Source organism: Sediminibacillus dalangtanensis (genome assembly GCF_017792025.1).
In the GTDB taxonomy this organism is placed as follows: domain Bacteria; phylum Bacillota; class Bacilli; order Bacillales; family Amphibacillaceae; genus Sediminibacillus; species Sediminibacillus dalangtanensis.
Genome location: NZ_CP046956.1, coordinates 2,535,703 through 2,593,373 on the forward strand (window position 1 = coordinate 2,535,703; position 57,671 = coordinate 2,593,373).

51 protein-coding genes, 1 pseudogene and 2 other annotated features (1 of these 54 running past the window's edge) are annotated in these 57,671 nt (G+C 42.3%); of the genes and pseudogenes, 14 read left to right on the forward strand and 38 right to left on the reverse strand.

What is annotated here, in order from left to right:
• Positions 1 to 385 precede the first annotated feature (385 nt).
• From ERJ70_RS12790 to ERJ70_RS12810, 5 genes are all read right to left on the reverse strand, one after another.
• On the reverse strand, positions 386 to 1,570 hold the full coding sequence (locus ERJ70_RS12790; protein WP_209365229.1) for an acetate kinase: 1,185 nt from the start codon (positions 1,568 to 1,570) through the stop codon (positions 386 to 388).
• Positions 1,571 to 1,711: 141 nt separating this feature from the next.
• On the reverse strand, positions 1,712 to 2,698 hold the full coding sequence (locus ERJ70_RS12795; protein WP_209365230.1) for a class I SAM-dependent methyltransferase: 987 nt from the start codon (positions 2,696 to 2,698) through the stop codon (positions 1,712 to 1,714).
• A gap of 223 nt (positions 2,699 to 2,921) precedes the next feature.
• Positions 2,922 to 3,422, reverse strand: coding sequence for a thiol peroxidase (tpx, locus tag ERJ70_RS12800; protein WP_209365231.1), 501 nt, complete (start codon positions 3,420 to 3,422; stop codon positions 2,922 to 2,924).
• An 87-nt stretch (positions 3,423 to 3,509) separates the two neighbouring features.
• Positions 3,510 to 4,052 (reverse strand): GerW family sporulation protein, encoded by a 543-nt coding sequence (gene ytfJ / locus ERJ70_RS12805; protein WP_209365232.1) that lies wholly within the window; start codon positions 4,050 to 4,052, stop codon positions 3,510 to 3,512.
• A 15-nt stretch (positions 4,053 to 4,067) separates the two neighbouring features.
• Positions 4,068 to 4,697 carry a DUF2953 domain-containing protein gene (locus ERJ70_RS12810; RefSeq protein ID WP_209365233.1) on the reverse strand — a complete coding sequence of 210 codons (630 nt, stop codon included), beginning with the start codon at positions 4,695 to 4,697 and terminating at the stop codon, positions 4,068 to 4,070.
• 192 nt (positions 4,698 to 4,889) lie between these two features.
• On the opposite strand from ERJ70_RS12810, the gene ERJ70_RS12815 reads away from it, so the two are divergent.
• Complete coding sequence (locus tag ERJ70_RS12815) at positions 4,890 to 5,690, forward strand: NAD kinase (RefSeq protein ID WP_209369357.1); 801 nt, start codon at positions 4,890 to 4,892, stop codon at positions 5,688 to 5,690.
• A 369-nt stretch (positions 5,691 to 6,059) separates the two neighbouring features.
• On the opposite strand, the gene ERJ70_RS12820 is transcribed toward ERJ70_RS12815, so the two are convergent.
• The 7 genes from ERJ70_RS12820 to refZ form a co-directional block, all read right to left on the reverse strand.
• Positions 6,060 to 7,670 carry an amidohydrolase gene (locus tag ERJ70_RS12820; protein WP_209365234.1) on the reverse strand — a complete coding sequence of 537 codons (1,611 nt, stop codon included), beginning with the start codon at positions 7,668 to 7,670 and terminating at the stop codon, positions 6,060 to 6,062.
• 159 nt (positions 7,671 to 7,829) lie between these two features.
• A complete protein-coding gene (locus ERJ70_RS12825; protein WP_209365235.1) occupies positions 7,830 to 8,024 on the reverse strand; it encodes an alpha/beta-type small acid-soluble spore protein in 195 nt (64 codons plus the stop codon).
• A gap of 388 nt (positions 8,025 to 8,412) precedes the next feature.
• A complete protein-coding gene (thiI, locus tag ERJ70_RS12830) occupies positions 8,413 to 9,612 on the reverse strand; it encodes a tRNA uracil 4-sulfurtransferase ThiI (RefSeq protein ID WP_209365236.1) in 1,200 nt (399 codons plus the stop codon).
• 5 nt (positions 9,613 to 9,617) lie between these two features.
• Positions 9,618 to 10,757, reverse strand: coding sequence for a cysteine desulfurase family protein (locus tag ERJ70_RS12835; protein ID WP_209365237.1), 1,140 nt, complete (start codon positions 10,755 to 10,757; stop codon positions 9,618 to 9,620).
• 95 nt (positions 10,758 to 10,852) lie between these two features.
• Positions 10,853 to 11,131 carry a hypothetical protein gene (locus ERJ70_RS12840; RefSeq protein WP_209365238.1) on the reverse strand — a complete coding sequence of 93 codons (279 nt, stop codon included), beginning with the start codon at positions 11,129 to 11,131 and terminating at the stop codon, positions 10,853 to 10,855.
• A 7-nt stretch (positions 11,132 to 11,138) separates the two neighbouring features.
• Positions 11,139 to 12,830 carry a septation ring formation regulator EzrA gene (gene ezrA, locus ERJ70_RS12845; protein WP_209365239.1) on the reverse strand — a complete coding sequence of 564 codons (1,692 nt, stop codon included), beginning with the start codon at positions 12,828 to 12,830 and terminating at the stop codon, positions 11,139 to 11,141.
• A gap of 342 nt (positions 12,831 to 13,172) precedes the next feature.
• Positions 13,173 to 13,820: a forespore capture DNA-binding protein RefZ gene (gene refZ / locus ERJ70_RS12850; RefSeq protein WP_209365240.1), complete on the reverse strand. Its 648-nt coding sequence runs from the start codon at positions 13,818 to 13,820 to the stop codon at positions 13,173 to 13,175.
• A gap of 164 nt (positions 13,821 to 13,984) precedes the next feature.
• On the opposite strand from refZ, the gene msrC reads away from it, so the two are divergent.
• Complete coding sequence (gene msrC / locus ERJ70_RS12855) at positions 13,985 to 14,464, forward strand: free L-methionine (R)-S-oxide reductase MsrC (protein WP_209365241.1); 480 nt, start codon at positions 13,985 to 13,987, stop codon at positions 14,462 to 14,464.
• A 38-nt stretch (positions 14,465 to 14,502) separates the two neighbouring features.
• On the opposite strand, the gene ERJ70_RS12860 is transcribed toward msrC, so the two are convergent.
• Positions 14,503 to 16,377, reverse strand: coding sequence for a sensor domain-containing diguanylate cyclase (locus ERJ70_RS12860; RefSeq protein ID WP_209365242.1), 1,875 nt, complete (start codon positions 16,375 to 16,377; stop codon positions 14,503 to 14,505).
• Between the two features lie 441 nt (positions 16,378 to 16,818).
• On the opposite strand from ERJ70_RS12860, the gene rpsD reads away from it, so the two are divergent.
• Positions 16,819 to 17,421, forward strand: a complete 603-nt coding sequence (rpsD, locus tag ERJ70_RS12865; protein ID WP_209365243.1) for a 30S ribosomal protein S4 — start codon at positions 16,819 to 16,821, stop codon at positions 17,419 to 17,421.
• Positions 17,422 to 17,843: 422 nt separating this feature from the next.
• Here rpsD and tyrS read toward each other — a convergent pair whose 3' ends face one another.
• Entirely contained in the window at positions 17,844 to 19,115 is a 1,272-nt protein-coding gene (tyrS, locus tag ERJ70_RS12870; protein ID WP_209365244.1) for a tyrosine--tRNA ligase, read from the reverse strand.
• Positions 19,116 to 19,195: 80 nt separating this feature from the next.
• Positions 19,196 to 19,403, reverse strand: a binding site (T-box leader).
• Positions 19,404 to 19,553: 150 nt separating this feature from the next.
• Here tyrS and ERJ70_RS12875 point away from each other — a divergent pair.
• From ERJ70_RS12875 to ERJ70_RS12890, 4 genes are all read left to right on the forward strand, one after another.
• The gene (locus ERJ70_RS12875; protein ID WP_209365245.1) at positions 19,554 to 22,592 is read left to right on the forward strand and encodes a transglycosylase domain-containing protein; all 3,039 of its coding nucleotides are present in this window, start codon (positions 19,554 to 19,556) and stop codon (positions 22,590 to 22,592) included.
• A gap of 347 nt (positions 22,593 to 22,939) precedes the next feature.
• Positions 22,940 to 23,593 (forward strand): GNAT family N-acetyltransferase, encoded by a 654-nt coding sequence (locus tag ERJ70_RS12880; RefSeq protein WP_209365246.1) that lies wholly within the window; start codon positions 22,940 to 22,942, stop codon positions 23,591 to 23,593.
• Between the two features lies 1 nt (position 23,594).
• Positions 23,595 to 24,242, forward strand: coding sequence for an acetoin utilization AcuB family protein (locus ERJ70_RS12885; RefSeq protein ID WP_209365247.1), 648 nt, complete (start codon positions 23,595 to 23,597; stop codon positions 24,240 to 24,242).
• The gene (locus tag ERJ70_RS12890) at positions 24,239 to 25,411 is read left to right on the forward strand and encodes an acetoin utilization protein AcuC (RefSeq protein ID WP_209365248.1); all 1,173 of its coding nucleotides are present in this window, start codon (positions 24,239 to 24,241) and stop codon (positions 25,409 to 25,411) included. Before ERJ70_RS12885 ends, ERJ70_RS12890 begins: the two co-directional genes overlap by 4 nt.
• Before the next feature lie 764 nt (positions 25,412 to 26,175).
• Here ERJ70_RS12890 and motS read toward each other — a convergent pair.
• The 4 genes from motS to ERJ70_RS12910 all read right to left on the reverse strand — a co-directional run bounded on the left by motS (position 26,176) and on the right by ERJ70_RS12910 (position 30,132).
• On the reverse strand, positions 26,176 to 26,937 hold the full coding sequence (motS, locus tag ERJ70_RS12895) for a flagellar motor protein MotS (protein ID WP_209365249.1): 762 nt from the start codon (positions 26,935 to 26,937) through the stop codon (positions 26,176 to 26,178).
• Positions 26,927 to 27,751: a flagellar motor protein MotP gene (gene motP / locus ERJ70_RS12900; protein WP_209365250.1), complete on the reverse strand. Its 825-nt coding sequence runs from the start codon at positions 27,749 to 27,751 to the stop codon at positions 26,927 to 26,929. Before motP ends, motS begins: the two co-directional genes overlap by 11 nt.
• A gap of 112 nt (positions 27,752 to 27,863) precedes the next feature.
• Complete coding sequence (gene ccpA, locus ERJ70_RS12905; RefSeq protein WP_209365251.1) at positions 27,864 to 28,865, reverse strand: catabolite control protein A; 1,002 nt, start codon at positions 28,863 to 28,865, stop codon at positions 27,864 to 27,866.
• A 208-nt stretch (positions 28,866 to 29,073) separates the two neighbouring features.
• Positions 29,074 to 30,132: a bifunctional 3-deoxy-7-phosphoheptulonate synthase/chorismate mutase gene (locus ERJ70_RS12910; RefSeq protein WP_209365252.1), complete on the reverse strand. Its 1,059-nt coding sequence runs from the start codon at positions 30,130 to 30,132 to the stop codon at positions 29,074 to 29,076.
• Between the two features lie 171 nt (positions 30,133 to 30,303).
• Between ERJ70_RS12910 and ERJ70_RS12915 the strand changes: the two genes are divergently transcribed.
• Positions 30,304 to 32,436, forward strand: a complete 2,133-nt coding sequence (locus tag ERJ70_RS12915) for a cell division protein FtsA (RefSeq protein ID WP_209365253.1) — start codon at positions 30,304 to 30,306, stop codon at positions 32,434 to 32,436.
• A gap of 154 nt (positions 32,437 to 32,590) precedes the next feature.
• Here ERJ70_RS12915 and ERJ70_RS12920 read toward each other — a convergent pair whose 3' ends face one another.
• The 9 genes from ERJ70_RS12920 to ERJ70_RS12960 form a co-directional block, all read right to left on the reverse strand.
• Complete coding sequence (locus tag ERJ70_RS12920; protein WP_209365254.1) at positions 32,591 to 32,986, reverse strand: YtxH domain-containing protein; 396 nt, start codon at positions 32,984 to 32,986, stop codon at positions 32,591 to 32,593.
• A 14-nt stretch (positions 32,987 to 33,000) separates the two neighbouring features.
• Positions 33,001 to 33,417, reverse strand: a complete 417-nt coding sequence (locus tag ERJ70_RS12925; protein WP_209365255.1) for a DUF948 domain-containing protein — start codon at positions 33,415 to 33,417, stop codon at positions 33,001 to 33,003.
• 467 nt (positions 33,418 to 33,884) lie between these two features.
• Positions 33,885 to 35,192 (reverse strand): UDP-N-acetylmuramate--L-alanine ligase, encoded by a 1,308-nt coding sequence (gene murC, locus ERJ70_RS12930; RefSeq protein ID WP_209365256.1) that lies wholly within the window; start codon positions 35,190 to 35,192, stop codon positions 33,885 to 33,887.
• A gap of 126 nt (positions 35,193 to 35,318) precedes the next feature.
• A complete protein-coding gene (locus ERJ70_RS12935; RefSeq protein ID WP_209365257.1) occupies positions 35,319 to 36,434 on the reverse strand; it encodes a nicotinate phosphoribosyltransferase in 1,116 nt (371 codons plus the stop codon).
• 153 nt (positions 36,435 to 36,587) lie between these two features.
• Positions 36,588 to 39,035, reverse strand: coding sequence for a DNA translocase FtsK (locus ERJ70_RS12940; RefSeq protein WP_209365258.1), 2,448 nt, complete (start codon positions 39,033 to 39,035; stop codon positions 36,588 to 36,590).
• A gap of 351 nt (positions 39,036 to 39,386) precedes the next feature.
• Positions 39,387 to 39,992: a YtpR family tRNA-binding protein gene (ytpR, locus tag ERJ70_RS12945; RefSeq protein ID WP_209365259.1), complete on the reverse strand. Its 606-nt coding sequence runs from the start codon at positions 39,990 to 39,992 to the stop codon at positions 39,387 to 39,389.
• A gap of 4 nt (positions 39,993 to 39,996) precedes the next feature.
• Positions 39,997 to 40,824: a DUF1444 domain-containing protein gene (locus ERJ70_RS12950; RefSeq protein WP_209365260.1), complete on the reverse strand. Its 828-nt coding sequence runs from the start codon at positions 40,822 to 40,824 to the stop codon at positions 39,997 to 39,999.
• A 167-nt stretch (positions 40,825 to 40,991) separates the two neighbouring features.
• Complete coding sequence (locus tag ERJ70_RS12955) at positions 40,992 to 41,312, reverse strand: thioredoxin family protein (RefSeq protein ID WP_209365261.1); 321 nt, start codon at positions 41,310 to 41,312, stop codon at positions 40,992 to 40,994.
• 35 nt (positions 41,313 to 41,347) lie between these two features.
• Positions 41,348 to 42,364 carry a PTS sugar transporter subunit IIC gene (locus ERJ70_RS12960; protein ID WP_209365262.1) on the reverse strand — a complete coding sequence of 339 codons (1,017 nt, stop codon included), beginning with the start codon at positions 42,362 to 42,364 and terminating at the stop codon, positions 41,348 to 41,350.
• Between the two features lie 216 nt (positions 42,365 to 42,580).
• On the opposite strand from ERJ70_RS12960, the gene ERJ70_RS12965 reads away from it, so the two are divergent.
• The gene (locus ERJ70_RS12965; RefSeq protein ID WP_209365263.1) at positions 42,581 to 44,821 is read left to right on the forward strand and encodes a methyl-accepting chemotaxis protein; all 2,241 of its coding nucleotides are present in this window, start codon (positions 42,581 to 42,583) and stop codon (positions 44,819 to 44,821) included.
• A 78-nt stretch (positions 44,822 to 44,899) separates the two neighbouring features.
• Here ERJ70_RS12965 and ERJ70_RS12970 read toward each other — a convergent pair whose 3' ends face one another.
• Positions 44,900 to 45,409, reverse strand: coding sequence for a hypothetical protein (locus ERJ70_RS12970; protein WP_209365264.1), 510 nt, complete (start codon positions 45,407 to 45,409; stop codon positions 44,900 to 44,902).
• 187 nt (positions 45,410 to 45,596) lie between these two features.
• Between ERJ70_RS12970 and ERJ70_RS12975 the strand changes: the two genes are divergently transcribed.
• Both ERJ70_RS12975 and ERJ70_RS12980 read left to right on the forward strand, forming a co-directional pair.
• Complete coding sequence (locus ERJ70_RS12975) at positions 45,597 to 46,037, forward strand: YtoQ family protein (RefSeq protein ID WP_209365265.1); 441 nt, start codon at positions 45,597 to 45,599, stop codon at positions 46,035 to 46,037.
• 265 nt (positions 46,038 to 46,302) lie between these two features.
• Positions 46,303 to 46,564 (forward strand) — a binding site (T-box leader).
• An 82-nt stretch (positions 46,565 to 46,646) separates the two neighbouring features.
• The gene (locus tag ERJ70_RS12980) at positions 46,647 to 47,882 is read left to right on the forward strand and encodes an MFS transporter (RefSeq protein ID WP_209365266.1); all 1,236 of its coding nucleotides are present in this window, start codon (positions 46,647 to 46,649) and stop codon (positions 47,880 to 47,882) included.
• A gap of 698 nt (positions 47,883 to 48,580) precedes the next feature.
• Here ERJ70_RS12980 and ERJ70_RS20035 read toward each other — a convergent pair.
• The 4 genes and pseudogenes from ERJ70_RS20035 to ERJ70_RS12995 all read right to left on the reverse strand — a co-directional run bounded on the left by ERJ70_RS20035 (position 48,581) and on the right by ERJ70_RS12995 (position 51,117).
• The gene (locus tag ERJ70_RS20035; protein ID WP_245208203.1) at positions 48,581 to 48,853 is read right to left on the reverse strand and encodes a group II intron maturase-specific domain-containing protein; all 273 of its coding nucleotides are present in this window, start codon (positions 48,851 to 48,853) and stop codon (positions 48,581 to 48,583) included.
• 12 nt (positions 48,854 to 48,865) lie between these two features.
• A pseudogene (locus tag ERJ70_RS20040) lies at positions 48,866 to 49,024 on the reverse strand (group II intron reverse transcriptase/maturase); the annotation flags it as partial.
• 453 nt (positions 49,025 to 49,477) lie between these two features.
• Entirely contained in the window at positions 49,478 to 49,981 is a 504-nt protein-coding gene (locus tag ERJ70_RS12990) for a DUF84 family protein (protein WP_209365267.1), read from the reverse strand.
• A gap of 68 nt (positions 49,982 to 50,049) precedes the next feature.
• Positions 50,050 to 51,117, reverse strand: a complete 1,068-nt coding sequence (locus tag ERJ70_RS12995; protein ID WP_209365268.1) for a M42 family metallopeptidase — start codon at positions 51,115 to 51,117, stop codon at positions 50,050 to 50,052.
• Between the two features lie 184 nt (positions 51,118 to 51,301).
• Here ERJ70_RS12995 and ERJ70_RS13000 point away from each other — a divergent pair, with 184 nt between their 5' ends.
• Entirely contained in the window at positions 51,302 to 51,616 is a 315-nt protein-coding gene (locus tag ERJ70_RS13000) for a PepSY domain-containing protein (RefSeq protein WP_026569660.1), read from the forward strand.
• Between the two features lie 40 nt (positions 51,617 to 51,656).
• Here ERJ70_RS13000 and ERJ70_RS13005 read toward each other — a convergent pair whose 3' ends face one another.
• Positions 51,657 to 52,529 carry a YtnP family quorum-quenching lactonase gene (locus tag ERJ70_RS13005; protein WP_209365269.1) on the reverse strand — a complete coding sequence of 291 codons (873 nt, stop codon included), beginning with the start codon at positions 52,527 to 52,529 and terminating at the stop codon, positions 51,657 to 51,659.
• A gap of 23 nt (positions 52,530 to 52,552) precedes the next feature.
• Positions 52,553 to 53,194 (reverse strand): tRNA (guanosine(46)-N7)-methyltransferase TrmB, encoded by a 642-nt coding sequence (gene trmB, locus ERJ70_RS13010; RefSeq protein WP_209365270.1) that lies wholly within the window; start codon positions 53,192 to 53,194, stop codon positions 52,553 to 52,555.
• A gap of 263 nt (positions 53,195 to 53,457) precedes the next feature.
• Here trmB and ERJ70_RS13015 point away from each other — a divergent pair, with 263 nt between their 5' ends.
• Together ERJ70_RS13015 and ERJ70_RS13020 are read left to right on the forward strand one after the other, a co-directional pair.
• Positions 53,458 to 53,625 (forward strand): hypothetical protein, encoded by a 168-nt coding sequence (locus tag ERJ70_RS13015; protein ID WP_209369586.1) that lies wholly within the window; start codon positions 53,458 to 53,460, stop codon positions 53,623 to 53,625.
• Between the two features lie 244 nt (positions 53,626 to 53,869).
• On the forward strand, positions 53,870 to 54,157 hold the full coding sequence (locus ERJ70_RS13020; RefSeq protein ID WP_209365271.1) for a YtzH-like family protein: 288 nt from the start codon (positions 53,870 to 53,872) through the stop codon (positions 54,155 to 54,157).
• On the opposite strand, the gene ERJ70_RS13025 is transcribed toward ERJ70_RS13020, so the two are convergent.
• From ERJ70_RS13025 to thpR, 4 genes are all read right to left on the reverse strand, one after another.
• Positions 54,147 to 54,983, reverse strand: coding sequence for a phosphotransferase family protein (locus tag ERJ70_RS13025; RefSeq protein ID WP_209369359.1), 837 nt, complete (start codon positions 54,981 to 54,983; stop codon positions 54,147 to 54,149). The two genes, ERJ70_RS13020 and ERJ70_RS13025, sit on opposite strands and share 11 nt — an antisense overlap.
• Before the next feature lie 184 nt (positions 54,984 to 55,167).
• The gene (locus tag ERJ70_RS13030; protein WP_209365272.1) at positions 55,168 to 56,115 is read right to left on the reverse strand and encodes a diacylglycerol/lipid kinase family protein; all 948 of its coding nucleotides are present in this window, start codon (positions 56,113 to 56,115) and stop codon (positions 55,168 to 55,170) included.
• Positions 56,116 to 56,435: 320 nt separating this feature from the next.
• The gene (locus ERJ70_RS13035; RefSeq protein WP_209365273.1) at positions 56,436 to 57,353 is read right to left on the reverse strand and encodes an NERD domain-containing protein; all 918 of its coding nucleotides are present in this window, start codon (positions 57,351 to 57,353) and stop codon (positions 56,436 to 56,438) included.
• A gap of 9 nt (positions 57,354 to 57,362) precedes the next feature.
• Positions 57,363 to 57,671 carry the 3' portion of an RNA 2',3'-cyclic phosphodiesterase gene (thpR, locus tag ERJ70_RS13040; RefSeq protein ID WP_209365274.1) on the reverse strand. Its footprint extends 243 nt past the window's final position, so 309 of the gene's 552 nt are visible here — the last part of the coding sequence; its start codon lies off the right edge, out of view — the gene reads right to left on this strand; it ends in the stop codon at positions 57,363 to 57,365.

Here is a 57,671-nt window from a genome sequence, read left to right on the forward strand (position 1 = left end):
TGATTTAAAACTTCATAAAGCTCTCTGAACCTAAACCTCGGTATGGTGTTATTATTTCCGTTCTAATCATGTTTAGGAAAAAGTGGAGACTTACGAGGAGACAGGTGTCCAAATCCAACGAAGTAGTCAAGGTACGCAGCCACAAACAGATCATTCACTTGCTAAAGCGGTATCTTTACCAAGTGAGCCGATGCTGTGTCCAGGGAAAGCGAGGTATCTGGCCGGAGTGTTTGCCTCCATCCATTCTAAAGAGAAAGTCAACAAATCATTTGCATAAAACAAAAAACCGAACGATGATTCGAATCCCACTGAGCATTCGAACTCGTTCGGTTTTTGCTTTGCACTAAGTTTTGCCTCAACCGCTTTTATCTGAAAATATTTTTAATTAAGCAAGTCTTACCGTATCCCGTGCAATCATGACTTCTTCATTGGTAGGGATGACGATTACTTTAACTGGCGAATGCGGGTAGTTGATGAACGCTTCTTTTCCGCGAATATTATTTAGAGAAGGATCCCAGTAAACACCCATGAACTCGAGCCCTTTTAAGACACGTTCACGAATCTCCGTACTATTCTCTCCTACACCAGCAGTGAAGATAATCGCATCCACGCCATGCATTCTTGCAGCATAAGAACCAAGGTATTTATGAATTCTTTCTGCGAATACTTCAAGAGCGAGCTCGGCACGCTCATCTTTATCGTTAGCCCGCTCCGTAATGTCCCGTAAGTCACTAGAAAAGCCGGATAACGCAAGCATTCCGCTTTCTTTATTTAAAACCGTCATAACTTCGTTGGCTGTCTTACCAGTTTTATCCATTATATAAGGGATCAAAGCAGGATCAATGTTTCCAGATCTCGTTCCCATTGTCACACCTGCTAAAGGGGTGAAGCCCATCGAAGTATCTATTGATTTCCCGTTTTCAATGGCAGCGATACTTGCCCCATTACCCAGGTGGCAGGAAATCAGCCGCAACTGCTCAAGCGGTAATCCAAGCAGCTCAGCAGCACGCTGCGATACATATTTGTGAGAAGTACCATGGAAACCGTATTTCCGAATGCCGTACTTTTCGTAATATTCATATGGAAGACTGTATAAATAAGATTGCTCCGGCATCGTCTGGTGAAAAGCTGTATCGAATACAGCAACGGCGGGAACATCCGGAAGAATCTCGCGGAAGGCACGGATACCCGTAAGGTTTGCCGGGTTGTGCAATGGTGCAAGATCCGAAACCTCTTCAATTTCTCTAATTACCTCATCGGTAATTTTCACGGAATCACTGAAACGCTCGCCACCATGTACCACCCGGTGACCGACACCCTCGATTTCATCCAGTGATTGGATAACCCCGGATGCAGTCAGCTTGTCCAACAGCATCTTGACTGCCTGTTCATGATTGGGAATGTCCGTGGTTGTCTCGTCCTTCTCTCCTGCTGCCTCTATCGTGAAAACAGAGTTTTTGATGCCGATCCGTTCGACCAAGCCTTTCGCAATCACTGTTTCTTCTGGCATCTCGATCAATTGGAACTTCAGAGAGGAACTGCCTGCATTTATCGCTAATGTTTTGCTCACTATATTCAATCCTTTCATTCAAACGTCCTTATATACTCCCTTACTCATTTAAACACCGCTTCATCAAGTTTGCAATATCAAGGTTTTAATGATAACGCTTGCCTTTCAAAATCTTTATTTTCAAACTATTTGCCAGCAGTTTCAAGAAATGCCTGCTTGTTTGAACCATTGATTTATTTTTACCAGGATGTCGTTCATGGCCTGGACATTTTTAAATGAAGGCAGCTTGGCCATTAATGCTTCTTTTGGAGCCTTGGTATCCAGCCCCTTTTTTTGAAGCAAAAAGATGCTTTTCGCATTTTGTTCTGACTTGAATATGGTTTCAGGCAATTGGACAATACCAAATATATGAGCATTTTTTTGCAGGAAAGCGTTCAGTTTCGATGCCTGATCGCTGTCAAACAAAAAGTTCGGGATGATTAAAACCAGATAACCGCCTTCTTTTGTGTACTTGATGCTTTGCTCAATCAATAAGTGATGAGCATAAGAATGCCCTTCTTCCGCCTTAAGTTCGTAATCGTTGGCAATGATATCATCCGGATAGTAGCCTACTGGTAAATCGGAAACAATCAAATCTGCAGGTTCCATTAAAAACGGCCGTAGACTGTCCTGATGAAACAATTCCATGTCAATTTGTTGGAAATTGGCACTCATCAAAGCAATTCTGATTAAGGTGGCATCGACTTCACTTCCGAGTGGAACCGTTTGCTGCGGCAGTTGATTATGGACGGCGGTCAACAAGTTTCCTGTTCCACAAGCAGGGTCAAATAAACGTATTTGTTCTCTGCCTTTCATTAATTTATTTGCCAAATATCCTGCGAACATCGCGACGGTGTCAGGAGTGATTAAATGTTGCTGCTGTGTTGCGCCCTGCATCCCTTTCAAGGAAGCCAATTGAATCGACTTTCTAATCTCCTCCCGGTCAAAAGAACTGATATCCAACTCGTTGGCTTTTTTTCGTAAGTGTTGCAGCGCAAATTCATTGAGTTCCTCTGTCGTTTCACCGGTAAAAAAGTATTCCAGCACCAGGGCCAGACTGTCCAAGTACGGCTGTTCCGTCTGGCGCCCAATTTGTTCAGCAGTTTCATCTAGAAAGGTATATATTGTTTCCACATTATTGTGTTCCATTTTGCTTCCCCCATTCGTTTACACTCGTTAACCTATTATTTTAACAAAACCTATCTGTTCAGAGAACATATATGTTTATGTACCACTCTTATAAACATTCGGACAGCCACAAAAAACCCCGAATGCCTGGTCGGCCGATGCAAAACAAAGAACACAGTTCCTCGTACGTTGCATCGGCGGACAAGTCACTCGGGGCAAGTCCTGAATCACGTAGCAAAATAAATTATTTCGTCTCTTTTACCGCGGCAAGGGCTTTTTCATAATCAGGATGGTTGGTGCCTTCGCTTACGTATTCTGTGTACGTCACCTTGCCTTCTGAATCGACGACAAAAACAGAACGTGCCAATAGGCGCAGTTCCTCCATCAATACCCCATATTGTTGGGCAAAGTCTGCATCTTTATGATCGGAAAAGATGTCGATGTGCTGAATATCATTCGCTTGTATCCAACGTTTTTGCGCAAAGGGTAAATCCATGCTAACAGTCAGTACTTTAACATTGCTCAGCTTTTCTGCGGCATCATTAAAGCGTTGTGTCTGCTCTGCACATACTCCTGTATCGACAGAGGGAACGACACTGATTAGACGTACTTGGCCACTGTAATCAGATAAACGGACTTCATTCAAATCGTTATCAAGCACCTTAAAATCGGGTGCTGTGTCGCCAACTTTCACTTCGTTCCCAACAAGCGTCATTAAGGTGCCTTTAAAGGTTACATTCGCCATTCTATCAGCCTCCATCATTTATTGTCGTTTCTTATTATGAAGGCATTGAAAACGAATGTCTAACATAAAGGCCGAACTACCCTGCTATTACTCGTCTTCATATTCCTCCGAGTCCTCGTCATCGCTTTCCTCTTTGTTTTTCTTCTCTTTTCCTTTTTTATCCTTCTTATCTTTTCCCGCTTTCTCGCCCTTTTCTTTCTCTTCTTTCCCGCCGCCCTTTTCCAATTTTCCCAAGGTACCTTTCAGCATTTCCTGGATTTTATCCATTGCTTGTGGTGCGAAATCCAATAACTTCTCATAAAGATGGGTACTTTGATCGAGGTGGATCATTTGTACACCCTTTTCATTGACAATCAAAAAAGCTATCGGTGTGATGGATACTCCTCCACCACTTCCTCCGCCAAATGGCATCCCACTACCACCCTCAGAATCGGAGCTGTCTCCTCCACCCGACTGACCTTTAAACTCTGATCCACCTGCAGCAAAGCCAAATCCAACGCGGGAAACGGTAATGATCATACTGCCATCGGGGGATTCTACCGGATCTCCAATAATCGTATTGACATCGACCATATCTTTCAGATTTTCCATAGCAGTAGTCATTAAACCTTCAATTGGATGTTCACTCATTTATAATCGGCCTCCTTAAGTATTTACTGGTTCGTTCGCAGTCTTCCATGTTTTACTTGAGAACTGTTTCATAATATGTCGAATGATGCGTATAGCTTTACCTAAACGGAAGGAAAAGATACATTCCGCTTTGGTATAAAGATATTCATGTTGAAACAAAGGCAGGATATCGATCTCCTCCCTCGGCATTCGTTTGGCGTGAGAATGCAGCCAAGCAACCAAACTATACTTAATTCCCCACCCAGCACCAGCTGCTATTCCTGTTGCTCTTGCATCCGTCAAGCCTATCTTCGTTTTCCAGGACAACTGATGGACTGAAATTTGCGAAATAAATTCGAAAATCAGAGGCAGGATGGACCGGTATGCCTCCAAATGACGCATCCACTCCTGCCATTTTTGCTTCAATGATTTGCCTTCTTCCTTTTCCGATATCCCTGCTGATTGATACCGGTTTTCCCCTTCCGAAAACGGGAAAAATTCTTTATGAAACACACGGACACCCAATATCTCCACCTGGATATGGAAATAGTCAGAGCCGTTTTCGTATTGATAATCCAACGTCAAGTAAACTCGCAGCCATAACAAGAGGATAAAGATTAATAAGAGAAGAAACAGAATGATACCTCCGGACAGAAGCCACCCCATACAAACACCTCCATTGTCTCCAGTATTTTCAAAACGACAATGGATTAAACAAGGATTGTTCACTATGTTCCTGCTGGGATTATGAAAAAAAGAATGATAACATGACTATAAAGCGTTTACTCACAGGTGGAGTGATCTGTGAAATGGATAACAACAAAAGATAACTATGCAGTCAGACAGGAGGAAGCAATAATGGACAATCGTCGTAACCTTTATTTTTACTACCCTAAAGAAGAGGAACTTGAAAAAAATCTCCAACCATTATTCAAGCTTGCGAAAGAGAATGGGTTCAACATTGTAGACAAGTCGGAAGATGCCAATATTATCATCAGTGTAGGAGGAGACGGCGCCTTTTTACAGGCCGTTAGAAAAACGGGTTTTCGGCAGGATTGTTTGTACACGGGAATCGCCCGATCCAATGAAGCAGGGCTGTATTGCGACTTTAACCTCGATAATTATGATGAGATGGTCAATTCTATCCTTCATGAGGAACTGGAAGTGCGCCGCTTTCCGGTAATCGATGTGCAGGTAAATAACCAGGCACACTTTTTATGCCTAAATGAAGCAAGTATCCGATCTACGTTGATTAAAACAATCGTAATGGATGTGTTTATTGATGACCAGCATTTTGAAACATTTCGCGGAGATGGATTGATCGTGGCCACACCTACCGGCAGTACAGGATACAATAAATCTACCAACGGAGCCGTCGTCGATCCGAAAACGCCATGTTTTCAGGTTACCGAACTGGCATCTTTGAACAACAACCGGTACAGGACACTTGGATCTTCCTTTGTTCTGGACAAGTCGAGGAAACTGACATTGAAAGTTGTACAGGATGGAAATGATTATCCTATCATCGGATTTGATAATGAGGCATATTCTGTTCGGAACATTCAAGATTTAACCGTCACACTTAGTGATAAAAAAGTCAAAACAGTAAAATTAAAAAACAATTCGTATTGGGATAGAGTGAAAAGAACCTTTTTATAAATCTCCTCCCATTAAATAAGCGATCCTGGGACAAAAGCATGGCAAATTACACCAGAAGAGAGGTATCTCCATCCAACGGAGGCAAGGTGCGCAGACTCCAGCGGGATGAGCGCGAGCTGAAGATCCACTTGGCAAAGCGGTATTCTTTGCCATGTTAGCTAAAGCCGTGCCCACGGAAAGCGAAGTACCTTGCCGGAGTGGGAAGTTGCACTTTTCATCGGGTAGTACGTTTTGCTTTTTGCTCATCAGAAAAAACCGAACGAATGGTGGAATCGTTCGGTTTTCATTTTGGTCACGATGCTTTTGTCCTAGCCTCGCTTATTATGTCCCTAACACTCTTTCAGCATCCTTTGTTATCTCGAGCTTTTATTACGTTTCTGCTTTCCAATGATATTTTTGATAAACGACTGTCTCATCGACTACGGTTTGTTGTACTTGCAGTGTCGTAATCTGTTCTGGATCGATTGTAAAAGGATCCTGATCTAGAATGGTAAAGTCAGCATTGTAGCCAGGTGCTATTTTTCCCTGATCGAACTCATGGCAAGAAGCATAGGCACTGCCATTTGTATATAATGAGATCGCCTCGTACATAGACAACCGCTGTTCATGTTGATAGCTTACCCCATCGACACTCGATTTTCTTAGAACAGCAGCTTCAATACCAAGCAGTGGATTGATACTCTCTATCGGTGCATCTGAACCCGCTGCACAAGGAATATCACGCTCTAGGAAAGTTTTCCAGGCATATGCATGCGTCAACCGCTGTTTTCCTATCCGATCAATAATCCACGGAAAGTCCGAAGCCACAAACGTCGGTTGAATATCAAGCACCACATCAAGCTCTGTCAATAAGTCCAGCAAACGATCATTTACAATTTGCGCATGAATAATCCGGTCTCGCCGGCCATTCCCTAGCGGATATTTTCTCAGTGTTTCAGCAACTGCTTCGACAGCCTTGTCCCCAATTGCATGAACAGCAACCGGCATCCCATAGCCTCTCGCTTTTTGAACCAGTGCTTCAAGGTCCTCCATGCTATGAATATTGATTCCTGCATTTTCCGGATCATCGTCATATGGTTCTGAAAGCCAGGCTGTTCTACCGCCAAGTGCACCATCCGAAAAAATCTTCATCGCACCCATTTCAATGAATTCAGTACCTTTATGGTAATCAAGTCCTGATGAAGCCATATCATCGATTACCTCATGATGAACAAGCAAGTGAGCACGAAACTTACGTTTGACTCCATCAATCCCATTCGTAAATGCATGGTATGTTTTCAGAAAACCGCCATAATAATTTAAATCCTCTGTATGTCCACCAACCAAACCATTACGGTGTAAATCATCGACTGCTGTCTGAACAATCGCAGTTAGATGCTCCTCCGACATTTCCGGAATGACATTCTTGATATATTCTTGCGCCGTATCAAGAAAATAACCGGTTGCTTTTCCGGAAGTATTTCTTACAATGACACCGCCTTGTGGGTTTTCCGTCTTGTCGTTGATGCCCGCTTGTTCCATAGCCAACGAGTTGGCCAGCAGCGCATGCCGGCAAATACGGGTCAGCATCATCGGATTTTCTGGACTGATTTCATCTAGCTCCTCTCGTTGAAGAATGACTGGATCTTTCCAGTGATTTTCATTCCAGCCCTCCCCGATCAACCATTCTCCAGGCTCGAGCTGGGACACACGACTTCGAAGGGCAGCTTTTACCTCCTCCACAGATTTCATTGCAGATAAATCCAAGTGAATTAACTTTTCGCCATGTCCGATAATATGTAAGTGGCTGTCAGTAAAGCCAGGGAACATGGTATTGCCTTGTAAATCCTGAACCTTGTCAACCCTCCCCCGATAAGTTCTTTTTAAATCCGAAACAGATCCAGTATCCACCACTTTCCCTTCTTCCGTAAAAACAGCTTCCACCGTATCCATCTCAGATATCATTGTATAAATGGTTCCGCCTTGCCAGATAGTTCCCATACCACGTTTCCCCTTTTCTGATGATTCCTTTGTTGTTAAATTAATATTAAAATTAGAAAATTGTCGGAGTTTGATGAATTGTAAATATTTTAACCGTTTTAAGAAAAAATGAAAAGGGTAGTGCTCGCACACTACCCTTTTTGCCATCCTTATATAATTTTAACCGCGGAATTGTTGTTGTGCCGTCGATACCAAGCGTTTGGTGATTTCTCCACCAACGGAACCGTTAGCACGAGAAGTTGTATCAGCGCCAAGTTGGACACCGAATTCTTGAGCAATTTCAGTTTTCATTTGGTTTAAAGCTTGTTCCACTCCAGGTACAAGAAGCTGGTTGCTGTTATTGTTGTTAGCCATGTCTTCTCACCTCCTTCCCTGTATCCCTAGCATATACAGTAGGAAGAGAAGCCATACAGTGAGATAACTGGGAGAGATGACAGCTTTAACCAACTATTTCATGGCTAGTTTGTAGCATTAAAGATAGAAACTGCGCAGGAACTGTAATGGGAAATTCCATTGCCTATTCAAAAAGCGTGTTAAGCCCCGCTTCGGTAGCATACTTCGCTTTCCACGGGCACGGCTTCAGCTAACTTGGTAAAGAAAACCGCTTTACCAAGGAAGCTCACCAGCCGCCCGCGGAAACCGCAAGGTATTTCCGTAACGCCGAACTCCCACTTAACAAGGTCGCAGTCAAACTATGAGCATTTTCTTTTAAACCTTGACGATTAATGCATACGACGGAACTTTATAACAGAGCATCGAATTCTTCTTCTTTTGCCTGGGAATCGATGGTTACTATTTCCACGTTTTCCAAAGTTTCAGCTAACAAGTCGCTAAAATCTTCCGCCTGTTCAAATTGGTTCACTTTTTCTTTTCGGGGCATTGTCTTCGGTGCATCCGGTACAAAAACGGTACAGCAATCTTCGTAAGGGCGAATCGATATATCGTAGGTATCGATTTTTTGAGAAACATCGATTATGTCCTCTTTGTCCATGGTAATTAGTGGACGTAATACGGGATAATTGGTCACTTCATTGATAGCATGCATGCTTTCCATCGTTTGACTGGCAACCTGCCCAAGACTCTCCCCGGTCGTCAACGATAAAATCCCCTCCTTAGAAGCGATTTGTTCACTTATACGCATCATCATCCGGCGCATGACCGTCATGGAATAGCCGTGCGGTATCACTTGATGCACCTTTTGCTGCAGCTTTGTAAACGGCACGACATGTATGCGTATAGAATGACCGTATTTCGTCAATTGCCGGGCTAAATCAAACACTTTTTGTTTCGCACGTTCACTTGTAAAAGGTGGAGAATGAAAGTGGACAGCCTCCACTTGGACTCCTCGCTTCATTGTTAAATAACCTGCAACCGGACTATCGATTCCTCCTGATAACAGGAGCAGCGTTTTACCGGATGAACCAACCGGCAAGCCGCCCGCTGCCAGTATCTTTTGTGAAGTGATATACGTGCCGTCTTGCCGGATTTCGACTCTTAATTCCATATCGGGCTGATGGACATCCACTGTATATCCTTCTGTATTTTTCAACAAATAACCACCCAACACTTGGTTGAATTGCTGTGACCTCACAGGAAATTCTTTATCCGTCCGCTTTGTCGTTACTTTGAAGGTTTTAACACCCTGCGCTTCTTGAAGGGCAAACAAAGCAGCCTTTTTAATCTGTTCTTCTTCATTGTCTACCTTTATGGCCTTGCTTAAGCTGTGGATTCCAAATATTGTTCTACAACGTTCGATGATCGGCTCCGGATCCTGTCCATTAAGTAAAATGTACATACGATCCCGTTGCCGTTTTACTTTGATAGATGGTATATCCTTTACTTTGCTTTGAACGTTTTCTTGTAATTTCTGTGTGAAAATTTTCCGGTTTTTTCCCTTTAATGCAATTTCGCCATATCGAATTAAAATATATTCATAATGCATAGTATCTACCCCATTACTTCGCTAAATTGATGCAGAGTTTCATCAAGCGCTTTGCAAAAGCCCTCTATTTCCTGCTGCTGAGTATGATAAGAAAGACTGATACGCAATGCAGAGCTGCTAATTGCTTCCGGCTTTCCGCAGGCAGCCAGTACAGAGCTGACATCTTGATTTTTTGAAGAACAAGCTGATTTAGTCGAGATATAATATCCCTTTTCGCTTAAGGCATGAATCAGCACCTCTGGTTTATAACCCGGAACAGATAGATTGATGATATGAGGTGCGTGTCCAGCCGGTGAATTGATTGAAACCTGTTTCATCTTGTCCAAGCAAGTCCACAGCCTCTCTTTCATTTCCAAAAGGTGTTTTTTTTGCTTTTTTTGTTCCTCTAATATGAGACGCACAGCCTTCACCAGGGAGACAGTCCCGGCGAGATTTTCTGTTCCTGAACGGATAGATTGCTCCTGTCCACCGCCATGCATTAATGGAAACAGATGCGTTCCTTTTTTTGAAAAGAGCAGCCCAGTTCCTTTCAGTCCATGTATTTTATGACCTGAAATGGTACATAAATCAATGCCGCTGTTCGGCAACGATAACGGTACTTTGCCAAAGCCTTGCACATGATCCACATGAAAATGCAATTTTGGATATTGCTTGGCTATTTTTCCGATTTCTTCAATTGGTTGTATGGTCCCCAGTTCATTATTGACATGCATAATGCTGATTAAGATTGTTTCTTCGGTAATCGCTGCCTCCACAGCGGCGGGATCGATAAGACCTTGATTGTTTACTGGAAGATAGGTTATAGAAAAACCCAATTCTTCCAACCCTCTACAGGCTTCGAGCACGGAAGGGTGCTCGACCTGGGAAGTAATAATGTGCCTTCCTCTATTTTGATGGGCAAGTGCAATTCCCTTTATAGCTGTATTGTTCCCTTCCGTACCGCCAGATGTGAATACAATTTCTTCCTCTTTCACATGAAGCAATTCCGCTGCCTGCTGCCTGGCCCTCAACAAAAGCTTTTCTGCTTCTGCACCAGTGCGATGAATTGATGAGGGATTTCCATAATACTTTTCCGATACTTGGGTAAAACTATCGATTACTTCTTGATAAGGTTTTGTTGTAGCACTATTATCCAAATAAATCATGGAAACGTCCCTCCCCTTTCGTATTTATGCAATCATTTATAATACCATAATTAATCCCCTGCTACAATCTTGTCAGCAAGGGATTCATTCTTGTGTTATTTCGGGTCAATATGGAGATCGGAGAGTAGTTCATCGATTGAAATGACAGGTCTTTCATGATTTGTTTCGTTTGACTTTATTTCCGTACTGCTTCGTTTTGTAAAAAGACCAATCCCATCAAGCTCTCTGTCCATCCTTTTTGCCAGCGGATGTTTGCCTGAAAGTCTGCTGTCATTTTCCTGCTGCAAATCCTCCCAGATCAATACAGCTGTAGCAGCCCATAACAGGAGGGCTGTTACAGTCAATATGCCAATGAGCCAGCTTATCTTCTTCATTTTACAATCAGCTCGGTACCTTACTATAGGCTTCGAGTCTCTTTAATGCACCGGGTTCAACCTCTTCCAGGGCCTGAACAGCTTCTTCTAAAGCAGTCTCGTATTCAAAACTGCGGAATCTGTTTTCTGCTTCGGAAAGTCTTGCTGCCAATAAAGGATACTTACTCCGGTATCGATTGCCGTACTGGATGACCAGTTCGACCAGGCGCGCCTGTTCCAACAGCATTTCCGTCTGCTCTGTCATAGAGGACACCGCCTTTTCAGCTTCTGCTAGCGAGTGCTGGATTTCCCCAATATCAAGGGGCTGTTTTTCCAATTTCCCGGCCACATCCTCTACCCGATTTGCAGCTTCCTCGAAAAGCTCCCAAATGAATCCCGGGACACCTGGTATATTACTTTTCATCAATGTCCGATGTGTATCTTGAAGTACCTTGCGCATTTCAAGGATCAGTTCTTTAGCTTCCAATTCATCTTTTCTCAAGGTCTGAATCTGACTTCTGAATGCTTCATGCCGTGCTTTAAGCTTTTCCAACTCATTGGACGCAGTCTCTACCTTTTCACGGAGTTCGATGTTGGTAGCCGTATGTTCATCAAGGCCACGGTCAATGCTATCAATATCTTCTTTCAATTGTTTGATCAGTTTATCCAAGTTCAAGTGGTTCTCCAAATCAGTGTCCTCTAAATAGTAAGACTCCTGCAGTCTTTCGACTTCCTGCGTCGTATCCTCAAAAGACTGAATTTCCTTTTCCAAATCCCGACGGAACGAAGGCAGCTGCTGTTCTACATAGTTTTTTGCAATTGCTTCTTTCTCAAGCAACTGGTACATTTCCTTCATTCGTTCGTCGACATGTTCGAGGAAAGGCACGATTTCCTCCAATACACCTTTATCAAGCTGTTCTATAAAATCCTGCAGCTTGGTCTTATACTGGTGGATCTCTTTTTCAAATCCTAAATGGGATATATGGTATCCATCCTTTTTCATACCAACGATACCATTTTGCAGTTCATCTAACTGATTGGGAAGCGTTTGCCGGCATTTTTTGTAAATTCCCGGGAATTCCTTCATTTTTGTTTCTAACTCCGACAAGTGTTCGCGCAATCCATCAACAAGTTTCTGAGCTTCAAAATAGTTGCCTTCTTCTGTAAGCTGGTAATATTTTTCGATGGTTTGATTGATTTCGTCCAATTCACTTTCAAAACGAGCTTCAGAATTACCAAAATGATGGCGGTTATGGAGCAGTGACTTCCGCAGTTCTTTCACTCTCGGATTCAACTCTTCGATTGCTTTTCGACTGTTCTCTTCCGACTCAAGCAATTGTTCCAGTTCAACATACATTTGCTCAATATCTGATTCAATTGCTTTCAGTGCATCCTCTACACGAAGCAAATTTTGCTTGGAAGCAGAAAACCGGTACTTGTCAGCGGCTTCTTCAGCGTCAAACAAGTACTCTTCCATATCTGGAAGTTCCCTCGTCAGGATTGAATCCCAGCGATCCTTCCATTTTTCAAAATTTTCCTGGGTTTCTCCGGATAGATTCAATGTTTTCACCCGCGATAACTCAGCACTTACATTTCTGTTCATAATATCCATCTTCCATCCTTCCAGACGGTCGACTTCATCATAAATTCTTTTACGCCAAATAAGTCCAAAAATGATCAAAGCGATTAAAATAAGGATACCGCCAATTATGTACGCCATAAAAAACCTCCTGACTAATCCAATAAACTGTTAACATATGAGAACGAGAGGAAAAACTTCCGTAATAGAAGAGCATTTCCTTCTCTTTTTCAAGCTTCGCATCTTTCAGTTGCTTTCGGTGACTTTAAGCATCCTACTAAAACAACGAACTTCTTTTTCCAGATGAAAATGATTACTATTATGATACCATGTTAACTGTCATTTTTGTTTATTAATTTTCAAATTTATTCACACAACGACAAATTTTTCAAACAAACTGCCATCAGTTGTCGGATGGATGATTTTCTCGGCAGTTTGAAGATGGTTTGAAAGCAAAAAAAAGCAGGTGTCGAGTACACCCGCTTAACGAGACAGTATGCTAGGATTGCTTTTCTTATCCATTCCAGTACCTTCTGACAAGTGATCAATCCAATGACAGATCAAATGGACATATTTCTTTGCAAAGAAATCTTGAGATTGATTCCAGTTCACCAGCGTTTTCCACTCGTTTGCGGACGAATACGGGCTGTTCAATAAGCCTTTCAACTGAACATATAAAAACTGCAAATCTAATTTTGTATTACCCGAATCACGTAAAGCTTCTTTAAACACGCTGTTGATCAGATAATTTTCCTTCGCTAAATAAGTAACCATCATCTCTCTTACGAAAATGGAATCAAGCGAAAGTTCTCGATGAATGAAACAAGTAAATTGATGCTGTTCTTGCTTATAATGTATAATAGTTGCAATCATTTGCTTTAGCCGATCGATTTTCGGCAGCGCTTCGGTGGTTGTCATTGTTTCCTCGAGAACAGTCATATATTGTTCATAATAATTGGTTACGATCGACTCCAGTAAGCCCTGCTTGCTGTTAAAATAATAGTTGATCAATGATACATTAACCGAAGCTGAATGAGCAATATCACGTACAGATGTGCCATGGTAGCCCTTTGCGTAAAATAACCTGCAAGCCGCTTCCATCACCTTTTGTTTCGTTTGGTTGTTCGTCACCGGTACCACCTCCTCTTGTCTTTTACGACATAACCGGGGAGAGTCCTGCAACAGTCGCTCGTCAAATACCGCACCCTTTTTGTCGAGAGGATGTATATTACCATGAACGATTGCAGGATGTCAGATTAATTGTCTAAAAATGCAAAGAAAAAGGCGGGGATACAATGTTTGAAGTGAAAAATTATTCTGGATCCAAGGAGAAGGATTACAATTTGCTATTAAAGCAGCTGGAGGCTTTAATAGAAGATGAGCCAGATGTCATAGCAAACCTTTCCAATGCTTCTGCTTTGCTCAACCAATTTTTAGCAGATGTCAATTGGGTTGGATTCTATATTTGGAGAAAAGACGAGCTAGTCTTGGGACCGTTCCAAGGATTGCCGGCTTGTGTACGAATCAAATCCGGCAAAGGAGTATGCGGAGCAGCTGTAAAGGAAGGAAAAACGCAGCTTGTTGAAGATGTTAATCAGTTCCCTGGGCATATAGCCTGTGATGCGGCAAGCCAGTCTGAAATTGTCGTGCCGATTCATAAAGAAGGAACCATTTTTGGAGTGCTTGATATCGACAGTCCAAGCAAAGGCAGATTCGATAAAGAAGATCAACTTTATTTGGAACAATTTGCCGCGATTTTAGAAAAGTATATATAATAAACCAAAGTAGAAGGCTGGTCATGTAGACCAGCCTTCTACTTTGGTTCCCCGATGCACTTGGCTTTGACTACGCAATTTTTCCCCAGTTCCTTTGCCTGGTAAAGTGCTTCGTCCGCCCTGTCAAATACATTGCCAGAATGTTGGTCCTGACCTTTATTCCAATAAGACACCCCAACTGATATTGTGACAGTAGGCTCCGTAAAAGCTTCAACTTGCTTGACTAACTGGTGAGCCGTTTCCATGCCATCCTCTATGGAAGCGTTCGGAAGATAAACGGCAAGTTCTTCGCCTCCCCATCTGGCAGCAAAATCTTCTGCACCTATATGCCCTTTTATAATCGTGGCAACTTGAATGATCAGTTCATCTCCCAGTTCGTGTCCATAAGTGTCGTTGAATTTTTTAAAGTCATCGATATCGATTAATAAAAAAGCACCTTGTTCGTCCTCAGACAAGTGTTCCTGAAGTCGTTCATCCAAATATTTCCGTGAATATAAACTAGTGAGATAATCGGTAATGACCAGGTGCTCCAGTTGTTCTCGAAGCATCGAATTGACAAAAGCCAATGTAGAATGATGGACAAGTGATTGAATCAGCTTGAATGCTTCAAAAGAGAAATAGTATGCATCTGGATGGAGCACAAATATAGCCCCTTTGATTTGTTTCGATTGTACCATCGGTATTGCCATAACCGAATGATAAGGCAAACGTATTTCCGGATACTTAATGGAAAAATCGCCAATGAACACCGCATCATGTTGTTTTTTAAGCAGTTCTAATGTATTGGTAAGGAACGGTTTCGCTTTTCTGGATAAAAAGTAATCGGTACTTCCGTCCAAGACTTCGTATTCTTCCTGGCTGTCTTCTTTAAAGAGAATGAATCCGATTTCCTCTGCTCCGAATTTATCCTTGATTTGCCGGTTCATAAAAGTGGTTGTTTCGATTAATCGCAAGTTTGAATTCAATGTATGGGACGTTTCATTAATTAATTGAAGGTCCTCGATCAGTTGTTTAGATTGTTGATAAAGACGGGCATTCTCCATGGCGTTTCCAGCTTCATTCGCCAGTAAGGAGATGAATTCCACATCTTCAGCAGGGAAGGTGGTGACAGTAGAAGCACAGATTTGCAAAACACCATAAACCCCTTGCTTCCCTCTGAGCGGAATATACAAATTCGATTCGCAATTATCCGCTAATTGCTCGTATTGAACATCACCGGTAAGGAAAGCATGGACACTAACCCTGTTGGTCACATTGTCATTGTAAATCAATTCTTTAGTAGGCAGATCATCCGCCCCCGGGAACTCCTGCGACAGGTATAAATAATAATCAAATCCGGGATAAACGTCCTTTAATGTGGTAATAACTTCTTCCAATACCTCTTTCGTATTAATGGAAGCATGAAATGAAGACGTAACCTGGTATAAAATCTGATGATTGTAATTGGTTTTCGCAGTATGTATGTAATTGGATAGAACGCGCAGTTGACCCGAAATCTCTTCTGCTATTGTATTGCATTCCTGCCGACACCACTCCGAAAAGAAATCTGCTGCTGTAAAAAGGAAGCCAACCTTTTTTTCTTTATCCCGTAGAGGAATCAGCATGGTCTGAAGAGAAGATGGGGAAACAAACAACTCTTTTCCAGCTTCCCTGGGGTTGTCCTTAGCCACTATAGAAGCTGGAAGGATTTCCACTGTCATTTTTCCTACTACAGGATCATCCGTTTTCAAGCTATAACCATTTTTCCACGCATCATAATAATAAATGCCTACATATTGTACAGGTATAAATTGCTTAATTTTCTCACAAATCTTTGTCATTACCTCATCAATGGATGGGGTATTTTCTTGCATGAACGTATCGAGCATGCGGTACCAGCTTTCACATCTCGATAATCTATTGTTGATATCCATAAATTCTCACCTATCATTAGTACGGCAGCTTACCGGGAATACGGAAGTGCCTGGAATGTTATGTTCTCTTCAATCTGTTAATGAAATTAATTGTAGATATGATATAATCACGTTTCCATGTATTAAGGGATATAGGAGATATATCCTAATTATATATGATTAAACATGCTTTTCCTACTTATTTCCTAGAATAATTCCGAATATTTGTTTCCAAGCAATCAGTCCTTGACTTCTCTTTTCAAAAAAACTATAATGGACTTTGTGTAAAAAAGGTAGCCTACGTGAACCTCCGACTGTTTCATTTTGTTCCTTACAGCAAGTAAGGTGTATCGTGTAACTCTCTGCTGCTGGAGCGATGGTACATGAAAACAAAATGGGCAGCGATTGGGAACACACTGTCTTATTTTATGCAAATCTAATATATAAAGGAGAAGATGTACAATGGCTCGCTATACAGGTCCTGTATGGAAAAAGTCTCGTCGTCTTGGAATTTCTTTAACTGGTACTGGTAAGGAACTAGATAAGCGTCCTTACGCTCCAGGTCAACATGGTGCTAACCAGCGCCGCAAACTATCTGAATATGGTCTTCAATTGCAAGAGAAGCAAAAGCTTCGCTTCATGTACGGAATTAACGAACGTCAATTCCGCCGCTTGTTCGACCAGGCTGGAAAGATGAAAGGTATCCATGGTGAAAACTTCATGATCCTTCTTGAGTCCCGATTGGATAACCTGGTTTATCGTCTGGGTCTTGCCCGCACACGCCGACAAGCACGCCAGCTTGTAAGCCACGGTCACGTTACCGTCGATGGCGGACGCGTGGACATTGCTTCCTATCGCGTGAAGCCAGGACAAGTGATTGGTCTTCGTGAAAAATCACAAAACCTTGATATTGTGAAAGAAGCTGTGGAAACGAACAACTTTGTTCCTGAATACCTATCTTTCAATGAAGATAACCTAGAAGGAACTTACACTCGTTACCCTGAACGTTCTGAACTTCCGGCAGAAATCAACGAAGCGCTTATCGTTGAATTCTACTCTCGTTAATAAATGGCTTGATAAAATCTCCCTCCTTTCATGGGTAGGGAGATTTTTTTGTTCATTAGCTGCTGCGAAATAACGGAAAAATCCGATATCTCTATTTCTTCAAAATGATCTGATTGAATTACCGCAGACCTTTCTTCTGCCAATCGAGCCATGATCAACCCAATGGCAAAGAAAAGCGGAAAAAAATTTATCATGGACAAAAGCGTATGCGCCAGTTTAAAGGAGTACAGGCTAGAAGCCGGCACGTCCTGCGGCAACGATCGTTTGGGCCTCCGACAAGCTTGAGACCTCGAGGGGGTAGCCGCTGGAGCTGGACGTGGCTGTTTCAGCCAATAATTATCCACAGACAGTCAAATTTATCATTTCCAATACAGTAAAAAAGCAGACAGTTCTTGGAAACTGTCTGCTTTTATTAAAGTCTATCATTGAAAGCGAATCAAAAAGTACTTTTTCTTCCCTCGCCTAATGATGGTAAAGCGGTCGTCGATACGATCTTCCGCTCCTATGGTTTTGTCTAAGTCCTGCTGTCTGTCGCCATTAATGTAAATAGCCCCGTTTTTGACATCCTCACGGGCCTGCCTTTTAGAAGAAGAAATTCCCGCTTCCACCAGTAATTCGACAAGGTTGGCATCCTCTTTTGTTTTGTTGTAAGAAGGTACGTCTTTGAAACCTTGTTCGATCTCATCCGCATTCAACGACTTGATATCTCCACTGAATAAGGCACTGGAAATCCTTTTTGCTTGCTCAAGCGCCTCTCTGCCATGTACCATCTCTGTCATTTCTTCGGCAAGTCTTGTATGCGCAGTACGTTTTTCAGGTGCTGTCTCGAGTTCTTTTTCCAGAGACTGTAACTCCTCTTGGTCCATAAATGTGAAATACTTGAGGAATTTCATCACATCCCGGTCATCTGTATTGATCCAAAACTGATAAAATTCGTAAGGAGATGTTTTGTCGGGATCAAGCCATATAGCTCCGCCGGCTGTCTTACCGAATTTGGTTCCATCCGCTTTGGTGATCAATGGCATCGTCAAACCGAAAACCTTTGCCTCCGTTTCCTGGTCCTCGCGCGTTCTACGAATCAGTTCCATCCCAGCGGTGATATTACCCCATTGATCACTTCCGCCAATTTGCAGCGTACAGTTTTCTTTCTCGTAAAGGTTCTGAAAATCAAGGGATTGTAAAATCATATAACTGAATTCGGTAAAAGATATACCGTTCTGGATCCGGGATTCGACTGATTCCTTGGCAAGCATGTAATTAATGCCGAAATGCTTTCCGGTATCCCTCAAAAAATCAATAACCGTCATCTGGGAAAGCCACTCATGGTTATTGCGTGCTACAGCCGCATTTTCCCCCTGCTCAAAGTTAAGCAGTTTAGCAAGCTGTTGTTTGATTTTTTCACTGAACCCTTTTACAACCTTTGCTTCATTTAACGTTCTTTCCGTAGAACGGCCGCTCGGATCCCCGATCATTCCTGTGCCACCGCCAATCAAGGCAATTGGACGGTGCCCGGCCTGCTGAAACCTTTTCAGCATGATAACAGGAAGCAAATGTCCTATATGCAGACTATCGGCTGTAGGGTCGAATCCACAGTACAAAGTGACGACATTTTCCTCTAAATGTTTTTTCAATCCTTCTTCATCGGTTGTCTGTTGCACGAGACCCCGCATTTGCAAATCTTCTAAAATATCCATGCTTTACACTCCTTCTTCAACTATTGTCTGGAAATGGACTAACGAAAAAGCAAGACAAACAAAAAAACCTCCTCCCTAAAAAAAGGGACGAAGCTGTTCGCGGTACCACCCTTGTTGCATTCCATAGAATGCCACTTGATTCGATAACGGCCAGGCAAGCCGTCTCCTGGTTTCGCAGGAGAAACTCCAGAACGTAATTCATGGATTTGTTTTGTACTGCCTTTCAGCATCCGGCAGCTCTCTGACAACAGGGAACAATCCACTACTTCATTCCTTCTTCGCTTTTATATTTCAGAAGTTCTGAAAATATTACATTTTATTTACTAATGATACATTAATACCATATCTTCTGGGTAAATGCAATAATATATGGAGGAAAGCCTGCGTTTAAGTTGACTGCTGTGCTATAATATAGATTGATATTTAGGAGGTTTTGCTGTGAATCTAAAAAATTTTGCGGTCAAATATAGAGAGAAGCTGAAGGAATGGTGGCAGGCGGGTAAGATTCAGAAAAACTTTCGAATCACCTACGATGTTGTTTGGAATATCATTCTCTTCTTTATCATTATCGGATGTATCGGACTGTTTTTTGCTGGCGGTACAGGTGCCGGTTACTTTGCCTCACTAGTTAAAGATGAACCAGTACGATCGGCGGAAAACATGAAAGAGGAAATATATAACTATGAAGAAACATCGGAATTATACTTTGCTGATAACAAATACTTAGGAAACATTCGCTCTGATTTGTACCGGGAAGAAACAAGTCTCGATAAAGTATCTGATTATGTAAAGGATGCCATCATCGCCACGGAGGATTCCGAATTTGAAACACACAACGGGGTTGTCCCCAAAGCGATTTTACGTGCCATTTATCAAGAAGCGACAAATTCATCGGTTAAAACCGGTGGAAGTACACTGACCCAGCAGTTAATTAAAAACCAAATTCTCACCAACGAAGTATCTTTTGAAAGAAAGGCTAAGGAAATACTTTTAGCCATGCGATTGGAGAAATCGCTTAGCAAGGATAAAATTCTGGAAGCCTATCTTAACATTGTCCCATTTGGCAGAAACGCTTCCGGAGACAATATTGCAGGGATTGAAACAGCTGCACAGGGAATTTTCGGTGTGGAAGCAAGTGATATCAATCTAGCACAGGCTGCTTTTATTGCCGGTCTCCCGCAGAGTCCGTCCTACTACACACCTTTTACTAATACAGGAGAAATAAAAGATGAAGATGCACTTCAGCCTGGCTTGAACCGGATGCAGACCGTCCTGAACAGAATGCTGGAAGCCGGGTACATCACCAAGGATGAATACGAAAAGGCAGCTGACTACGATATCACCGCTGACTTCACAGAGCCTACACCTACCCCATTGGACAAGTATCCTTACTTGACCAATGAAGTGGAAGAACGTGCCAAGGATATCATCATGAAACAGCTTGCAGAACAAGATGGTTACACAGAAGAAGACCTTGCCGATAACGATTCGCTTCAGGAAGAATATAGTATTCTAGCAGACAGAAATCTTCGACGGAAAGGATACAAAATTCATACTACCATCAACAAAAAAATCTATGATGTCTTCCAAAAAATCGGTGAGGAATACGATAATTACGGCCCTGATAAGCCGCAGACAGTAATTGATCCGGAAACCGGTGAAGAAACAACCATCATGGAACCGGTCCAGGCTGCAGGGATGCTGATTGAAAACAGCACCGGAAAAATCATCAGTTTCCTCGGCGGCCGGGGTTACGATACGTCAGAAGTAAACCATGCCACGGACACTTTGCGAAACAACGGAAGTACCATGAAGCCATTATTGGTCTATGGACCAGCGATGGAAGCAGGTGTGATCCAGCCCGGTTCGATTGTTCTTGATCACCATTTAAATGCAAGGTATCCACAGCTTCCAAAAGATTGGCCAAAGAACTACACAGGTACTACACACGGACTTGTTACAGCAAGGGAAGCACTGAAAAAGTCTTACAACATTCCGGCCGCGACAACGTATCAGGAAATCGTCTCCAGCGATCCGGCGACCAACTATTTGGAAAAAATGGGCTTCTCCTCTCTTACAGAAGAGGATCATACCAATGCTTCGTTGGCAATTGGTTCCCTGGGTGAAGGGGTCACCGTAGAAGAAAACGTGAATGCCTTCTCCACTTTTGGAAACAACGGAAAGTTTGTCGATGCCTATATGATCGATAAAATAGAAACAAAAGACGGTGACGTTTTATACGAGCATGAAAGCAAACCGGTCGACGTGTTCACGCCGCAAACCAGTTATCTGACAGTGGATATGATGCGGGATGTACTAACCAGCGGAACAGCTACCTATACGCAATCCCGTTTGTCCAACCGGAGTGTCGACTGGGCCGGCAAGACAGGTACCTCTGTTGATTGGTGGGACGCATGGTTTGTAGCTACCAACCCGAATGTAACGATGGGAACCTGGATCGGCTATGATACACCGAAAGAATTGACTTGTAGTGCTCAATATCCGTGCAGCACAGGATACAGTAATCGTAATATCGGGTTATGGTCCGAACTGGTCAATGCGGCTACCGAGATTGATCCGAGCCTGATGGCTCCCGACAACAAGTTCGACAGACCGGATAATATTGTTGAACGCTCTTTCTGCCGTACTTCCGGAATGTCTCCTTCCGATTTATGTAAAGATATCGGATTAGTGGGATCTGATATATTTAACAGCAAATTCGCCCCAGATGAAGAAGACAACAGTCTTGTTAGCGGTGATTTTGTGAAGGTTGACGGCAAGTCCGTGAAGGCCGGCGATAAATCGCCATCTGAATTCACAGACGGTGACGGCGTATCCCTGAATCCGGATTGGCTAAAGGTAAACATGTATGATACGTTAAGTGATTTGTCCGTATTAAAGCCAAGAAATGCTGGAGGAGCTTGGGATAAAGTATCGTTCACGGCAGGAAGCAGTGCTTCTTCCGATCTCTCTGATGACGGAAAAGCCCCTTCGCCGCCTTCTTCCTTATCCAATAGCGGAACAAAGCTGAAGTGGAAAAAATCATCAAGCAAAGATGTAGTTGGTTATCGCATCTTCCGTTCAGAAAGTAAAGATGGTTCCTTCAGTTTAATCGGGAACACGACCGATTCAAGCTATACTGTTCCTAGTAAAGGAGCAGTATATCAGGTGAAAGCAGTGGACTATTTCGGCAGGGAATCCTCCGCTTCCAAAACGATTCAAATCGGGAAATTGAAGGATGACTCGAAAGAAAAGGAAACGGATAAGAAAAAAGACAAGGACAAAAAAGAAAAAAAGAACGAGGAAGACGACAAGGATAAGCAGGATGAATCTTCTCCTTCTGATGAAGAGGAACAGCAGTCCGATAGTACCGAACAGGATAATGAGGATCAAGCTGACGAAGAAAACAATCAGCAGAATGACTCTGAAGACGAAAATAAAAACGAAGATGATTCAGAAGTACAAGAAGAAGGCTAGCAATTATAAGGAAGCTGTCCTTTATAGCCTTTTCTTTCAAAAAACCCCCAGCACGTCGTGACATGCTGGGGGTTTTTCTACTTCAGGAAATATAAAACACCATAAAAATTGATACGCGGTAATGACTAATATTTTTTGTTTATCATCCTTCTTATTTGTTAGTAGGATTGAATACAAGCCAACATCAGCTGGAAAACGAAGGTTCTGTTTGTAAAAGCTCGATCAAAAGAAAAGATTGACTCTTTGTCTATAACGCTAAGAATCGGATACATCTTTCATTGTTGTTTTTTAAAACTTGCAGTTCCTGTATAATAATACTATATATTGAACTTACAGGTGGTGACACGGTGAAGCATAATAAAAACTGTCATTCCCTGCAATTGGATACAGAGCAGGGAAATATAATTGTAGAAGGCCCACTCCCTTCTTCTGATTTAAAAGCATACCATTTCCATGAAGGACTTCACGCTTTCCGTCCTGCTCCCAAACAATTTAAAGCTTTACAGGATATTGCCGATTTCCCAGAAGGCCGGATTGTTATTGCAAGGACGGCGGATACAATCATTGGATATGTTACTTATTTATATCCTGACCCGCTTGAACGCTGGTCGGAGTTCAATATGGAAGATTTACTTGAACTTGGTGCTATTGAAATTGCAGCAGACTACCGCGGAAACAAAATCGGGTCTCACCTTTTAAGCGTCTCCATGCTCGATGAAGAAATGGAGAATTTCATTATTATTTCGACAGAATATTACTGGCACTGGGATTTAAAAGGAACCAAATTAAGCGTCTGGAATTACCGGAAAGTAATGGAGAAAATGATGTTTGCGGGGGGCCTGACCCCTGCCCCGACAGATGACCCGGAAATTGTTTCCCATCCGGCAAATTGCCTGATGGTGAGAATTGGCAAAAATGTACCGCAAAGCTCGATTGAACAATTTGACAAGCTGCGCTTTTTACAGCGGGAAAAGTATCGTTCTTTAAGGGAGGGAATCTAACATGCTTGTAGAAGAAATCATGAAAACAGAAGTAATCACGTTGACTCCCAATGCTACCATAGCCGAAGCCTTGCACATTTTGAACGAGCATCCCATTCGGCATATCCCGATAGTAAATAGCGAGAAACAGGTCGTTGGCATTGTTTCGGATCGGGATGTCCGTGATGCCAGTCCATCTATTTTTCAGCAAGATAACGTGTCTGATGAATTGCATAATTCGATTCATTCAATCATGAGTACTCCTGTGGTGACGGTTCACCCACTTGATTTTGTAGAAGAAATAGCAGCGATCTTTTATGAACAGGAATTCGCATGCGTACCCGTGGTTCGTGAGAATAGGCTTGTCGGAATCGTTACGGAAAAAGACATGCTGTACACGCTCATTCAATTGACTGGTACAAATGTACAAAGTTCTCAATTAGAAGTGAAAGTACCGGACAGAGCAGGGATCCTTCCCGAAGTTGCAAATATTTTCGGCAGACGAAAAGTGAATATTACCTCGGTACTGATTTATCCATACAAAAGTGATCGCCAATATAAGATTCTCGTTTTTCGCTTTCAAACAATGAACCCGCTTCCAATCAAAGCTGACTTAAAAGCAGCTGGCTATCAAGTGCTTGGACCTGATGCGGAGGATCCTGCCTTATGAAGCGAGAACCAGTATTTATTTATTCAAACGCTTATATGGACTATCATTTCAATGCCGAACATCCATTCAACCAACAAAGAGTCGTCATGACAAAAGAACTCTTAGAAGCAGAAGGCAGGCTGCTTGATCATCAAATTGTTCCGCCTAGACTGGCTAATGAAGGTGAATTGGCATTAGTCCACGACCCCAGGTACATCGAGGCCGTCAAACGAGCAGGAAACGGACAGTTAAAACAAGAGGAAGCATGGCAATTTGGACTAGGTACTGAGGATACACCGATGTTCTCCGGGATGCATGAGGCAGCTTCGCTGTTGGTAGGCGGTACTCTGACAGCAATAGACAGTGTACTGAACAACCTGGCTCCTCAAGCATTGAATTTAGGCGGTGGATTGCATCACGGATTTAAACGGAAGGCTTCCGGCTTTTGTATTTACAATGATGCTGCGGTTGCTATCAAATATATCCGTGAGCACTATGGCTTACGGGTTTTATATGTAGATACCGATGCCCATCATGGAGATGGCGTGCAATCCTTCTTTTATCATGATCCGGAGGTCTGTACACTATCCATTCATGAGACAGGCAGATACTTGTTCCCAGGTACGGGAAGCACTAGTGAACGAGGTGTTAAAAATGGCTATGGATATACGTTCAATCTACCTGTCGATGCTTTTACAGAAGATGAATCTTTTTTATCTCTATATGAATCCGCTTTCAGGGAAGTAGCCGAATATTTTCAACCAGACATCATCATTACCCAAAATGGTGCCGACGCACATTGTTACGATCCGCTTACCCACTTGTGTTCCACTACAAAGACATTTGAAGGTATCCCAAGCTTGGCGAAAGAAATCGCTGAACAATATTGTGGTGGCAAATGGATCGGCTTAGGAGGCGGCGGGTATGATATCTGGCGGGTGGTGCCTCGAGCATGGGGACAGCTTTGGAGTGTGATGCTGACGGGGGACATTTTGACTGGCCCCCTCCCTGCTGAATGGAAAGTAAAGTGGGAAAGGATGTCACCGGTTTCGCTCCCTGACAATTGGCAAGACGAAATGGGGATATACAAACCAATCCCCCGTAAACAGGAAATCACAGAAAAGAACCAGCTGACCCTTAACCAATGCCTGCAATATTGCAGAAACAAGCGGCAGTATAACAACAGTTAAAAAAGCAGCTTCACAGCAAAAAATTTTAAAACAACATATCCTACAAGTTTTTCGCATATAAACTGCGCAGTAACTGTGGATTGGAAGTTTCATTGCCTATTTAAAAAGAGTGGTAACCACCGCTTCGGTAGCATACTGCGCTTTCCGCGGGCACGGCTTCAGCTAACTTGGTAAAGAAAAACCGCTTTACCAAGTGGATCTTCAGCTCGCGCTGTTCCCGCTGGAGTCTGCGTATGCTCCCTTCGCTAAGAGCATGCTGATTATCGCTAGCGTAGAAACTTTTTTCCTTGAAACCCAACAAGACTTCTTAAAAAGGGTTGTCAGGAAACGCGTGCTTTTCTTCCTAGAAAACAGTTGGGGTTTTCTCTTGGACTTTTTGCTTGTTTTTCTAGCTACATGCAGTACCAAGAGATGCAAAAGAAAAATGTCTCGTACATTCGTTTAGAAACAGGAATCTGTTCTCAGCGAAGGAAATACCCGAAGACTCCTGCGGGAGGAAAGGCCACGGTGAGATTCCGCAGAGCGTTAGCTCGAGGAAGCTCACCAGCCGCCCGCGGAAAGCGCAGGGTATTTCCGTAGCGCTGGACTACACCACTACTATAAAAAGGCCCAAGGACTACAAAGGAAGATACTGCGCAGTTTCTATCTAATGCGCCAGTTGCTTCATTCAAAAGAAAAGCATAGATATCTTCTCCATAGTAAAAAACCCAATCCTGATTTTCAGGATCGGGTTTCTGTAAATAATTAAAGATCTCCTACTAGTTCTATTCATCCGCTTCCTGGAGCAAGACAATTTCCACGCGGCGATTTTTGGCCCAGTTAGCTGAAGAATCATTTGGTACAAGCGGGCGGGTATCACCATAGCCTGCGGCACTAAAACGCTCTTTCTCTACTTTGCCATTATCAATCAAGTATCGTACCACCCTGCTCGCCCTTGCAGCTGATAATTCCCAATTGGACGGAAAACGATAATTCGATATTGGGCGGTTATCTGTGTGCCCTTCTATTCTGACGTCATTGGAAATATTGCTTAACAAAATATCAACCTTGTCCAACAAGACCTCCCCATCGTCGATAATTTCTGCTTCTCCAGATTCGAATAAAACTTTTTCCTGCAGAATTAGCACAACCCCATCATCCGTTTGATTAGCTGTAATCACATTGTTTAAATCATTTTTATCGAGAAAAGCAGTCACTTGACGCATTAAATCATCCGTTGAATCCTCTTTTGCTTGTTCAGAAGGATCTTGTTCATCCTCATTTTCATCCGAATCATTCATCTGTAGACCTGATTGCTTATTGTCCGTATTTTCAGCCGGATTTTCCATGGGAATAGGGGATGGTGATTGTTCAAAAATCTTACTGCTGCGAAACGATTCTGCCAACGCCTCAAATTTCTCCAAATCAATCTGGGACATGGAAAATAACAGGATAAAGAAGACGAGGATCAATGTCACCATATCGGCATATGTAACCATCCATTTCGGCGCTCCCTTGTCTTTCCGCCTTCTCTTTCTAAGCTTCATGAATGGAATCTCCTAAAAGCGAGCTCTCTGCCTCTTCATCTGCCTTGTATTTCATATCGTGGGATAGAAATGCGGCCAGTTTTTCTTCCAGTATTCTCGGATTTTGTCCTGATTGCACTCCGATGACACCTTCGATAACAATTTGTTTAAAAAAGATTTCTTCCTCTGTCTTGTTTTCCAGTTTTCCTGCCATCGGGATAAATACCAGATTGGCCAGCACCGTCCCGTAAAAAGTCGTTAACAAAGCGACTGCCATGTTAGGCCCTAGTGTAGAGGGATCTTGTAGATTGTTGAGCATGAGTACAAGACCAATCAGGGTTCCAATCATTCCCCAAGCCGGCGCGTATTCTCCAGCCTTTTCAATAATAAGCCGTCCTTTATGATGACGTTCTTCCAAGGCAGTGATTTCTGCATGCATGATATCATGGATTACTTCAGGTTCTATCCCATCCACGGCAAGAAGGATCCCTTTTTTAAGAAAAGGATCGTTCACTTCTTCCAACTCATTTTCCAAAGCAAGCAACCCTTCTCTTCTCGCTCTCTCTGACAGATGGACGAATAAGCGGATCAATGCTGGCAGACTCGTGTCACTTTTAGTAAAAGCTTCTTTCATTACATGACTGGTAAGTTTTAGCTGGTCCAGATTGAAGTTAATCAATATAGCTGCGGCAAGTCCGCCGATCACGATTAAAATCGATGAGATTTGAAGGAAGGAAAGGACTCCTCCACTTCCGCCACTTGCTAAAATTCCAAACATCAGCATGACAAAACCCAACGTGATACCGACTGGAGTCAGGATGTCTCTTTTTTTCATACTCTCTCTCCCCAATTAATTAATGCACCATACACTACTAACTGTTTCGACAAGATAATGAAGGCAGCTAAAATAGCTGAATCCCCATCCATTTACAATACAGGAGCTGTCACTATTGGGACTTGGTCGAATTTCGTTCAATTATACGATGTGGCAAAATGATGTTCTGTTCAGTGACTTCCTCTTTATTCATATATTTTGTCAGTAAACGCATCGCTACAGCACCGATATCATACATCGGTTGAACAATTGTCGACAGAGTCGGACGGACCATCGTTGCTAAACGGGTGTTGTCAAAGCCAAAGACTTCCAAATCCTCCGGTACCTTCAAACCTCTGTCCTGTGCACCATGTATCACGCCGAGAGCCATTTCGTCTGAAGCGACAAAAATACTTGTTGGTTTTTTGTCCAGTGCCATTAGCTGTTCCAGTGCTTCTATACCGGAATCATACGTATAATCCCCTTTTATAACATACTCTTCATTCAACGTTACATTTTTTTCTTCCAAGGCGCGCTTATAACCGCTGTATTTTTGATTATTGATTTCCGTTTCTTCCTGTGCGGATACAAAAGCTGGTAGCTCATTTCCATGGTCCAACAACAAAGAAGCCGCTTCATATGCAGCTTGTTCATAATCGATATTGACAGAAGGAGTGGACCCTGTCTCATCAATTGTCGCAGCTAGTGCAACCGGAACAGGGGAAGTCTTGAATTGCTGGACATGCTCTTCCGTGATCTTACCTCCCATAAAGACAATTCCGTCGACTTGTTTCTCAAGCATCGTGTTAATAAGGTGGAGTTCCTTGTCTTTGTTTTGATCGGAATTGCTCAAAATAATATTGTAATTATACATCGTGGCGATGTCTTCGATTCCGCGAGCTAATTCAGCAAAAAAGATGCTGGATATATCCGGTATGATTGCGCCCACCGTTGTTGTTTTTTTACTCGCCAGCCCTCTGGCTACGGCATTTGGACGGTACCCAAGACGTTCTATCGTATTTAACACTTTTTTCCTGGTTGCAGGCTTGACATTGGGATTACCGTTGACAACCCTCGATACGGTAGCCATGGAAACATTCGCCTCACGTGCTACATCATATATTGTAATATTCATAAGTAAATACCTCCTATATCTCTTCCTGTATCTCGTACTGCTTTTCATTAATAATACGATACTCTACAAGGTTCCGCAATGTTTGCAAACAAAATGCTCACTTCTTTACCAGTTTCCACGAAAATGTACCCGGTTAAACAAAAAATAAAGCCCTCACCATATAATAGCAGGCAAGGGCTTTATGACCAAGCGATGAAACTTGATTTCGTTATTTTTTCAGTTCTGCCATAAAACGATTGAACGTTTCAATATCCATTTGCTGGGCAGAATCAGAAAGCGCAACCGCTGGATCGGGATGTACTTCCGCCATAACACCATCTGCTCCAATTGCAAGTGCTGCTTTAGCTGCGGGCAGAAGTAGATCCCGGCGACCAGTCGAGTGGGTAACATCCACCATGACAGGCAAATGCGTTTCTTGTTTAAGAATTGGAACAGCTGTAATATCAAGCGTGTTTCTGGTCGCCCGTTCATACGTGCGTATTCCTCTCTCACATAGGATGATATTGCCATTGCCTTTGGAAATAATGTATTCGGCAGCATTGATAAACTCAGAAATCGTAGCTGACAACCCACGCTTTAGAAGAACAGGTTTATTCACCTCGCCCGCAGCTTTTAACAGTTCGAAGTTTTGCATGTTCCGGGCACCGATTTGGATGACATCGATGTATTCGACCGCCTTCTCTATATCTGAGGGATTAACAATTTCACTCACCACAGCAAGCCCATATTCATCCGCCACTCTTTTTAAAATTTGCAGACCTTCCAAACCGAGCCCCTGGAAGTCATATGGGGAGGTACGTGGCTTGAACGCTCCGCCTCTTAACAGCTTTAATCCTTGGTTTTTGACAGCTTCTGCAACCTGTGCCACCTGCTCATAACTTTCCACTGCACAAGGCCCCATGATGAAATGTTGGTTGCCATCTCCGAATTTTTCGCCATTGATATCGATAACTGTGTCTTCTGGCTTTTTCTTTCTGGAAACAAGCAACGCTTTTCGATGATCATCCTCTTGCAGCTCCAGGCTTGCTTTAAAGATCTCCTTGAATAGAGCTTCCAATGTGGAGTTCTCAAATGGACCGTTGTTATGCTCCGTAATCAAATCAAGCATTGCACGTTCCCGTACCGGATCAAAACGGTAAGCACCTTGTTTTTCCTTTATTTGTCCGATCTCCTGAACCAATTCCGCACGTTTGTTGATTAGCTCAAGAATTTCTAGATTAACCTGATCAAGTTTGCTTCGTAATTGATCTAATTGTTCATTACTCACTGTCAAACTCCCCCTTGAATATGTAATAATAGTAGGTAATAGAATAATAATGTACTAATTTTTAATAATTAGGGATTATTATAGCTAAAATATTGCTTGTTGTCATCAGTAAGATTTATAAAATTTCGTATATTTGATTTTTTATTCAGTACTTGAAGGGGATACGGACATATGACGGAAAAAATATTTTCCCTGGATATAGGGACAAGAACCGTAATCGGCCTGATTTTAGAGAAAAAAGAGGCAAATTACCAGCTGCTTGACTTTTATGTAGAAGAGCATCAGGAACGAGCAATGCTTGATGGGCAAATCCATGATGTTGTCGCGGTTGCCGAAACGATTGAAAAAGTGAAGCTTCATTTGGAAAACAGCCACGGTCCATTGAAAAGTGTATGTGTGGCAGCAGCCGGAAGAGCATTGAAAACAAAAAGGACAGATGTCTCCAAAGAGATCGATCAGCAGCCGCTTATGAGCAAGGAAGATATTCTGTTTTTAGAACTTTCAGCCGTACAGAAAGCACAGTATGCTTTGGCTAATGAGGCCATAGAAGATACCGGCACGGAATATTACTGTGTCGGTTACTCTGTGATTCGGTACCAATTAGATGAACAGACGATCGGATCCCTGATTGATCAACAGGGAAAGACCGCTTCAGTTGAAATCATTGCCACCTTTTTGCCAAAGGTTGTCGTCGAATCCCTGATTTCCTCTCTTACAAGAGCAGGACTGGAAATGCAGGCATTGACGCTTGAGCCGATTGCAGCTATAGATGTATTAATTCCGGCTTCTATGAGAAAACTCAACGTCGCACTAGTAGATATCGGAGCCGGTACAAGCGATATTGCTTTGACAGACGATGGGACAGTCGCTGCTTATGGAATGGTTCCACAGGCAGGAGATGAAATAACCGAAGCGCTTAGCGAACATTTTCTTTTGGATTTTCCTCAGGCCGAACAAATGAAACGGGAATTGAGCGAACAACAAGAAGTAACCATCACAGACATTTTGGGGTTTGAACAAACCATCACGTATGAAGAGGCTGTCACAGCGATTTCAGAAGAAATTGACGCCTTGGCTGAAGCAATCCAAGCTGAAATTCTCACGCTGAATAATTGCGCACCAAAGGCAGTGATGCTGGTGGGAGGCGGAAGTTTGACACCAGAAATCACCAGCAGACTGGCTTCTAAACTGAAATTACCGGCAAACCGTGTGGCAATAAGAGGCAGCGAGGCAATACCGGCTTTGGCTAAAACGGATCGTCTTCCTAGTGGTCCGGCATTCGTAACGCCAATCGGCATAGCGATAGCAGCCAAACAAAATCCAGTGCATTACATCAGTGTGACGGTCAACGAAAGGGCCGTACGCTTGTTTGATATGAAACAGCTTACTGCTGCAGATTGTTTACTGGCTGCCGGTATCAACGTCGATAAATTATATGGACTGCCGGGCATGGCTGCCATCGTGTCGGTAAATGGAAAAGAAGTCACTATTCCCGGAAGCTACGGCACCCCTCCTTCATTATGGCTTAACGACGGGTCAGCACAAATCGACGATCCCATTAAACATGGTGATAAGTTGGTCGTTGAAAAAGGAACGGATGGTGCCCCGCCGGATATAACAGTAGGGGAACTGCTCGGTGAGATACCCAGGACTTGCATATCATTGAATGGAACGGAAATAGAAATGGAAACGAAAATCCTGGTTAACGACATAGAAGCTGGACTGGATACAAAATTGGCGGACCGGGACACCGTAAGGGTGGAAACAGTGAAAACCGTTAGAGACTTGCTTGTATACGCCGGCCGGGAAGAATGGCTCGAAGGCACCGAAGATTTCGCTGTATTTGTGAATGGGAACCAACTTCTGCTTGATAACATTCCAGCCTATTTGCTGAAAAACAATCAACAAGCAAAACTGGAAGATAAAATCAAGAACGGAGACAGTATTACGTACACGAGCAGCCAAAATCCGACTGTCAAGCATATCATGGACAAAATGCAATTAAAGATGAAGTATTATCTTCCCATCACCTTTAACCAGGAGCGACTGGTGTTGGAGAAGCCTGCTGTGAAGGTGACCAGGAATAGCAGGGAACTGACTGAAGAAGACACAATTAATCCAGGAGACCATCTTTCCATCGAGAAAATACCACATTCTCCATTTATCTTTCAGGATATTTTTCGATTCGCAACAGTAAATTTAGCGGAAGCAACTGGAAACTTCCACATTTACAAAAACGGGGAACCAGCAGCTTTTTTTGACGAACTAGCGCCTCACGATGAGTTGATCCTGTATTTTCAGTAGTTTAACAAAATTTTCTAGAATGGAGTAGCAGAACTATCCTTTAGAGAAAACATAAGGGCAGAGTAGAACACCACCTTGGCTGTGTCGACTTACTACTCTGCAAAAACGCTATAAAACAGGCTGCAGCATGATTCACTCGCTGCAGCCTGCCTTATTATGCTTTGCTTTCTTCTTGTTCTTTTTCGATTTCATCAGCCGCTTCTTCAATTGCCCGGGCTACTTCTTCGGCAGCTTTCTCAGCTTCCTCATCGGAATTTTTCCCGCGGTTTTTGAAAGAATCGGTAGTGTCTTTCATCATTTTAGTTAAATCCTGCGATTTAACTGTAGCCTTTTCACGCCACTCAGAGCTTTTTTCGTATGCAACGTCTTTCCACTCGTTTGCACGGTCTTTCACGTAACCAGCGTTTTCATTCAGCGTGCTTCGGAGTTCCCTGCCGGACTTAGGAGCCAACAGTAGTGCCACAGAAGCACCGACCACACCGCCAATTATAGAACCGATCAGAAAATCTTTCCCATTTACATTTTGATTTTGATCTGGCTGATTCGCCATCATCATTCCTCCCGTTACACGTTTTTATTGTTTTTTCTTTGTTTCCACAGATTCATGACAACCGTTCCCCAATTCATCGCCTGTGCCGTTGTTTCTTTATTTTGCTCGGCAACTACTGTTACTTTGTTGGATACGGAGCGAATGGTGTTGTTGAATTCTTTGACAGATTCTCCAATTCCTTTTACTCCATCAACAAGGGTGTTCAATTTTTGAGACTTATCATTAATATCTTCTGCAAGCTTATTCGTTTTATTTAACAAAGCCGTACTCTCTGTTGTAATACCTTCCATCTGTTTTTCCAGTCCTTCCAAAGTGGAAGCAACATCATTCAGTGTGCGCTGTGCCGCCTTCAGTACCATCGCTAAATAAACTACTAAAACTGCAAAAGCTATTGCTGCAATCAGTGCCGCAATGTAAAGTAAGTTTTCCATGTAAACTTCAACTCCTTTTCTTATGTAATTTGTAAATGCTTGCTGCAATAGGAAAACGCTTGTTGGATAAGGATCCAACAGAAATATTCATTTCCTCATATGGGAACAATATACCCTAAAGCGACAAAACTAAACAACTTAAAGTTTACTATTAGCACGGCCGGAAAGAAAGCAATCAGCATGCTTGCAGAGATAAAACGATTAATTTTAGCTGCGTCGTCCATCTTCTCTGCTAAATTTTCACGTTTTGAAAGTCAAAGCTTAAAACCAACTCGGAGCGGTGTTTTTTTGCCACACAATGTTTTTACTTCAGCCCTTCGGGGGAGAGCAAGGCGCTTGTGCTTTTCCATGTCTAGCTCCAGCATTTAACCTTTCTTACCGTGCAAAAAAATAACAGGGAGAATAATGTGTCTCCCTGTTATCCATTCGATATAACGTGATAAAAATCCTGTCTGCAAAAAAACTTATTACTGTTTCGTATGTTTTAGCCCTGCTTCATAGGCTTGCTGGAACTTTTGAATATCCCCGGCTCCCATGAATACCAGAACACTATCCTCATACTCCTTAAGTATCTCTGTATGTTCCAACTCCAAAAGGGACGCATCTTCAACCCGTTCAATAAGGTCGTTGATCGTCAAATCTCCATTATCTTCCCGGGCAGATCCGAAAATATCACAAAGAAATACCTTGTCCGCCTGCTTCAAACTATCGGCAAATTCCTGCAGGAACTTTTGTGTGCGTGTGTACGTATGGGGCTGAAAAATACCCACTACAGATTTGTTTGGATATTTTTTTCTCGCAGAATCAATTGTCGCCTCGATTTCCTTTGGATGATGTGCATAGTCATCCACTAACACCTGTGTGCCAATCTGTTTTTCCGTAAATCGGCGTTTAACTCCTGAAAAGGTGCTGATTTTTTTTATATCTTCTGCCTTCATGTCTTCATAGTGGCAAAGCGCAATAACTCCAAGCGCATTCAACACATGATGATTGCCATAGCCTGGAATCGTAAATGTGTCATAAAATGTATTACGGACGAATACATCGAAAGAAGTACCATCTTCGGTCTCTACAATATTTTGTGCCTGGAAATCGTTTGAGTCCGATAACCCATAATAAAGCACCGGCACTTTCGCCTGCAGCTTTTGTAAGTATTCATCATCTCCACAAGCGATAATCCCCTTCTTGACCTGATAAGCCATTTGCTGAAAAGCATCGATGACGTCGTCAATGCTTTGAAAATAATCCGGATGGTCAAAGTCGATATTGGTCATAATTGCATAGTCGGGCTCGTATGCAAGAAAATGACGACGATATTCACAAGCCTCAAAGGCAAAATACTTACTATCTGCATGGCCCATTCCCGAGCCATCACCGATTAAATAGGAAATGGGGTACGTTTCCTTCAAAACATGTGCTAGCAAACCGGTAGTCGATGTTTTGCCATGTGCACCAGTGACTGCAATACTCGTGTATTGCTTCAACCATTCCCCAAGAAATTCATGATAACGATAGTACGTAAGACCAAGACGTTTGGCTTCCTGTATTTCCACGTGATCCTCTTTGAAGGCATTACCTGCGATGATGGTCAACCCTTCTTTTATGTTATCCTTTAAAAACGGCATGATGGGTATATTTTTTCTCTCAAGGGCTTCCTGGGTAAAGAAGCGTTTTTCAATATCAGATCCCTGAACGTCTTCCCCCGAATCATTCAAGATCTGCGCCAGTGCGCTCATTCCCGTCCCCTTAATACCAATAAAATGGTAAGTTGTCATAAAACAGTACCTCCAAAATGAGTCATAATTTTATCTCTTTATGTACGTAGTGGTGTACATCTATTTACAGTTATCAATTCCGCTCGATAACAAAGATTTTCCCGATAAAAAAGGTTTCAAACTATCCTAATGATCCGAATCGACGAAGTCTACTTTTTCAAGCCGTGGATTCGGGCGGTAGCGTCTGCCCTCTTTCGCTTGTGACTTCCCATTCAACAACACATTGTCTCCTGTAAAACCGATATTGATTTTCAACAGACTTCCACCGATCCCGTACATATCGACCGGAACCTTCAACTCTTCAAATGCTTTGATCCTGCTTTCAGTAAAACCACCGCTGACCATGATTTTCACATGATGGTAACCCTCTTCATCAAGGGAACGCCTCAATGCAAAGACCAATTCAGGGTTCACTCCCCTTGGGTCAAAGGTACCCATCAAATGTTGATTACGAAGGAAGTATTTATCCACCAGTGTCCGGGATGTATCAAGACGGACGCCTTTTAATGTTTCGCCGAATTCACGGGCAACTTTTAAAGAATCGGTAATTACATCATTATTGTAATCCACCAGTGCCATTAAGTCGTCTTCCGGGTACAATTGATGATAAGCTTTGGAAGCTTCAACAATGTCTCCTTCAAACATTTGAATCAAAGCATGTGGCATCGTGCCCATTCCCTGTTTTCCCCACCATTCGTTCATGGCATGGGTTGCCTGGGCAGTAGATCCCCCGATAAAAGCTGCATAACCGTCTCCGGCCTGCTGTGTATAGTGATCATCACGGTCTCCCATGAAAATTACAGGCTTTTGCTTGCCGGATGTCCTTGCGGCTTTTACCACATTATATACATTCGTGGCAACTGACGTTCTTCTGGCCAGTATTCCATCAATGATGCCTTCTAAATATCCGAAATATTGATAGGGTCCAGTCACCGTCAATACGGACTCAAAAGGACTGATTTTATCCCCGTCTTTCAAAGAATGTATTTCCAATTTCTCCGGATGGTCGGCAAATGTATGCAGCAATGCAATGGCTTCATCAGTGCCGCATAAAACAGCATGGTCTTTTTGAAAAAACTGCATGGTTACATAATTGTCAGGCACCTTATTCTTGGCAATTTCCCTTGTCTTTAAAAAGTAGACTGCCGAAAACCAGCCTTCTTTGACTCTTTCATCAAATTTAAATGTTTTATTCGTTAAACGGCTTATTTCGCCGTTTAATTTTTGTGTTATTTCCTTCATGTTCATTTACTCCTTAGAGATTGTCGTTACCCATGATAATAGTTCATTCTCTATCATATAAGAAGCTGAAGCTCACGACAAGTTATTTCCTCCTGATTCCTGACTAGTCATGACAGAATTCGACCCCCATTGATAGCTCAATGGGGGCCGTTCTCACTTATAAGATTCTTCTAGATAACCCTCGGCTTGTGTACTTGATATCAGCACATCACGTGGTTTGCTTCCTTTTTGCTCGGAAATGATCCCGTGAGATTCCATATAATCGATCAGCCTTGCTGCACGGTTATACCCGATTTTAAAACGTCGCTGCAGCAGGGAAGCACTGGCCCCGTTTTGCTGAAGGACAAATGCGACGGCTTCGTTGAACAACTCATCCTCTTCTTCTTCGACGTTTACTTGTTCTAGCAGCTGTTCCTGCTCAAACAAGTAGTCAGGCGGCGCCAGTTTTCTAACATAATTCGTCACTCGCTCGATTTCGTCATCCGATACGAAAGCCCCCTGGATTCTGACTGATTGACCCGAGCCATTTTCCAAGAAGAGCATATCCCCCCTGCCGAGCAATTTTTCCGCACCATTGGTATCGATGATTGTCCGCGAATCCACTTGGGAAGAAACACTAAACGCAATACGCGTCGGAATATTGGCTTTTATCAAGCCTGTGATGACATCCACTGACGGTCGCTGTGTCGCCAGCAATAAGTGCATACCACAAGCCCTGGCTTTCTGGGCAATCCGGCAAATCGCATCTTCTACATCTTGTGGGGAAACCATCATCAAATCAGCCAGCTCATCGATGACGATCACCAAATAAGGTAGATGTTCTTCATCCCGCTGTTGTTGCTTCATTTTTTGGTTATAACGTTCAACATCACGGACACCTTCTTTGACAAACTTCTCGTAACGCTCTTCCATCTCGTTAACAGCCCACTTTAATGCCGAGGTGGCAGCTTTCACATCAGTAATGACCGGGGAGACCAAATGCGGAAGTTCATTATAAGGAGCAAGCTCTACCATTTTCGGATCAATCAACAGAAACCTAACATCTTTATGGGATGCTTTATAAAGAAGACTAATCAAAATCGTATTGATACAGACGCTTTTCCCCGATCCAGTTGCCCCTGCAATCAGACCGTGCGGCATTTTCTGCAAGTCAGTCACAATCGGCTTTCCGGCTATATCAAGACCGAGTGCCACAGATAGCGGAGATACTGCATTCCGAAAAGCTTCTGCTGAAAAGATTTCCTGCAATCCGACCGCTTGTGCCTGGGGATTGGGCACCTCGATTCCGATTGCGTTTTTGCCGGGAATCGGTGCTTCCATCCTGATATCTCTTGCAGCCATATTCAATTTTATGTCATCGCTTAGGTTTTTGATTTTGCTTACCTTTACACCAAGCTCAGGTTGAACTTCAAATCTCGTCACAGCAGGGCCGCTCATCGCATTGACCACTTTAGCTTTAACATGAAAATGAGCTAATGTCGTTTCAAGCAGTTCAATTTGTTGATTCACCCAATCACGATTTTCCTGTGATTTTTGGACTGGATCATTCAGCAAATAATCCGGCGGTCCCTTAGGTTCCTTTTCGATAGTAGTATCTTCTTTTCGTTCTTTCCGGAAACGATTACGTTTATCCCTTGGCGTCATAATAACGTTGAAAGGTGTCCGGGATTTGGGTCGGACTGGAGGTTCCGGAGAATCAGTATGCTGTTCCTGTTGCTCCTCTTCGGACAACGCCTGTTCAACTGGTTCCTTCATTTTCTCGGAATCAAGTTCATTTTCGGCGATTTTTTCCCTATCTTCTATCTTTGGAAGCTTTTCTTGTTCTTCCTCTTTCACTTTTTCAAAAGAACTTTCCTGTGCTCGCTCTGTCGTCTGTTCTAACGTCTCGCTATTAACTGCTGCAACATTCGCTGCCTCTGATTCTTCTTTTTCACTTTCATCTAAGCTAAACGATACAGCTTCAGCAATTGTTATCTCTTTTTGTTCCAAAAGTTTTTCCAGTTCGGTATCTTTCGCCTCCCAATTGTTATCAACGGAGTGTTCCAGTGTTGAATTCCCCGTCGGTTGTTCTCGTTCACTCTCTATTCCTTTATCTTCCATCTCTCCATGGTTCGATTCCATTTTATCGAGCGAACTCTCCGCCCTTTTTGGACCTTTCTCCATTTGCTTTCGCAAAAAAGCCGGAGTATCGGTGTCCTTCTTAGCTTGGCGAAATCCATAAATCGGGGACGGAACCTCAGTCAGTTTGAATGGTTGTTTCGATTCAGCAGGCTCTACCTTTGATGAGCCTTTATTTTGTTGTTTTTCCACGGGGCTGTGTACGTCCCGATTCTGTTCTTTTCTACTGGTTTCATTGACATTGTACTTCTTCTCCTGTTTTCTTCGCTCATATGCCGGTCTTGCTCCTTCCCCTTTATCCTGCAGGTCAGGAATTACAGGAAATTTAAAGGAAGCATTTTTGGGATATTGATAAGACACTTTCGTATGTATACGATTTGCACTGCTATTCTCTTGACTGTCTTTTTCCTGTGGTATTGATTCTGTTTCTGGCTCATCATCGGCCAAAAGCTGTTTGAATTTTCTTTTTAGTTGCTCCCACATAGACTTCACTCTTTCTCATAAATAGTTACTTTACTATTCTATCAGTTTTTCCGACCAATTTGGATAAATAAAATGAATCATATTTTTTAAGCAAAGCGCAAGCCTACTCCCAAAAAAACAAACTTGCCAATTGGTGATGAAAGAGGCGCAGTTTCCCTTATACAAACCTCGAGAACACGAATCGTTCAAGTAAGTCACTTGCAGAAGCAGCGGTTTAACACTCCTGTTCAAAACTCTATGTGCCGATTCATCGTTAAATCTTTTGGCTAGATTGTATCATGTCCATCTGCTTTCATCCTACATAGAAAAACCTTCGCCCTTATCTTTCAGGGCAAAGGTCTGCTTTAAAAACTAAAATTCAAAAATCTGTCCAACTTGATAGCCATCATCCAGGACATAAATCCCTTTTTCCTTTGGAGCATTCGGAAGACCGAGTTCTTTTTGGGAACAAATCATACCAAAAGAATCGACCCCTCTCAACTTGGTCGGCTTTATCTCCATACCACTTGGCATGACGGCGCCTACTTTCGCGACAACCACCTTCTGGTCTTTGTCGATATTCGGGGCTCCGCACACGATTTGCAGTGTTTCATCCCCTGTATCCACCTGGCAGACACTTAATTTATCTGCATTTTCATGAGGCTGTTTTTCCTTCACAAAACCGACGACGAATTTAGGCGTTAAATCTACGTCAAAGGCTTCTTGCAACCCGTTTTGAGAGAATACATCTTGTATGTTGGCTGCCAATTCCTCTGTCAGCGTTATTTTTCCCGCTTCTGCCAAAGATAATTGGGACGCAGCATCGAAGATATTATATCCCAGTAACGCTCCGTTCTGTTCATCGGTAATCTTCACAACTTTCCCAAACGTCTCCTTTTTGATGTGATTGCGATTCCCTTGTTTGATAGGAACAATCAAGACATCGCCTATTCCATTGGGATTGTAAAATACATCCATCTACTTATTCATCCTCTCCTGAGTTCTGCTGGTTTTCCGGTTTGTTTTTTGCAAGGATGAAGACCGGTTCTAAATGCTTGTCCTCATACATGAAGGGCAGTGAAGTAATTGGTACTCTTCCTTCGGCGAAAAATTTCATGGTCATCTGCGCCAATATATCATAGCCCATTTTATTTTGAATGTCGGCAAAAATCAATACGTCCTGGTGCGGAACTGCTACCGCAAGCTCCCCTTTACTATTCGCTTTCATTTCTTCGAGAAGCGACTCGTTCAGGATTCTGCTTGCATCATAACCGTCCTGGCTGGCCATAAAGTAAAAGTCATTACCAGCAACTTGGTCATGGTTCATGTCGGTTGGAAGGGAACGCACATTAAAGGCAGCCACTTCTTCAAGCCTTTCCTGTGTCCATTCTTCCTCCTCCAACATTGACTGGTCAATCAACTGATAAGATTTCCCTAAATCCAGCGCATAATAAATGCGTGTTTCTGCCGTATGCTCAGTCACTACCATTCGTTTTCCGGACTTTGATTTTTTCGGAAATGAGGTGGCGCGGATGACAGGAAAGATGTTCTTTTCTTTTCCGCTCAACTCATTCGTCTGATCCATAATACGCAAAGCCTCTTCAATATGGTCTTCCAGTTCATCTAAAGCTGCTTCGCCCCTCCGTTCATACTTGGCAATGATATTGGGAATGGTGACGGTTATCCCTTGATGGGAATGTTTCCATTCAATTCGAAAAGTATCTTTATCTCTGTTAAAGGAAGTATTCCATTCCGGGTTATTCATTCTTTCTTCCAATTTCTTTTTCATTTTGATACTGGTCATTTTCATTCTTATCTGTTCCTCCTTTCGGAAACAAAGCTGCCTTTCATTATTTTAGCATTAAACGGTTCTCCAATAAACTGAAAGCAATCTGCTCATGCTTACGAAAAAAGCCTGCAAACAAACAAGCTGCTTTCCCACCATTTTCAACAAAACTGGGAAAGCAGCTACAATCCTTACTGATTGACTGGTAACTTTTCGATGAAGGCCTCGATTTCTTCTTTTGTTTTTCGGTCTTTACTGACAAAACGTCCAATTTCCTTGTTATGATCGAAAGCGAGAAAACTTGGAATACCGAAAATGTCCAATTCAGCACATAAATCGATAAATTTATCGCGATCCACATAGATAAATGTATATTCTTCATAATTTGCTTCTATTTCCGGCAGCAAAGGCTCAATCACCCTGCAGTCGGGACACCAGTCTGCCGAAAACATAAAGATGGCTTTTTCCTTCTTCCATTGTGAAAAGGCCTCCTTAGATTCTAGTTCTTTCATTTTTCGACACCTCCGTGCTTCATGATAGCATGTTTTTATTCATAATCAATTTTCATGTCTCCAGCCTGAATCCAGCCCCGTTTTCTAAGCAGTTCTGCAACAATAAAACTGATTGCTGCCGGACCGACAATATGCAAACCAAGAACGATCCAAAAAGTATCCATGCTGAACCCCATCGATTCAAACGTCATAATTTGTCCCACAAATCCCGCGGTGCCCATTCCCGCTCCAGAGGGGTTGTTGACTAAAGCAAAAACGACTGTCGCGAAAGGGGCTAACAGCGCTCCTGCGATGGTTGGCGGCAATAATATAATCGGCTTTTTGATAATATTTCCAACCTGCAGCATGGATGTTCCAATGCCTTGCGCCAGCAGACCGCCAAGACCATTATCGCGATAACTTGCAACGGCAAATCCGACCATTTGCGCAGCACACCCGACAGTTGCAGCCCCTGCAGCCAGCCCTTCCAATGATAACATCAAAGCAATAGCCACACTGGAGATCGGAGCTGTCAACGCCCAACCCATCAGAACAGCCACAATGATTCCCATTATCAATGGCTGTTGTTCGGTAGACCAGTTGATGATTTCACCAAACCATGTTAGTGCTGTCTGGATGGGAGGTCCGATAAACGTGGCCGTGAAAAATCCTGCTGCAATCGTCAGAAAAGGAGTTAGCAAAATATCGAGCCTTGTTTCCTTGTAAATGACCTTTCCTATTTCTGTAGCAAGCAATGCAGAAACATAGCTTCCAGCCGGTCCCCCCATTTCCGCTCCGAAAGCACCACTGAACAGAGCTGCGAACACAACAAGCGGAGGTGCTTTTAGTCCGTAGGCAATTGCAGTACCGATTGCCCCTCCCCAAATTTTTGTTTCCATCGCGAAACTGCCCATTTCCTCAAGTGAATGGATATGTAATTGAACACCGATCGTATTGATGATCGTACCAATGATCAGAGAGGAAAACAGCCCTAATGCCATATAGCTTAAAGCGGTTATGAAGTAATCCTTCGCTGAAAGTGTGACCCCTTTTTTATACAAAAACTCTTTCATCTTCCCGTCTCCTTTGCAAGATTCCTAAATATCATCTTACACAAACTGGCCTGACAAGACAATTCTTGGTTGTTTTATTGACAATTTTCAAAAGATTAATTGTCTTTCTATTCGAATAACTCTATAATTAGTCATATAGTAGCATTTCTGTCTTACGCAAAATGACCTATTACGACAGATCTTGCAAATCACAGAATAGACAAAGGGGGCCTATACGTGGGATCTATCCGAAATCGGGTGCGCTTAATATTGGGGCTATCCGTAATCAGTATTGTTTTCCTCGGCGTATTCGCAGGTTATTTTCTCAACAAACATTCACAGTGGGAGGAAGAAAAAGCAGATGTACAGAATGCACTTATGGATAGTGACGAAATTAGATATGAGATGTCACTTACAAGGCAAAAAGAACAACAATTCCTTGCGTCGCCCAGTCAGGAAAGTGCAGAAGAAATGGAAAAGGCAATCAGTGATGTAGAAAGCTCTGCGAATAGCTTTGCAGAAGAACATAAAGGCTATCAGGCAATCGCTGAAAACTTTACCGCCATTTCCGAAAATGCCGCAAAATACAAAGAACAAATGGACCCTATGGTCAATATGTACCGTATGGTTGGTTTTTCCGAAGAAGAAGGATTACTCCAGACCATCAATGAGACATTTGCCGAATTCGAAAAGTTAGTGGACGGTCTAGACAGCCCGGAACTGGCAAGTGCCTTGATGGAAATCAAAGTGCTGGAGCAAGAGTACATAGAACAAGGGAAAGACGGAGAAGCAGAAAGTAATTTGAACGAGGCAACGCGTGCCTTTTCCGATTTGATTGAGGATTCAGCGTTAAGTGAAGATGAATCATCCGAAATCAGCAGCGGGTTACTGAAGTACCAGCAATCATTAAATACAATCGCTAATACCAAAACGCAGTCCGCAGCAATAACCGACTCTTTTTCCAAAGTAGCAGAAGATGTTTCTTCCCAGGTGGAACAGGTAAAAACAGAAGCGGAAGCAATCAACAGCAAACTATCAGCAGATCAGGCCAATGCACGGCAAAATATGACGACACTGTTTATCATTCTCGGCGTGCTTGCTTTACTAACGATGAGCATTATCGGGTTGATCCTTATCCGTTCTATCGGCCGTTCGATCAGTTCTTTGAAAGAAGGAGCGCAAATTATCGGAGATGGTAATTTAGCTTATCGAGTACCGATAACAACGAAAGACGAGATGGCTGAGTTGGCAGAAACTTTCAATTCAATGGCACAAAAAATGGAGCAGTCTATGTTGAAAGTGAACAATGCTTCCAAAGTATTAAGTGATTCATCAACCAATCTTGCGGCCATCAGCGAACAGTCATCGGCACAGACGGAAGAAGTCAATGAAGCGATTAACCAGGTCGCGACTGGTTCGCAAAATCAAGCTTTACGCGTCGAGGAAAGCTCTCAGTTGATCGAGGCAGTATCAGGAGCGATCTCCAATACGAACAATGCGGCAGTAGATATATCGGACGCGCTGGAACTAGCTGAAAAAGAAGGAAACACTGGTCTGGAGACGATGAAAACCTTGGAGGGAACATCGACCTCTTTTATTGATTTAGCCGGACACCTTTCCTCGGAAGTCAAACAAGCCGCCGATCAATCCAAACAAATTACATCGATTGTATCGGCAATTGAAGAGATAGCTGATAGTACAAACCTGCTTGCCCTGAATGCCGCGATTGAATCTGCTCGGGCCGGCGAAAGCGGCAAAGGCTTTGCCGTCGTAGCTGACGAGGTTCGTAAATTGGCAGAGAGATCCAAGCACGAAGCACAGGAAATTCAGCAGTTGGTCAAAACGATGCACGCCCAAATGAATAATCTAACGACAGAAGCAGGAAAATTTGACACGTATCAACAGGAACAATCAACGGCAGTCGATCAGACAAAAGATGCGTTTCACCGCATTGCGAATCATATCTATAATATGAACGATAAAATTAAAGGCGTAAAAGATTCTCTCCAGGATGTAGACAGCGCAAATAGTGATTTACGGGAAAAAATGGAGCAAATCAGTGTCATTTCGGAAGAAGCAGTTGCAACAGCAGAAGAAGTCGCTGCTTCCAGTGAAACACAAGCCCAATCTATTGAAGAGGTAAATCAGTCTGCAGTCGATTTGCAGGGACTTTCTCAGGAACTTGCAGCTGAGGTCAGTCAATTTAATTTGGACGAAACACGTTTTCAAAGCGAAGCAGAACAAGATCTCGGAGAAAATGATTATGATGACATGGACTATTATCTGACAGAAAATGAAGAAGCAGCCGCTGCATTGGATCAAGAGAAAGATGAAGAGGAAAAAGAAGAAGAATCGGAGAACGGCAGTGAGACACAAACAGAGGAAAAGTTGAATGAACCTTCAGATGAACAATCGGTTGAAGAACCTCTAGAAGGAAACCATGAATTTACAGATGATATCAACAAAGAGGAAAAATGATTAAAAAACGGAAACCATCTCAATAATTAGTAAAGGGGCTGCCTCATAAGTCATGAAACACTTATGGGGCAGCCCCTTTTAATAGGAAACAGACCTGGCCATTTTCATCATCATTTGTGCATCTTGTTCTAATTGGTTTTTGGTTGTCAACGTCGTCACTTTCACACTGCCTGTCCCTACCTGCAGTTCGTATTTCCGTCCTTCAGGTTCGGAAATTTTAATATAGCCAAACCTTTTTTTCTCCTTAAATGACTCCAATAGGGCATTATCTTCTGCTTCTTCTGCTTCTCGATAATTAGTCTCGCTGGCGGCAGGTTCAAACCGATTGTAAAATAAAATATAGGTTTGCTCCCCATCTTCCAATATCAAATTATTATTAGTATTTTCAGCAATTTCCAAGTTGTCCGGGATGTATACTGCTAAATCATCCAGTTCATTATTGGTTTCCGGTTTTTCTTTCTTAAAAACCGTGTCGGTTACAGTCATTGCTTCATCAAATGCTTTGCTTTCAGCCTTTAATGTGCAGCCAGCCAAGAAAACTACTATCAAGGTAGAGGCGATCAGCTGACCAAATTTCCATTTGTTCACGTTCTTTCCTCCTGACCCGGTTGCTTCTTATTTTCCCTCTTATATCATACTATTATTTTTCTGTTTGGCAAGCACCGTCTCAATATTTGTCGATAGCAATAACTTCCACTGCTATTTAGGCATCCAGGAAGCAGATTTAGTCTGCTAATGATACAATGAATAAAATCAAAAGAAAGGGTGTTGTTCAATGGAGTTCACTGTTTACTTAGCCGGCCAGATACACGATAACTGGCGGTCGGAGCTGAAAGAAAACGCAAAAGTAAGAGGCTTGTCCTTCCAATTCGTCGGTCCCCAGGAGAACCATGAACTTTCAGATAATATCGGGGAAAAGATCTTGGGCGAACAGCCCGGTAAGCTCTATCGTGACGATGCAGCTTCGGCAATCAACAATTTTAGAACAGAAGTTTTGATGAACAAAGCTGATTTTGTGATCGCCCTGTTCGGGGAGAATTACAAGCAGTGGAATACGGCAATGGATGCTGCTACTGCAATTGCATTGAAAAAGCCAACAATCATCATACGACCTGAATCATTAATTCATCCGCTCAAAGAATTGTCGAATAAAGCAAATGTCACCGTCGAAACGACAAGCCAAGCGCTCGATGTCCTTACGTATCTTTTTGAGTGAGTGGCAGATAGAATACCACAATAATAACGAAGGCTCAAATATCCCTTGGCCGAGCCAGTGTAGAAATAATTATCTTCGAGGGAGTGATCTCCTCTCTCCATGGAAGATAAGTGATTCCGTTTTGGTTGGGGAACATATGAAATATTTTATTTATGAACAAGCGGACTCGATTTGATTTCTTATTTTCCCTTTATATAAAGGACTATTAGAATATTGAGTTTTCACCTTTTACATGATACCATATATAAAATTAAATATTTTGATTCAAATTGCGATGAAGAGAAGAGTAACTGAAATGGAATCATAACAGAGAGCTCCAGATGGTGAAAAGGAGCATGATTTATTTCATTTAAACAAGCCTCAGAGCATCACGTTGGATTCCAATAGATGATGGCGTGACAGGTGCTCCTGTTAAAGAGCTAAAGTATAAGCAATTTTTTTGCCGTACTTAAAGAGGTTAATATGGTGACATATTGACAAACTGGGGTGGCACCGCGATTATAAAATATCCAAATCTCGCCCCCAAGGCTAGTGTCTTGGGGGTGAGATTTTTTTGTTTCAAATGAAATTTAGAGATATTTTTAAATCAATAATCACAGGAGGCTAAATATGAATTTCAGAAAAATAGTGGATTATTGGAAGTATCCTTCTATTTTATTATTTGGGATAGGGGTTTCAACTATTGGAACATGGATATACTTTCTTACCTTAAATGTAATCGTATTTAATATGACGGGATCTCCCCTTGCAGTTTCAGCTCTCTATATAATTAGACCACTAGCTACGTTATTTACTAACTTATGGGGCGGTAGTGTTATTGACCGCGTAAATAAAAAGCACCTAATGGTATGGTTGGACATTATCCAAGGAGTGCTTATTACATGTTTAGTATGTTCGACCAATACATTATGGCTTATTTATTTACTTGTCTTTTTTATTAATATATCGAGCTCCTTATATAATCCAACTTCTGTTAGCTATATAACAAGATTAATTCCCAGAGAACAAAGGCAAAGATTTAATTCCTTAAGAAGTCTACTTGATTCTGGTGCATTTTTACTTGGTCCTGCAATTACAGGAGTACTTTTTTTAGTAGGAACGCCTATCTATGCCATTTTAATTAATGCATTATCTTTTTACTTTTCAGCTATAATCACCTTATTGATGCCTAATGTTGAGAAGAACAATTTATACAATATATCTACTCAACCTTTATCACTAAGGGTAATAAAGGAAGATTTAAAGGTAGTTTTTCAATTTAGTCGTAGTTTTTCATATGTGATGACAGTTTATTTTCTATTTAGCGTTTTCGTGGTCATGCAAACCGCTGTTGATTCACTTGAAGTAGCATTCTCGAAAGAAGTTATTTCTCTTTCAGATGATGAATATGGTTTTCTTGTAAGTATAGCAGGAGCAGGCATTCTAACGGGGTCATTAATCAATGCAATATACACAAATAAATTAGCACTTTCCTTTATTATTGGCATAGGTTCCGTAATGGTATCAGTGGGATACATTATTTTTGCTTTTTCTAATAATTTCCTAATTGCATCTGTCGGAGTGTTTGTCTTAGCATTTTCACTTGCTTTTGCAAATACTGGCTTTTATACCTTCTACCAAAACAATATACCAGTAGAGGTCATTGGTCGGATAGGGAGCCTTTATGGGTTTCTGGAGGCTTTGTTAATCATGGTGGTTACTTCTTTATTCGCCGTTGGAGCTGAATTATTATCTATTAAGTCAGTTGTTGTCTCAGGTGCACTTTTTATGTTGTTGTTAACGGGGGTTTTACTCTTCATCAATTTACGACCATCAAAGAAGAAATACTACAAAGCTGTATCATGAAAAGGAAAATATAATCCCCACATACCTTAACATATGACATACATCGAATGAGAACGATAATTCATCCCATTTTTCAAACCCTAAAATAACAGGCTGCTTGTTTTTTAGAAGAAGAAAAACTACAGAGTCAACTGCTGAACAATGAACGATCCCGCGCATTAAAATCATATTTGTTTATGCTGGTTTTGTGAAAGCATGTACTACGGTTACATTTGTTGATCAAGACAGGACAAAAGCGCAAGCGCCTGTTTAAAGGAGTACAAGCTAGAGCCGCCACGTCCTGTGGCAACGCCTGCATGACCCACATCGTTTGGGCCTCTGACAAGCTTAAGAAGGTGGGCTTAAGACCTCGAGGGGGTAGGCGCTGGAGCTGGACGTGGCTGTTTCAGCCAATAATGATCCACAGGCAGTTAAATTTATCATTTCCTGTAGAGTAGAGAACTGATTTCTAGAGGGTAGCCTTTCGGCTATCTTCTTTACTTTCAGCTCCCCCCTCATCAAACCGTACGTGAAGTTTTCCCTCATACGGCTTTCCGACGTTCTTCTTCCTTTGGCTTTACGGTGTTAACTTGCCAACTTCACTAATAAGTATTTAACTTCTTCCGCAGTATCTTGGAATTTGGTATGTTTTTTCCGTCTATTCCTTTTCTTGTTATTGAACAGATTAAGACGAGTTAATACATACCAGTCGATGCGATTTAACCACTTCTTTCCCATCGGGGATAATTATAGTAGTTCTTAAAACCTTGAAGTCTACGGTTCAATCCTTTCACTAAATCACGAATATCCATATATAATTTATGGCGTGGTTCGGTATATTCCTTGATTTTGGTTCGCATCTTTTTCATGGCCTTCTTTAATGGTACGTGGTTCATGATATAGAATGTACGACCACCTTTCTTACGGATTGGAAATTTCCGGTGATGTAATCCAAGAAAATCAAATCCATCTTTGTCATCCCATATATTCACTAATCTCGATTTCTCCTTGTGAATGGTAAGGTCAAGTTTATTCATAATGGCCTTTATTACTTGCGCACTTTCCAGTGCTTCTTGTTTCCTCTTGCAGATAACCACAAAGTCATCCGCATAACGAATAAGTTTACCTAAATGACTGAACTTCTTTTCCCATAACCTGTCCATTGTATTCAAATAGATGTTCGCGAGAAGTGGCGAGATAACTCCACCTTACGGTGTACCAGTTATAGAGTTTCTAAGCTTCCCTTGTTCCTCCGAAGAGGGGTTTAATTGACGAGGCTGCAAGATTCACTTCATGTTACAACCTGTTAAGTTGCTCGCTCTCCGAAAGGAGTTACTTTGTCACAGGGCTTCAACCTTAGGATTTCTCCACCAGTCGCCTGTCAGCTACTGAGCGTCTTGGCACTTACTCAGACTGGACTTTCACCAGTAAGCAATTAATAGCGCGCTGGGCACGCATTCAAATAAAAAACGCTTGAATATTATCCAAGCGTTTTTTATTGCTGTCTGTACAGTTCTTTATGGTGGTAAACATATTGTGCTTTAGTATGTTGTTTCCCAACTATTTTCAACTTTCTCCACAATATCTGAATAGTTACCATAAAGAGGCAGCTTTTATTATTGCTGTTGAAACTGATATTGTCCTTTAAGAAGCTTCATTACATGAGTGAACATTTCTTCCCGGCTGACCAGTTCATTCGTAAAAATACCTATGGCGCCCTCTTTTTTTCGGACATCCTGTCGCTGAGCATATTCATCCATTACTTCTCCAAGCTCGATACCCTTTTCCAACTGCGCAGCTACTTCTGGCGGGAGAGGAATCCTGGCACCGCTTGCTAGAAAGGTCTTTCCATTCTCACTAATGAGCGCCCCCCAATTGCACAAGTATAGCTCCTCATTTAATTCCATAACTCCGCCCTCAAGGCCAATTCCAATACTGTCGGGATTCATCGAGGCACATTCTCTTGCCCGGTTCACTGCTCCCTCCATTGTTTCTTCATCTGAAAATGGCTGCAGCGAAACCTTGGAAGCTACATCGATTTCAACCACTTCATCCTCTGGAAATACCTTTTTCACAGCTTTGATTTTCGCAGGGTTCATAGAACCTACATAAATTTTCATTAACGGTCATCCTTTTCCAAATCGCAGCGCTGTTTATTTACCAGCTGTTACAGCGACGAACTCAAATTTCAGCCTTGTTCATGAATCTGTTCAACAGCAGCTTTATCCGTTGTTTTAACCAGTTTAACAATTAGTTCTTTTGCTGCTGCATAGTCATCCACATGAATAATGGAAGCGTGCGTATGGATATAGCGTGAACAAATTCCAATCACCGCAGATGGTATTCCCTCATTGGCAATGTGAACTCGGCCAGCATCGGTTCCGCCTTGGGAAATAAAGTACTGATAAGGAATATCGTTAGACTCAGCAGTATCCAGCACAAAATCCCTCATCCCATGATGGGTGATCATGGAGCGGTCAAATATTCGTAAGAGGGCACCTTTCCCAAGTTGTCCGAATTCCTTGTCATCCCCAGACATATCGTTTGCAGGAGAGGCATCAAGCGCATAAAACACATCTGGCTGAATCATGTTTGCCGCAACTTGAGCACCACGCAAACCGACTTCCTCCTGTACAGTCGCACCAGAATATAATTTGTTTGGAAGTTTTTCTCCTTGCAATTCTTTTAATAGCTCGATCGACAGACCACAACCATAACGGTTATCCCAAGCCTTTGCCAATATTTTCTTTTCATTCGCCATTGGAGTGAAAGGTGTGACAGGTACGACCTGCTGGCCAGGCTTCACACCGATCCGTTTAACATCTTCCTTATCATCAGCCCCAATGTCGATTAGCATATTTTTCTGTTCCATCGGCTTTTTGCGTTGTGCTTCCGTTAAATTGTGTGGCGGAATCGAACCGATTACCCCGATAACAGGTCCGTTATCGGTCATTATTTGCACTCGCTGGGCAAGCAATACCTGAGACCACCAGCCGCCAAGCGTTTGAAAACGGATCATTCCGTTTTCCGTGATTTGTGTGACCATAAAACCTACCTCATCCATATGGCCAGCCACCATTACTTTCGGCCCTTCGCCATTCTTGACACCGAACACACCGCCTAGGCGGTCCTGGATAACTTCATCCGCATACGTTTCCAATTGCTGTTTCATAAATTTTCTTACCAAATGTTCATTTCCAGGAGCACCCTGCAATTCCGTCAGTTCCCGGAACAACTGCTTTGTTTCATTATTCATTATGTATTCCCTCCAACTTTTTGTTCCTACGATTATTGTATCTGAACTTTCCCCTCGTTTCCAGATAAAGCCCTTTACCTCAAGAAGAGAACCATGTTGACAGGGCAATTCACTTCATAATATTTTCTATTTTTCACTGTTTCAGGTATACTACAATTAAAATCTTAACCTGAGGTGACTAACTATGAATTGGAAAAGAATCGCAGTCGGCGCTGGAATCGGTGCAGTAGCAGGATATTTTGCTTTACAGCAATACGAAAAACAGCGCAAGGTTACACCCGAGAAAGCTTTGAAATCTGCTAAAGAAGCATTTAAACAGCAGGGTCCAATCAGTGGTTCATGGATTTATATGAAACCTGAGGAAATGGAGAAAAACGGACTTACTTATACCGTTTACCGCGGCGGGATCACCCGAACGGTTGATGGTGAAAGCACACAGTATGAATTTAAAGTGGATGCAGAGACCGGTTCTATTCTGGACGTGTTGCAATCTGCCTAAAAAATACAAAAACAGGACCAGCCATTTGGTCCTGTTTTTTTCATAAGGAAGTTCCAACTTCCGGATAAGGATATCGTTCGCGCTCCACTTGCCCTTCACGATTGCCGTCCTTGTCAAACTTCAGTGCCCGGTAATAAGCATCATGGTAAAAGGTGTACCAAGCATTATGCCCCACCCCGTATTCCATCCATTTTTGTTTCTCGTGAACAGAAGTTACCGGATAATCATCATATGCGAGGGCCCAAAGCTTATTCTGATGGGCGTGCGTCGGCATCAAATCAGCCATATGGATGAACATGTCCTCTCCATCTTTAAATAGTAGAATCGAATGGCCATCACTATGTCCTCCAGTATGAATCATTTCCAGACCCGGTGCTATTGTCAACTGTTGTTCAAAGCCGACAAATTGGTTCTCGATTGGCTGCCAATTGTCTGTCCAATAGGTGTTTACAGAACGGATATTAGGATTTCTCATTTCCTCCCACTCCGTTTGATTTACATATATCGGCGTATCAGGAAAAACAGCTGTTAACCTATTGTCCTGCCACTTTGTCAGCCCGCAGGCATGGTCAAAATGTAAGTGCGTCATCAAAACTGCGTCGATATCGGCGACAGACAATCCCAGTTCCCGTAGCGAACTCTCCACACTGGACTGTTCCGCCACCCCGAAATTACGAATTTGCTTATCTGTCAATTTCCCGTTGCCAATACCGGAATCAATCAAGTAACGTTTGCCATCCAATTCAAGCAATATGGGATCTGTTCTTAATTCGATTTGATTCTTTTCGTTACAAGGGTACTTTTTACTCCATAACGCTTTCGGAACCACCCCAAACATGGCTCCGCCATCCAAGTGATTGACGCCCCCGTTCAGCCAAGTCAGCGTCGCTCTCCCAATTGTCAACGACTCCATTTGCTCTCCCACTCCCCTTTTTCTTATGAAGAAAAATATACTTTACAGCGATAAATCGGTTGCCCTTTTCCAGAAAACTTTTCCTCATATTCTGTCTGGACGTTTTCCGGATCATGATAACCATGCAAATCCAATAGTACTTCATCGAGAACCATCCCGAATTTAGAAAAACTGACCAAAGAATATTCAAATAGTTTACGGTTGTCCGTCTTTAAAACGATTTCTCCATCCGCCTTCAGAATTCCTTTATATTGCTGTAAAAAAGTGTGGTAAGTAAGCCTTCTTTTTTCATGTTTTGTTTTTGGCCAAGGGTCTGAAAAATTCAAATAAATTTTATCCACTTCATTTTCCGCAAACAAATCGCGTAAATCCTTTGCATTTTCATTCAACAGTCTTGCATTCTCGACTTCCGCTTGCTTCACTTTCTCTACGGCGCTGACAATAATGCTTTTTGCCCTTTCCATTCCGATAAAGTTGATTTCACTGTGTTGAGTGGCCATACCTGCGATGAACTGGCCCTTGCCGGTACCGATTTCTATATGAAGTGGCTGGTCTTCGGAAAACAGAGAATTCCATTTTCCTTTCAGCTCAAATGGATTTTGAACCACTATATCATCATTTTCTTTTAAATAATCATCTGCCCATGGCTTATGTCTTAAACGCAATGTCGTAACCCCTCTCTTTTTATACCGTATAAACCTTACCATTATTTCAACAAAAACGAAAGATTATCGCAAATTTTGCGTATATGTAAGAAAACCTAACCAAAAAAGGCTATATATCATCGTTGAAGAGATAAATTTTTCTGAGGGATCCTGAGCCGTTTATATCAATTCTCAACAAGTCAAATAGACATTGGAGTGGCAACGCTTTCAAGGGTATGATGATAGACGTGCGAGATGAATCGGACGAACAGGAGTGAATACCATTGAAACTATTTACCACAACGATTGAAACGATTGTGCTGGCTGTATTTTCCGTCATGTTTGCTGGATATGCACTATTTATTTACCCTTTCGAAAAACTGAACGAAAAAGCAAACAGGGAAGTCAAAGCCAAGCAAGTGAAATATTCCCCGCAAATAAACAAAGCCTGAATCCCGTATTTAGGTAACTGGTTGATTATTTATTACGATAGATTGATCGGTGCCGAACGGTGGAGTTTTTGCAAATGTGTTTCCTTAGAAAAATCGCAAACCGCTTCACACCATTTATTCTAGCGCAATTATTATTAGGTGAGAAAAAGGACAGGGCTCCCAAAAAATTGGGAGCCCTGTCCTTTTTCGTTATGCATAATATAAGAATTACCGAGAAATAATAGCAGTAAAAGGGGGAATTGCAATGACCAAAAATGTCCAAAATCAACTTGACTTGCTTTACGATATCCTAAGCGAGCATTCCGAGGAATGCTGCGGTAGTGTAGCCGAATGCCAGCAAATTCAACGACTGGTCAAATCAATGATAGCGGAAGAGTCTGTTACTGATTCCGTTTTGCAAAGGCATCTGCCTGCCATTTATGATTACAGCAGACAGGGGGAACTCGTCCAAAATTTAGATGACCATATTGAAAGCAACCGTGAAAATTTGCAGCAATGGGTAAACGCCATCAACCCGCCGACTATTGGTTGACACGCTTAAGCAAACGCTCCAGCTCCTGCAGACGCTGGTCAGCTTTTTTTATTTCCCCGCGATCTTTGTGCCATAAAATGTAGCTAACGGACTGTGCAATCAAATACCAATACATTCTTTCAATCAACCGGTTATCCCGTGCCGCTCCATAACGGGATAACCAGTCATCCCAATCATGTTCAGGGATATACCAGTATAAAATCATCCCTATGTCCATAGCAGGGTCTGCCACTTTGGCATTATCCCAATCGATCAGATAAAGTTGGCCATCCCCGGACAATAACCAGTTATTATGGTTCATATCGCAATGACAAACCACTTGCTTAAAGTATTGTACACGCGGAAGCATTGTTTCTAAATATTTCATTGCTTTATGAATCTCTAATTGTGCTGCTGTTTCTTCATGGATCCGAATATTGGATTTGACATCATACAAAATATCTTCCGGCTTGATCGGACGCTTTCCTATCCGCATAAGCATATCCAGCAATTCTGAAGAATGATGAATCCTGCTTAACAGTTTTGCAACACGAGGATGCTGCATTTCTTCAGGGGTCAATTCCCGGCTGTCCAGCCACTGTTGGGCTGTAATCACATCACCATTTTCCATTCGTTTTGTCCAAACAAGCTTTGGCACGATTCCTTCCGCAGACAATACTGCTAAAAATGGGGATGAATTACGCTTCAGAAAGAGTCGCTTTCGTTCACTGTGTGCATAGTATGCTTCTCCTGAAGACCCGCCAGCAGGAGTTATTGTCCAATCATCGCCTAATATGTTATCCAACCAATTCACCTTCAATTCCTCAAATCCGTCTTGATTTTCCATCCAGAAAAGCATTGTTGTTTTATTGTATAGGTGTGTTTTACTCACCATCATATTGTTCCTGGCCTTTATTTTTCCGATACTACCGTCGCCGATTGCGTACAGAAGCTCACAAAATGCAAAGTTGAACAACACCCGTGCTAAATAAGCAGACATATTTTAGATTAACTCATTTAATGGGTGGATTTCAAGAAGTTAATTTCGTAAAAGCACCAAATATTTTCCTGCTGTCGGCTTCTTTACTGACCTGACAACTCTTACACGTGCCTACCTGTCCATCTGTCTGGAACTGGATAGGTGTTTCGGAGTCTATCGTCAAGGAGGATACTTGAAAATGGGAAACTTCCTTTAAATTCATATGCTTGCCCCAGTACACACTCATAAATAAAAGTAATAGTTTCCACCTAGTAATATTCTCCACTGTCAGTACAGAAAATGAACCGGGCTGTATTTTTGCAGTGGGATTGATTTTCATTCCGCCTCCAAAGTAAGGGTGATTGGATATTGTTATCATCCAGACATTGTCTAACTGTCTTCTCTCCCCATCTAGATTCAATATTATCCGTAACGGTTTAAATTCTTTGATCACCACCAACAATCCGAGCAGGTAGCTCCATCTTGACAGTTTTAACAAGGAAAACCACTTTTTTGATTTTATCCGTTCTGCTGCTGCTGTAACCTCGGCTTCCAGACCGAATCCTAAATTATTCACGAAATGGCGGTAGTACTTTTTTGTACGGTTATCGGTCAAATACACCCCTGGCCAATAAGATTTATAGCGTCTTTTTGAAACAATTGATCGAAATATGGCTAACGGATCGCTGGCCATTCCTACTCCTCTGGCAAAATCATTTCCGCTTCCCGCAGGAATGAAGGCAACGGGTATCCAACTATGATGTTGCAAGCCATTGACCACTTCATGCAAAGTGCCATCCCCGCCAATGACTATTACGCATTCAACCTGCTCTTTATGTATTTCGGCAACCTGCTGAGCCAATTTTTCCGCATGTCCCCTGTATTCTGTCCGGAACGATCTACAGTAGCTCTTTTGAAATAACGGGTCTGATTCCAGCTTTTTCAGTATCTTCAGCCCTCTCCCATTTGCTGCCATTGTATTTACGATAAAAATATACATGACCTTATCCCCTATTCGGTTTTCTGGATATCACCAAACCATTTTCTAGTTTGAAGATATGGAAAATCTTGTTTCTTATGATTCTTCTAAAAAGGTTAAGTACTTAAACTCACTCCAGCAGCACGACTTTGTTTTCTGCGGGAGAAAAACCCCGGCGAGATTCCTCAGCATACTAGGTTGAGGAATCTCTCCAACCGCCCACGGACCTCCGCAGCGATAGATTATCACTCTTACAAATGGACAGAAGATATGAAGGAGAAAGTTAACTTCACCGTTTATATCTTTCATGTTAAACGCCAGAAGACGTCTGAAAATCGCCTTTATAATGGTTGGGAACCGTCGTTTTCTTCCCATTCTCTCCGCCTGACTGCTACTGTCTGGCAATGGTTCAGCAGCGCTTTACACACCATTAATTGCTTATGCTTCAGTGGAGAAACTTCTTGTCTATGTTGTTGCAGCCATTCACCATGTCCCTGCTTGTCTACAAAGCGAGTACGATAAGGCACGTGTTCCGATTGAATCGAATTCATGCGGGAAAGCACTGTCTTTTGTATAGGAAATTCGATCTGATGCAAATCCAAAATGCTTTTGATAATCTGCTCGGTCCTTCTCAAAGACAGCATTGGACTTAGAAGCCGTTCTTCTTTACCTTGAATGGTGATTTCCCACATCCGTCCTTCCTTGGCAAAAACCGTATCGGCTGCAGGGTTTTCTACTAGATTTATAATCTCTATGCCTTGCGGCTGTATAAAAACAATGTCGCCCTCCATCGTACTATTTTTCAAGGTGAAGACAGGTTCGTACATGAATAAATACGTATCAGGGAACCGCTGCAAAAAATACTTCAACGTTTGGTCCTGTAAAAAAGCCCTATCTAAAAATGACATTTGACTTACGGTAGAAGAGGCCCATTTTAATTGAAAAGCAATCAGCCGATCAAGGAATTGATGTTTCAATTCTTCTTTGGTATGCGGAAGCCCTGGTTTTTCTTTCTCCACGGTCCAGACTTCTTCCTGCTTGTTTTTTTTGCTAAACAAAGAACGCCACTTCGACATGGAAGTCTCCTCTGTTTGCTGGAGCCTTTCCAACTCCTGTTCTGAAGAATATCGCTCCGCTTCCCACTGGTCCAAGGTATTATTCCATTTTTCCTTTTTCATTCTGCTAAACTGTCCCGGATAATGAAAAATATCCTTCTCATAACGCGATATGTAATTTTGTAATTTAACTAATTGCGCCAATCGCTCACCTCATTTTAAGCTGACAATTTCAATCGCTTTGTATTTAGGAGTTTGAGATGGATGTATTTGATACAGATGAATACGTTCTACTTCTAAGTTTCCAAGAGCGAGTTCTTCTGTAATTGGGGCATTTACTTTTTTGGTTCCTGCCCATTTTTTTGCGAGCGTAATATGTGGACGGTATGGCCGGTATTCTGGAGACCATCCGAAAGTTTGGCATAATGCATCCACTTGTTTTTGCAGAGCCGCCAGTGGGCTGGTTTTTTCCACACCAGCCCAGACAACTCTTGGCTTCTGTGGGTTTCCAAAGAAACCGAT

Bases quoted from the DNA above. Each gene is read 5' to 3' on its own strand.
- ERJ70_RS12795 (WP_209365230.1), bottom strand. From the start codon at position 2,698: ATGGAACACAATAATGTGGAAACAATATATACCTTTCTAGATGAAACT.
- tpx (WP_209365231.1), bottom strand. From the start codon at position 3,422: ATGGCGAATGTAACCTTTAAAGGCACCTTAATGACGCTTGTTGGGAAC.
- ytfJ (WP_209365232.1), bottom strand. From the start codon at position 4,052: ATGAGTGAACATCCAATTGAAGGTTTAATGACTACTGCTATGGAAAAT.
- ERJ70_RS12810 (WP_209365233.1), bottom strand. From the start codon at position 4,697: ATGGGGTGGCTTCTGTCCGGAGGTATCATTCTGTTTCTTCTCTTATTA.
- ERJ70_RS12815 (WP_209369357.1), top strand. From the start codon at position 4,890: ATGGACAATCGTCGTAACCTTTATTTTTACTACCCTAAAGAAGAGGAA.
- ERJ70_RS12820 (WP_209365234.1), bottom strand. From the start codon at position 7,670: ATGGGAACTATCTGGCAAGGCGGAACCATTTATACAATGATATCTGAG.
- ERJ70_RS12825 (WP_209365235.1), bottom strand. From the start codon at position 8,024: ATGGCTAACAACAATAACAGCAACCAGCTTCTTGTACCTGGAGTGGAA.
- thiI (WP_209365236.1), bottom strand. From the start codon at position 9,612: ATGCATTATGAATATATTTTAATTCGATATGGCGAAATTGCATTAAAG.
- ERJ70_RS12835 (WP_209365237.1), bottom strand. From the start codon at position 10,757: ATGATTTATTTGGATAATAGTGCTACAACAAAACCTTATCAAGAAGTA.
- ERJ70_RS12840 (WP_209365238.1), bottom strand. From the start codon at position 11,131: ATGAAGAAGATAAGCTGGCTCATTGGCATATTGACTGTAACAGCCCTC.
- ezrA (WP_209365239.1), bottom strand. From the start codon at position 12,830: ATGGCGTACATAATTGGCGGTATCCTTATTTTAATCGCTTTGATCATT.
- msrC (WP_209365241.1), top strand. From the start codon at position 13,985: ATGTTTGAAGTGAAAAATTATTCTGGATCCAAGGAGAAGGATTACAAT.
- ERJ70_RS12860 (WP_209365242.1), bottom strand. From the start codon at position 16,377: ATGGATATCAACAATAGATTATCGAGATGTGAAAGCTGGTACCGCATG.
- rpsD (WP_209365243.1), top strand. From the start codon at position 16,819: ATGGCTCGCTATACAGGTCCTGTATGGAAAAAGTCTCGTCGTCTTGGA.
- tyrS (WP_209365244.1), bottom strand. From the start codon at position 19,115: ATGGATATTTTAGAAGATTTGCAAATGCGGGGTCTCGTGCAACAGACA.
- ERJ70_RS12885 (WP_209365247.1), top strand. From the start codon at position 23,595: ATGCTTGTAGAAGAAATCATGAAAACAGAAGTAATCACGTTGACTCCC.
- ERJ70_RS12890 (WP_209365248.1), top strand. From the start codon at position 24,239: ATGAAGCGAGAACCAGTATTTATTTATTCAAACGCTTATATGGACTAT.
- motS (WP_209365249.1), bottom strand. From the start codon at position 26,937: ATGAAGCTTAGAAAGAGAAGGCGGAAAGACAAGGGAGCGCCGAAATGG.
- motP (WP_209365250.1), bottom strand. From the start codon at position 27,751: ATGAAAAAAAGAGACATCCTGACTCCAGTCGGTATCACGTTGGGTTTT.
- ccpA (WP_209365251.1), bottom strand. From the start codon at position 28,865: ATGAATATTACAATATATGATGTAGCACGTGAGGCGAATGTTTCCATG.
- ERJ70_RS12915 (WP_209365253.1), top strand. From the start codon at position 30,304: ATGACGGAAAAAATATTTTCCCTGGATATAGGGACAAGAACCGTAATC.
- ERJ70_RS12920 (WP_209365254.1), bottom strand. From the start codon at position 32,986: ATGGCGAATCAGCCAGATCAAAATCAAAATGTAAATGGGAAAGATTTT.
- ERJ70_RS12925 (WP_209365255.1), bottom strand. From the start codon at position 33,417: ATGGAAAACTTACTTTACATTGCGGCACTGATTGCAGCAATAGCTTTT.
- murC (WP_209365256.1), bottom strand. From the start codon at position 35,192: ATGACAACTTACCATTTTATTGGTATTAAGGGGACGGGAATGAGCGCA.
- ERJ70_RS12935 (WP_209365257.1), bottom strand. From the start codon at position 36,434: ATGAAGGAAATAACACAAAAATTAAACGGCGAAATAAGCCGTTTAACG.
- ERJ70_RS12940 (WP_209365258.1), bottom strand. From the start codon at position 39,035: ATGTGGGAGCAACTAAAAAGAAAATTCAAACAGCTTTTGGCCGATGAT.
- ytpR (WP_209365259.1), bottom strand. From the start codon at position 39,992: ATGGATGTATTTTACAATCCCAATGGAATAGGCGATGTCTTGATTGTT.
- ERJ70_RS12950 (WP_209365260.1), bottom strand. From the start codon at position 40,824: ATGAAAATGACCAGTATCAAAATGAAAAAGAAATTGGAAGAAAGAATG.
- ERJ70_RS12955 (WP_209365261.1), bottom strand. From the start codon at position 41,312: ATGAAAGAACTAGAATCTAAGGAGGCCTTTTCACAATGGAAGAAGGAA.
- ERJ70_RS12960 (WP_209365262.1), bottom strand. From the start codon at position 42,364: ATGAAAGAGTTTTTGTATAAAAAAGGGGTCACACTTTCAGCGAAGGAT.
- ERJ70_RS12975 (WP_209365265.1), top strand. From the start codon at position 45,597: ATGGAGTTCACTGTTTACTTAGCCGGCCAGATACACGATAACTGGCGG.
- ERJ70_RS12980 (WP_209365266.1), top strand. From the start codon at position 46,647: ATGAATTTCAGAAAAATAGTGGATTATTGGAAGTATCCTTCTATTTTA.
- ERJ70_RS12990 (WP_209365267.1), bottom strand. From the start codon at position 49,981: ATGAAAATTTATGTAGGTTCTATGAACCCTGCGAAAATCAAAGCTGTG.
- ERJ70_RS12995 (WP_209365268.1), bottom strand. From the start codon at position 51,117: ATGAATAATGAAACAAAGCAGTTGTTCCGGGAACTGACGGAATTGCAG.
- ERJ70_RS13000 (WP_026569660.1), top strand. From the start codon at position 51,302: ATGAATTGGAAAAGAATCGCAGTCGGCGCTGGAATCGGTGCAGTAGCA.
- ERJ70_RS13005 (WP_209365269.1), bottom strand. From the start codon at position 52,529: ATGGAGTCGTTGACAATTGGGAGAGCGACGCTGACTTGGCTGAACGGG.
- ERJ70_RS13020 (WP_209365271.1), top strand. From the start codon at position 53,870: ATGACCAAAAATGTCCAAAATCAACTTGACTTGCTTTACGATATCCTA.
- ERJ70_RS13025 (WP_209369359.1), bottom strand. From the start codon at position 54,983: ATGGAAAATCAAGACGGATTTGAGGAATTGAAGGTGAATTGGTTGGAT.
- ERJ70_RS13030 (WP_209365272.1), bottom strand. From the start codon at position 56,115: ATGTATATTTTTATCGTAAATACAATGGCAGCAAATGGGAGAGGGCTG.